Source organism: Enterococcus florum (assembly GCF_004309355.1).
Classification (GTDB): Bacteria; Bacillota; Bacilli; order Lactobacillales; family Enterococcaceae; genus Enterococcus_A; species Enterococcus_A florum.
The window spans coordinates 57,672-115,342 of record NZ_BJCC01000007.1 but is presented as its reverse complement, the minus strand read 5'-3'; the positions used below and the strand labels follow the sequence as shown (position 1 = coordinate 115,342).

Sequence of the window (57,671 nt, the reverse complement as noted above, 5' to 3'; positions counted from 1 at the left end):
ATGGTGAATGGGTATTGGAAGAATTTACTCGGGTACAATGGGTCACGACAAACGCTGGAAAGGGCCACTATCCTTTTTGATCTAAAGAAATAATCCTGCAGCTGGACTGCAGGATTATTTTGTGTCTTGGAAGTGTTCGTAATGGTAAAAGCGCCAGAGCAAGAAGGATTGGCTTAGGGCTAATGCCAAAAATAAGCTCGAAACCAGCAGGATCGAAGCTTCGCCCCAGGAATGGTAGGAAACCACCATCCCGATCACGCCGGTTAAGAAGGCGAGCACGACGGATGAATAATGGAAAAAACGCTCCTTTGCCGGATCCTCGCGATGGATTAAATAGTCGTACAAATTCGTTGCCACCCCTTTGAGATTTCCGGTGGTAAACAGATTTGTATAAGCCAGTCCATTAATTTTATCAAAGGCCACCCATTGAATCGCCGTTGTAAAGGCAATCAAGACAGTGATTATCGAAGGGTGGGGGGCCAACTGAGGCAAGCTGCTCAAAAAGAATACGACAGCTTCAAAATACAATAAAAATAGACGCCAAAAGTGGATCTCCCTTGCTCTGAAATAGTCGATCAAGTATTTGGCCAACAGAATACCCAAAAAGAAAAAGAAGGTGGATAAAAGCTTCTTTCCAACACTGGTCCATTGGTGATCCACTGCTTGGGTGACTGCTAAGATCAAGTTTCCTGTTTGAGCAGAGGCAAAAGCCTCATACCGGATATAAGTGTAGCTGTCTATCATGCCGCTGCTAAACGTCAGCAGCAATCCCACGGAACGCTGCTCGTGAAAGCTGGATTGCATGAATTCTCATCTCTTTTCTGGAACTATCCTATCACAATTTCAAAAAGAAGGGAAAGGGAAAGTGGGGAAATCTGAACTTGCCTTAGTGCGTGAAACGGAAGCCACCTCTCTGATCAATGTGCAACTGACCAACGCCAGACCCGAAGTATCTAAGAAGCGAAAGCGACTGATGGATCGGATTCAGCGAAGGTAGCCGGACAAAAAGGGCGATTACTTTTCCAATTCCTTACAGGACCACTGATGGTGCTTGAAGAAGCATGTTTCCGTAAAGATTAATTTCAGTTTCAGAAAAGATTAATGAACAGATACATTCTTACACCTTTATGTTAGAATGGGAATGCTTTTTTATCTTGATGGTTTGGAAGGAATCATGTTCATGTTAAATCAGACATCTTGGAAGCAGGCCTTTACGGCTGTTCTGCCCTTGTGCCTCAGTTATTTGCCAGTTGGACTGGCCTGCGGAATGCTGCTGCAGAAGGTTGGTTTCACACTTTTTTTGACGGGACTGCTTTCGCTGCTGGTCTTTTCTGGAGGTGCTCAATTTTTGATCGTATCTCTGCTGGCGGTCCATGCGTCATTTAGCTCGATTATTTTAATGGTTTTCTTTTTGGAGCTGCGTTATGCGCTGCTGGGATCGAGTCTTTCTTATTTTTTCAAACAGGAGAACCGCGGTTTTTTAGCGATCTTCTCACAATCAATGAACGATGAAAATTATGCAGTTAATTATCTGCATTTTTCGACAGACGTTAGCTGGACGCATCGCAAGGCCTTGATGGTCAATTGGCTTTCCTTGCTGGCTTGGACAGGCAGTACGCTTTTAGGGACCTTGTTTGGTTCGGTCATTGCGATCGATACGGAGCTGGTGCATTTTGCGTTGACGGCTATGTTCATTTTCATGTTCATGATGCAGCTGAAAAACCGCTTGCTGCTGATGATAGGGCTCTTATCAGGGCTTTTGGCCGTGTTGTTTGTGCTGCTCTTAAAGAATACCTTTGGTCTGATTCTAGCTACCGTGCTGGCTTCCTTGATCGGCTATTTTGTTGAGCGTAACTTCACTGAAGCTGGCAAAAAGCTGCCGGCAGCCAAGGAGGAGGTTCCTCATGAGTAAGCTGCTGCTCTTTGGTCTGATCTTGTGCTTATTTGCTGCGTCTTACCTGCCAAGAGTCGTGCCGATGCTGTATTTTTCACAACGTCAGGTCCCTCACTGGTTCAGTGAGTGGATGAAATTTGTGCCGATTTCTTTGTTTGCGGCTTTGGTCTTCAAGGATGTGTTCATAAGTCATGAACATTTTGAACTGGGCGGCAATATTCGGATCATCGCTATGTTTCTAGTGGCCGGAGTAGCCTACAAAACCAAATCAATGGCGTTATCAGTGATCACCGGTTTGGCGGCCGTCTTTTTGCTGTCGTTGATGTGACACTTTTTTCACTTTCAGAATCAAAAAAGCAATCAGCTAGTCATCTTCCAGAAGGGCTAGCTGATTGATCGTTGGTTATCCTTGGTATTCGGCTAAAGGGCGGTAGGTCATGATCTGCATTTTACGGTAGAATTCTGCCGGCAGGTTTTTCCAAGAGCGCAGCAGATTTACAAAATAGCTGTGGTCTGCCTTGATGACATACTCATTCAATAGCAGGCCAAAGGATTTTCGTGTGTCTTCTTTCAACAATTGATCGTAGGCTTCTTTTGCTTGTTCTTTGTTATCAGCGACATACAAGGTGCGAACTTCTACATATGCCCCTTCGATGTTTTGAGTTTCTTCAATAAAGTAAATAGGTTTCGTTTCCTGTTTCATGAAGATCTTCCTCTCTGTATAAACAGCATACTTAAAAATCGTTAAGGATTTGTGAACGAAGTAGGATTTTTATCTTGCTTTTTTCTGTTGTTTGGCAAAGTGACCTGAAAGGTACTGCCAAGGCCCAATTGACTTTGAACCTTGATGGTACCTTTATGCAAAACAATGATTTGTTTGACTAACGCTAAGCCTAATCCATTGCCTTTGGTTTGGCGGCTGGTATCTGCCTGGTAGAATTTTTCAAAGATCCGGGCCAGCGTTTTTTGGGTCATTCCGATGCCTTCATCAGAGATAGCGATACGGATCGTTTGTTCCTCAACGACCAGCTGGACACTCAAGGTGCTAGCGTTAGGACTATACTTGATCGCATTGTCCAACAGGTTCAGCCAGACCTGATACAGCAATTCCTCGTTGCCAACATAAACCACCTTGGTCAATTCGATATTAAGGTTGATCTCTTGTTCCTCCCATTTAGGCTGCAAAAATAAAATTACCTCTCGAATTTGTTCATCTAAACGAAAGGCTTGATTGGGAAGGTGAATGCCCTGTGTCTCCAACTTAGTCAGCTTTAAACTATTTTCCGCCAGCTGGGACAATTGTTGGGTCCCATCAAGCATACGTTCCAGGTAGGCTTTTTTTTGCTGCGGGGTGAGCTGATTGTTTTGCAGCAGCTGCACGTAACCGCGAATGGTCGCAACCGGTGTTTTGAACTCGTGAGATATGGTAGACACAAAGTCATTGCGCAGGGTCTCAATGCTGTTTAACTCTCGGACCATCACATTGAAGTCATGGTACAGCTGCTGGACATCTTCAACCTTTTGTGATTCGGGCAGTTCTATGGAGAAATCGCCTTGGGATACCTGGTTCATCGCCTGGCGCAGTTGGGCGATCGGCTTCAAAATCCGTTTGGTGACGACTGCTGAAACAGTAGAACCCACGATCAAACTGATCAGGCCGATAATCGCCAGTGGAAACAGGCGGCCGCGGTGACTGGGAATCAGAAAATCAAATCGACGCAAGAGCAAGATAGAAGAAATAAAAACCAGCAGCGTCAAGACCATGATCAGGAAAATGATGCAGGTAAAATAAATTCCTAAAGAGGAGTGGACCTTTTTTTTCATGCGCAGATCACCGCTTTGTAGCCCAGCCCTCGAATGGTCTCGATCGAAAAATCAGGATTGTCCTGAAATTTTTGCCGCAGCCGTTTGATGTGCACGTCGATCGTTCGCTCATCGCTGTCAGAATCTAGTCCCCAGATTTCATCCATCAGTTGTTGGCGGGTAAAAATTTTATTCGGATAAGCCAGCAGCTTATACAGCAGCAGAAATTCTTTTTGCGGCAGAGTCTCTGTTTTTCCTTGTGCATGTACTTGGTACGTTTCTTGGCTCAACTGAGTATTGCCCATCTGCAATGTTTTCGTATGAACGATCTGGGCCCGCCGCAGCAAAGCCTCCACCCGCAAAACCATCTCATTCAAATCGATCGGCTTGACCATGTAATCATCGACACCGATGCCAAAGCCTTTTTTCTTGTCTAGAAAAGAATTCTTAGCCGTGATCATCAGGATCGGCAGGTCATAGCCGGCTTCTCTAAGATCGGTGGTCAATTCATACCCATCCATATCTGGCATCATAATGTCAGTGATCATCAAATCAATGTGTTGTTTATCTAAAATAGCCAACGCTTCTAGCCCATTGGCAGCCAGTGAAACGGTAAAATCATGCTGCTCCAAAATCGATTGATACAGGAATAATAAGTTTTCATCATCTTCTACGATCAACAGGTGATTCATTTGCGTTAACCTCCCTTTTGCTTGATAATAGTAACTAATTGTTGTGAACTCAGTATGAAGAGTTTGTTCATCTTGAGTTAATATAGCTCTGCTATCTTCAACGCTATACTAATCATAAAGGAATGAACGCGATGTTAGAACTAAAAAATATAAAAAAACATTACCACGTTGGCGACACCACGACGAAAGCACTGGATGGTGTCTCCGTCGCATTTCGTCGGCAGGAATTTGTCGCGATCCTCGGTGCCAGCGGCTCGGGGAAGACCACTTTGCTGAACGTTATCGGCGGCTTAGACAACTACGATTCCGGCGACATGGTTATCAATGGAAAGTCTACCAAAACCTTTAAAGAGGGCGACTGGGACGCCTACCGAAACAATTCAATCGGCTTTGTATTCCAAAGCTATAACCTGATCAGTCATTTGGGGATTATCGACAATGTCGAGCTGGGGATGACCCTGAGCGGTGTCTCAAAAGAAGAAAAAACCAAAAAAGCAGAGGATGCCCTGCGCAGAGTCGGCTTGGGCGAGCATATGCACAAAAGACCGAACCAGCTTTCCGGAGGACAAATGCAGCGGGTGGCCATTGCACGAGCGTTGGCCAATGATCCTGATATCCTGTTGTGTGACGAGCCGACAGGTGCTCTGGATACGGAGACCAGCGTGCAGATTATGAACCTGATCCAGGAGCTGTCTAAAGAAAAATTAGTCATCATGGTGACCCATAACCCTTCGATCGCTGATGAATACGCCGACCGTATTATTCGTTTCTCAGATGGAAAAATTATGAGCGATTCGCATCCCCATCAGGAACGACCAAAATCGGACCAATTCATTTTGAAGCGCACCAAAATGAAATTTATGACTGCCTTGAAGCTGTCGTTTAATAACCTGCGGACGAAAAAGGGACGGACTTTTTTGACCGCCTTTGCTTCAAGTATTGGGATCATCAGCATCGGGATCGTGTTGGCCTTGTCCAGCGGTTTTCAAAAACAGATCGATGAAACCCAGTCAGAAACCCTGGCACAGTTTCCAATCACGATCTCACAGGTCGCTACTGACCGCAGTGAAAACCGACGTGAAGCTTTAGGAACAGACGAGGCGACTTATCCAGACACTGATCAGGTGACCGTAAAGATCAGTGACCAGGATCGGGCTCAGCATTCGAATAAGATCGATCAAGAATACGTGGATTATGTTGAAAATATTGACCCAAATCTCAGCAACAACATCGGTTTTACTCGATTGGTCGGTATGAATTTGTTAAGAGAGGTCGATGGAACAGCGGAACCAGTCAAGCTTTCCAACGATGCACCTGACAGCGCCAGCGCCGGCATGACCAATGCGATGGCCAATATGACAGGGATCGGTGTGTCTTCCTTCCCGACACAATTGGACGGAGGAAAGAATACCTTCCTGCAAGAAAACTACAGCCTGTTGAATGGCGAATATCCTAAAGCAGCCACGGATGTGGTTTTGATCGTTGACGGCAACAACAGCACCAACATCAATTCTTTAAAGAACTTAGGCTTTGATGTGAAGGACGGCGAGAAGATCGACTTTAAAAACATTGTAGGTACTACGTTTAAGCTGGTCCACAACAATGATTATTATACAGAATTACCCACAGGCAACTTTGTTCCGAATACCAACTACGAAGAAGTCTATAACAAAGCGGACAATCAAGAATTGAGAATCTCCGGAATTTTGCGGGTCAAATCCGATTCAACTATGAACCTGCTGGCACCCGGGATCGCCTACAGCAATGAGCTGACGCAAACTATTGTGAATGAGAACCAGGATTCTGCCATCGTGACCGCACAAAGAGAAAGCGACACGAATGTAATGACCAATGAGCCTTTGGATGAGTCGACTAAAGAGAGCACCTTGGCCTACCTTGGCGGTGACAGCATTCCTTACAGCATCATGATCTATCCGAACAACTTTCAGGACAAAGAAGAGGTCTTGAACTATTTGGATAAGTACAACGAAGGCAAGAGTAAAGAAGACCGGATCATCTACCAAGATTTAGCAGGGACGATGACTTCCTTAACAGGCGGATTGATGGATGCCATCACTTACGTCTTAGTAGCCTTTGCAGGCATTTCACTGGTGACCAGCATGATCATGATTGGGATTATCACCTATACCTCTGTGATCGAACGAACCAAAGAGATCGGTGTGCTGAAGGCCTTGGGCGCTCGGAAAAAAGATATCACCCGCGTGTTCGACGCAGAAACCTGCATTTTGGGCTTGGCTTCGGGGACTTTAGGTGTGTTGATCGCCTGGTTGGCCACCTTCCCGATCAACCAGATTTTGTACAACATGACGGAGCTTGAAAACGTGGCTCAATTAAATCCCGTTCACGGCATTGTATTGATTCTTGTGTCGACAGTGCTGACCATGATTGGCGGACATATCCCAGCACGAATGGCTGCCAAGAAAGATGCAGCGATCGCTTTGCGGGCAGATTAAGGAATCCAGAAGGCTCTTGAGTCACTCTCAGGGTCACTGAAGAAATTCAATAACAAAAAGGAAAAAATCCGTCTGGGGTAGTGATTGTTGCCAATCCTATCCGTGACGGATTTTCTGTTTCTGGGCGACAAGCCTGTGAATCGAGACCATCAGTGTGTTATTACGGGAGGCAAAAACATGCATGAATCATCTGATTTTCTGGGATTGAATTCGGATAAGGAGATTAGTGATCCAAGGTTATTAAGTCATTTTCGGCACCGATGATTAGCAGATAAAAATAAGGAACAGTTTTCTTATAAAGAGACGCTCTCAAAAAGACAATCTAAAAAAGGGCGCTTTCAGCAGTTCCGGTATTCTCTAGGCTTTTTTGACAAGACAAGAAATCGTTTTGTTCGCTTATTTGAAAGAGAAAAGGGTATGATAATAGAGGATAGAAAAAAGCCGAAACCTGGCAGTTTCGACTTCATTTAAGAGGTGAGTAAGTAATTGGCGATCGCCAACAAAACAGAAAAGAGTGTGATCAGACTGCACATGACGATATGCACACGTTTTTTCATGACGAGGATCGCGACAAATTCTCGCAAAAAAGCGTTGGGCAGGTAATATTTAGCCGTCTTGGCACCAATGCCATCTGCTTTTAAGCCCACCTGATCGGCATACATTCCAGCCCGGAAAATATGGTAGTTGTTTGATGCGAAAATTGCTTGATAGCCCTCGGGCTTTTCGCGATCCATAATTTCTTTGCTGAAGCGCATGTTTTCCAAGGTCGTTGTCGATTGGCTTTCCATCAGAATCTCTTCTGCGGGAATTCCCTGTTCCACCGCGTAGGTTTTCATGGCGGCTGCTTCAGGAATCTTTTCGTCTGCGCCTTGTCCACCCGACATAATAAATTTCGGAGGAGAGAGGGTCTCGCGGCTCTGCTTCCAATAAAAAGCGATCGCACGCTCGATTCGTTTGGCCAGTAGCGGCGATACGGTTTCACCATTGGACAAGCCGGCGCCAAGAACGATAACATAGTCCTGATTCAGCTTCGGCGCATTTAGCTGATAGATGAATGAGATCGAAAGGAAATTCCAAAAAACGATGAAAAAGTAAACAAGAATCATGGTTGGAATGGTCAACAGAGTCAACGACCAACCTGGAAGGATCGAGGGTCCAAAGTTGTTAAGAACCAATAAAAAAATAAGGCCCAGCGCCAAAATCAAAGTCAGCAGATTCGGCAAGGAATGCGATTCCCGCTTGAAAACCAGATAGCTGTTGCCGATCAAAAAGGCGACCAGTGCATAGACGCCCAACAGTAGGACCAGCAAACCAGCAATTCCTAACAGACCCAGCAAGCCGATGATGATCAGGGAATAGGTGGAAAAAGCAATGATAGTCAAGTAAATGAACAAACTGACCAGAAACAGATTGAACAGCCAGCCGTTTCGCAGACGCGGCTTGTCTCGTCGATAAAAAAAATAAAATAGTCCAAAAAAGAACAAAGGGATCACCATATAGAGGCTTCGATCCTGAATTTCCAAGAAAAGTAAATAAAGCAGCAGAAAGCCGCCAGTAAACTGCAGTGCTCGCAGCATCTTTTTAGGGGATTGTTTCCGTCTAAGTCCGCTGAGCAAGCCAATCAACGACGCGAAATAAAGTAAAAATGCAATCACATCCCGGGAAATATTCATATCAACACCTCTTTCAAAACAAGTATAACAAATTCGTCAACATATTCAGAACTAAATACTCAAACCCAACAAGGAGGAAACAAAATGGCGATAAAAGGAATCAACCGGATTCAGCTGCCCAGTTTTGTTGTGATCGGAAAAGAAGGCCAAGGCCTAGCTGAGGAAGCCAGCTCGTGGGTAGCGCTGCTGTGGGACCAAATGAATACCCATTTCGATGAGATTTCACCCCTGATCAATGTGACTGAAATGAGCCAACTGCATTTATGGGGCTTGATGAGCGACCGGGAGAATTGGCTGCTGCCTTGGCAAACAGAAGGACGTTATTTGGCAGGCGTACAGGTTTCTGCAGAAGCCGCCGCGCCTATTGGCTGGACTCGCTGGGAGATGCCGGCGATGGAGTATCTGACTGTCAAAGCCTCGGCGGAAAAAATTGGCGAGGCCACCGAATTGATGCTGGGTCAAGTACTGCCTTTAGAAAAAGTTCAGCTGGCAGGATCAGTCCAAGAGCATTATTTACCAAGTTTTGCAGAAGGCGAAGTGGAATTGTTCTTTCCCATTCGGCCCTTAATCTAAAAAAACGATCAGCTTCAGTCGCCAATTTGGTTTCTGAAGCTGATCGTTTTAGGTTAGTTGAAAAATGCTAAAATACGTTGCCATAGCAAAACAAAAGCATTGGCCTTATCGACATCGCTTTTTGCGACGATGTCTGTTGAAGGTGCCTGACCTGGCTCAAGGTAGCCTAGATCATCCTGAGCTAATGCAATCGTAGCCTTGCCGATTTTTTCATTTTTGCTGACAGGGGCGATTAATTTGCCTTCGTCCAGCAAGGATTCATTCAAATCAGCCTGAATCGTGTATTGTGTCAAATCCATGTCGTTTCTGACCCAAACAGGCAGTTTTGATTTTAAAACAAGTCCAACAGTGTCTTTTTTTCCTTCGCTGACAGGAACAGAGTCATGTTCTGGGACAGACTGCCCCGATAAATCCACTTCTTGCAGGTGCCAATTGTTGAAGCAATAATCCATCAGATTGCTGGTCTCAACAAATCGTGCACCAGGATCGATTTGTTGATTCAAAGCGTTTAAAATGACAGTGATCACGCGGCGGCCGTCCTTTTGGATCGTGCCGACAAAACAAGCGCCGGCTTTTTCAGTGGTCCCGGTCTTGAGGCCATCAACGCCCTCTTTAAAATTCGGTCCGCCAGGAAGCATTTGATTCCAGTTTTCTAATGCGACTGGTGCCTCAGTTCCTTCACCGAACGTGGCTTCTGTTGTTTTCGAGGTTTCTAAAAATTCCGGATAATCCGTGATCAAATGATCGGCGATCACCGCTACATCACGGGCAGATAATTTATTTTCATCTTCTAAGCCCGATCCTGGATAGCGATTGTCTCCCAGATACATATTATTTAATCCTGAAGCGTTCAACAGTGTAGCATCTGTGATTCCCCAGTCGGCAACCTTTTGCCGCATCTGATCTACAAAAGCGTGCTCGCTGCCGGCCAGCAATTCAGCCAGAGCAGCTGCTGCGGCATTCGCAGACTGGATCACCATGGCGTCATACAGGTCCTTTACGGTATACGTTTGACTGGTGTACAAAGGGACATTGGATAATTCAGGAACGGCACTTAAAGCTTCAGCGTAGGCTGAAATCGGTACGGGGGTTTCCCAAGTCGTTTTGCGTTCTTTTACAGCCTCTAAAACCAAATAAGAAGTGATGATTTTGGTGATCGAAGCGATCTCAAGCTTGGTATCTCCATTTTGATTGAACAAAATTTTTCCCGAATCCACATCAATGGCGAACCCTGCATTGGCATTGACTAAAAAATCGTCAGCTGCTTGTGCGGGAACAGCAGTCAGGGATTGAAAAAAGAGGACCAACAGCGAGAAGAACACCCAAAGCTGTTTCTTTTTTTTCATTCGTACTCTCCTTTTTTCTCTTAACTTTAAAAGTTTAGCAAAGTATCTTAGTGAATTCAAGTTGTTCTCTTAAGGATTTAACAAAAGAAGTTTATTTTTCCGCAAAATTCAAAAAAAAATGAATTCTGCAACGGAGTAAATCTTTTTTTTACAAATCGCTGCTCTTTGTTTGACGGTAGTATTTTCCAGGGAAATCACGTATAATAAATATCAGTGATTTTAAGAAAGAAAAGAGGATGGATATGGCCTATCAAGCACTCTATCGTGTGTGGCGTTCGCAGCGTTTTGACGATATCGTTGGACAAGCTGCGATCACTAAAACCTTGAAAAATGCAATCAATCAAGAGAAAACGTCGCACGCTTATTTGTTTACCGGCCCGCGGGGAACGGGGAAAACCAGTGCCGCAAAAATCTTTGCGAAAGCCATCAATTGTCCAAATAGCGTGGATGGTGAGCCCTGCAACCAATGCGAAATGTGCCGTTCCATCACGGAAGGCCGGCAAGAAGATGTGATTGAGATCGATGCTGCCAGCAACAATGGGGTAGAAGAGATCCGGTTCATTCGGGATCGGGCCAATTACGCACCAACAGCCGCAAAATACAAAGTGTATATCATTGATGAAGTCCATATGCTATCCACTGGGGCCTTCAATGCATTGTTAAAAACCTTGGAGGAGCCCAAGGAACACGTCATCTTCATTTTAGCAACGACAGAACCCCATAAAATTCCAGCAACGATCATCTCACGTACACAGCGTTTTGATTTCAAACGTATTGATGTCCAAGCCATCATCGGACGGATGGCGTTCATTTTGAATGAAACCAATGTGGCCTATGAAGACCAAGCGTTGACTGTCATCGCGCGGGCAGCAGAAGGCGGCATGCGCGATGCGCTCAGTATTTTGGATCAGGCGATTTCCTTCAGTGCTGACAAGATCACGCTGCAGGATGCTTTGGCAGTCACAGGAAGCCTCACGACAGAGATGATGGATCGGTTTATCAGTGCTTGCTTGGCGCGCAATGTCGCGGAGGCTCTGAATGCACTAGAAGAGATCCTCTCCGAGGGCAAAGAAGCGCGCAGATTGACTGAAGATCTTTTACTTTATTGCCGTGATCTATTGATGTATCAGCAGGCACCGCAGCTGCTGACTGATCGAACGGCTTATTTGACAGATACATTTAAACAGTTGGCAGAACAGCATGCAGCAGAACGCTTCTATGCCATGATCAAGATTCTAAGCGAGACGCAAAATGAGATCCGATTTACGAATCATGCCAATGTGTATTTAGAGGTTGCTACTGTCAAACTAGCTTCAACCGACAGCGCAAGCCCTGCTGCGGCCAATCCGGACAGCGTTCAATCCGTAGCGCCGGTTTCTGGAAATGAGCTGGCAGAGCTGAAGCAAACCATTCTTCAGCTGCAAAATGAAGTCAAACAACTGAAAGAGCGTCCGGCAGCACCAACTGCTAAAAAAGAAGAAAGCCCCGCCCGTCCGGCCAAGACGGTCAGCGCGTATCGGGTGCCGACGGAGCGTGTGTATCAGGTGTTGACGGAAGCGACGAAAGACGATCTGCAGGGTGTGCGAAACGTCTGGGAAGATCTCTTGATGGCCCTGCCAGTGACGCAGCGTGCGATGATGAAGGCCAGTGAACCAATGGCTGCCGGTCCGAAGCTGCTGCTGATCGCATTTGATTATGAAATTGTTTGCCAGCGGGCCGACAGCAACGAGGAATTGCGCTTAAATATGCAAAATTCGTTGAGCATGATGATTCAAAATTATTCCCCCGAATTTGTTTTCATTACTCGGGAAAGCTGGCCGAAATTGCGCCAGTCGTTTGTTAGCCAGCATGCAGAGAAAAAAGTCGAAATCCATGAACCAACAGATTCAGGAGAGATCGATTTGATCCCTGAAGAGAACCAAGTCGTCGAGCAGGCCAAAAGTTTGTTTGGTGACCTGGTCACGATCCAAAACGATTAAACTTAATGATAAAGAGGAGACGATAGATATGATGCGCGGAATGGGCAATATGCAAGGTATGATGAAACAAATGCAGAAAATGCAAAAAGAAATGATGAAAGAGCAAGAAGCGTTAAACGAAAAAGAATTTATCGGCCGTTCTACAAATGACCTGGTCAAGGTAGTTTTCTCAGGAGATAAAACGATGAAATCCATGAAGATCAATCCCGAATTGATCGACCCGGAGGATCCAGATATGCTGCAGGACATGATCATTTTGGCAGTAAACGATGCCTTGACTACGATCAGCAAAGAAACAGAACAAACCATGGGCAAGTATACTAAAGGACTCCCTGGATTCTAAGCAGCCTTTAGTTGAAAGGAAGAAGAACATGCAATATCCAGAACCAATCGCAAAACTGATTGACAGCTACATGAAGCTGCCGGGGATCGGACAAAAAACAGCGACCCGTTTGGCTTTTTTTACGATCGATATGAAAGAGGAATCGGTGAATGAGTTTGCCCGCTCGCTGATCAGTGTGAAGCGGGATCTGCATTTTTGCAGTGTCTGCGGCAATATAACCGAAGAAGATCCGTGCGAGATCTGTCGAGATACGACACGAGACCGCAGTACGATCTTAGTAGTCGAGGAGCCTAAAGACGTGATGTCCATGGAGAAAGTTCGCGAATACCATGGCCTATATCATGTCTTGCACGGTGTCCTGTCTCCTATGGAAGGAACTGGGCCGGAGGACATCAACATCGCGCCTCTGATCAAACGATTGCATGATGACGAGGTGAAGGAAGTCATCATTGCAACGAATGCCACCTCCGAGGGGGAAGCGACGGCGATGTATCTTTCGCGGTTGATCAAACCAGCAGGGATCAAAGTAACACGACTCGCGCATGGCTTATCCGTAGGCAGCGATATCGAATATGCCGATGAGATCACTTTGTTAAAGGCTGTAGAGGGACGTCGTGAACTCTAAATTTTTAATTCACGACAGTTTTGTGTACAATGGATGATAAGAATCAATGGAGGCAAAAGTGTGAAGGGCTTATTTATAACGATTGAGGGACCGGATGGCGCTGGGAAAACCAGTGTTATCGAAGAATTATACCCTCGTTTGCAGCAGTTAGCTGCTTGTGAAATTGTCAAAACGAGAGAACCAGGCGGGATTCCGATCGCGGAAAAAATCCGTCAGGTGATCTTAGATCCGAAAAATGACCGGATGGATGATCGGACAGAGGCGCTGCTTTATGCCGCGGCCAGAAGACAGCATTTGGTGGAACGTGTTTGGCCGGCTTTAGAAGCAGGCAAAATCGTTCTATGTGACCGGTTTGTCGACAGCTCATTGGCCTATCAAGGCGCTGGCAGAAAAATCGGCGTCGAGGAAGTCGCCAAAATCAATGAGTTTGCGATCGAAGGGACCATTCCCGATGCAACGCTTTATCTGGATATTGATTCAGATACCGGACTGCAGCGGATCATGCGCACCCGAACCAACCAAATCGACCGTTTGGATTCAGAAGGCCTGCAATTTCATCAGAGGGTCCGACATGCCTATTTGAAACTTGTCGAAGAACATTCAGAACGAATCATCAAAATCGACGCCAGAAAACGTTTGGAGTCGGTAGTCGAGGATTGTTTTGAAGCATTGATTTCGCGGTATCCAACGTATTTTCAAAACGAGAGAGGTGTAGAGAATGAAGCTGATTATGGCGATCGTCCAAGATAAAGATTCAAACCGTTTAGCCAATGAATTCATCGATGCCAACATTCGAGCAACCAAATTGTCATCGACCGGCGGCTTTTTAAAAGCGGGGAACAGCACCTTTATCATTGGGATCGAAGATGAGCGGGTGGAAGAAGCACTTGCATTGATCAAGGAAACGTGTCAATCACGCAGTCAATACGTGACGACACCGGTAACTTTAGATATTTCACTGGATGGTCAAGTCCCTTATCCAGTGGAAGTGGAAGTTGGCGGTGCGACCGTTTTCGTTATGCCAGTTGAAGGGTTCCACCAGTATTAAGATGGACGAAGCGAACTATCTGGAGAAGATCCAGCCGATCGTCTTCCGTCAATTGCAAAATAGTTTTAAGCATGGACGTTCAGCCCATGCTTATCTTTTTGAAGGGGATCAAGGGACAGGGAAAGCAGAGATGGCGTTGTGGTTTACAAAGCATTTGTTTTGTCTAAACTTAACAAACGATCTGCCTTGTGAAACATGTAATAATTGTATGCGTATCTCAAATCACGAGCATCCGGATGTGGTCGAGGTCGCACCGGAAGGTCAAACCATTAAAGTCGACCAAATTCGTGCACTGCAAAGCGAACTGGCAAAAAGTGGGTTTGAAACAGTCAAAAAGGTCGTACTGATTCATGAAGCTGAAAAAATGAATACCAGCTCGGCCAACAGTTTATTAAAATTCTTAGAAGAGCCGCCTGCCAACTTCATGATCATTTTGGAAACACAGGCACTTGGCAAAATCTTGCCGACGATTCGTTCACGTTGTCAGATCATTCATTTTCAAGGACTGTCTGCTGAACAGTTGAAAGAACAATTGATCACGCAAAATCAATTGTCGCACAAAACGGCAGAACTATTAGCGAATTTAACAAATAGTTATACAAAAGCAGTTGAAATCTCAAATGATGAGTGGTTTAATGATGCTAAGGATACTGTTATTCAATGGTATAAATACCTCGAAAAAAAAGACCCGCAGGCATTCATCTACGTGCAAAAGAAATTAGTGAAAGTCTTTAAGGACAAAGCCCAACAGCAGATGGCCTTTCAGATACTGACTTTCTATTTCAAGGAAAAGCGGGACGAACTGCTTCAACTGCAGCCAACAAAAGCAGCTGCCTACAACCATGTGTTGGAAGAAGTGCTGCTGGCCAGTCAAAAATTAGAGGCAAATGTATCCTTTCAAACAATCGCAGAACAGATAACATTGCACGTCGTTTTTGTATAATGTTATTTTACAGAGAGTAGGGAAACCAATGGTCGAAGTTGTCGGTGTACGCTTTCGTGAAGCTGGACATATTTACTATTATGCACCAGGAAAAAATGATTATCGTTACAATGACAAAGTATTAGTTGAGTCTCAACAAGCCCAGCAGATCGCGACGGTGGCGATCCCCAAGCTTGAGATGGATCCGAGTGATTTATCCGATGATGTGAAAACGATTTTACATAAAGCGTCTGCCAAGGAACTGCAAAAAGCGGAGGAAAATCGTCTGGATGCTCTGGCTGCATTTAAAGTAGCCAAGGAGAAGATCCGTGCCCATGAATTGGAAATGAAACTGATCCAAGTAGAATATACATTTGATCGCAGCAAAATGATCTTCTATTTTACTGCGGATGGCCGTGTTGATTTTAGAGAATTGGTCAAGGATCTGGCATCGGTGTTTCGGACCCGAATCGAGCTGCGCCAAATCGGGGTGCGTGACGAGGCAAAAATCTTAGGTGGCATCGGTCCTTGCGGCCGCCAGCTTTGCTGTTCGACTTTTTTGGGAGATTTCATTCCGGTGTCAATCAAAATGGCGAAGGATCAAGGATTGTCATTGAATCCAACCAAAATATCAGGACTTTGCGGCCGTTTAATGTGCTGCCTGAAATATGAGAACAGCGAATATGAATTGGCGAAAAAAGAGATGCCGGATTACGGCAAGGACGTCGAAACGCCGGATGGCAAAGGTCGCGTCGTGGGACTGAATTTGTTGAGCCGCATTGTCAAGGTGCGTTTCCCGGGAAGAGAAACCGCTGTGGAATACAGTCATGAGGAATTATTGACAGTCAAAGCAGGTGAGCGTAATGATGGATAAGCGTTCGCTTTATGACGGACTGAATCAGTTGGAGCAGAAAATGCAGCACAATTTGACTGAATTGGTTGAAATGAAGGCCGCACTTTTAGAACTAGTGGAAAAAAATGCGACGCTTGAAATGGAAAACGAACGCCTGCGTGAACGAATCCGCGAAGTGAATCAAAAAAACGCTAGTGCGGATGAGCGTCAGGAGCTGTCAATCTCCCGAATGAACTTGGAAAAAATTTACGAAGATGGCTTTCACGTCTGCAATCTTCTCTATGGCTCAAGACGAGAACACGATGAACCCTGTGCGTTTTGCTTAGATGTGATCTATCGAGAAAGCAAACAAGGAAAATAAAACCGGGACACCTGTTCCGGTTTTTTTATCTTTTCTTAGAAAGGAAGACCCTATGCACACACAAAAAAGCTTTGCCAAGCAATCATTTGGAACATTGTATTTGGTTCCTACCCCCATTGGGAATCTCGAAGATATGACTTTTCGAGCGGTCAGCACACTGCAAACAGTGAATCTGATCGCCAGCGAGGACACACGCAATACGCAGAAACTGTTAAATCATTTTGAGATCAAGGTACCTCAACGAAGTCTTCATGAACACAATTACAAAGAACGAATCCCTGAACTGATCGAGCTGCTGAAGCAAGGAAAAACGATCGCTCAGGTCAGTGATGCAGGAATGCCTTCCATCAGCGATCCTGGATATGAATTGGTGCAGGCCTGCATTCTCGAACAAATCGCTGTCGTGTCTTTGCCAGGTGCGACTGCAGGAATGACTGCGTTGATCGCCTCTGGTCTGTCACCGCAGCCCTTTTATTTCTACGGCTTTTTGCAGCGCAAGAAGAGCCAGCAAAAAAAGGAACTGGAGGAACTAAAGTATCAGACAGCGACCTTGATTTTTTACGAATCGCCGCACCGCGTCAAAGAAACCTTGAAGACGATTCAAGAAATCATGGGCGAGCGAGAGGTCGTGGTTTGTCGAGAGCTGACAAAGTTGTATGAAGAATATATCCGTGGGACAGTCCAAGAGGTATACGACCATCTCTTGGAGCATCCCTTAAAAGGAGAATGCTGCTTATTGGTAGCGGGCTCAACGGAAACTGCTGAAAAGCCCCTTATCGAAGGATCCTTAAAGGAACAGGTGGAGCAGCTGATCCGTGAAGGCAAGTCTAGCAAAGAAGCAATCAAAGATGTTGCCAAACGAAATCAGCTGAAAAAGCAGGATGTGTACAAGTCGTATCATGAACTATAAGAAGCTGTCGAGGTTGGCTTCTTTTTGAATCCGAAGAGCTGCTATGCCTCAAATCCTTTTATAAATAATTTCGCCCCCTGATCCGTGGAGAATCAGGGGGCGTTTTTTAGCTTAGAATTTCATTTTTCAACTTTTCAAAATCTTCTTTGGTAATCAGCTGATCATCCAGCATTTCTTTAAACTTGAGTAACTGCTCGGCAGCTGATTCAGGAGGAGTGCCTTTTTCCGATGACGAATCAACAGAATGAAAAAGCTGGTGTCGGAGACTTTGATAGATATCCTCTGATTCGTATTCTGTCAGCATGATCTTAATCGGACCATCTGCAGTATGGAGCTCGAGCAAAGCAGTAGTAGAGTCTTTATGCAGGCGAATGTCCTGAATGCTTTGCAGCGAAAGACTTTTGATGTCGTCACCCAGCAGTTTTTTCTGGCCCATCATCAATCGCTGGTTGGTCAGTGCGTAGGCATAAAACCCTTCGTTGCTGGTGGCCGAACGACGGTTATGCACGCCGACAAAGCATAAAAGGACTTCTTCTTCTGGTGTCAGATATTTTTCGATCACTTCAAACAATTTCAAGGTAAATGATCGATCAGATCCGGAAAAATAGCCTCTTTCCTTGCAATAGGTATACATTTGTTCAGCATGTTTCATGAGTATTCCCCTTTTGTTAGTCTTCATTTTATTGTAGCAAAGACTTCTGCAGCAAACAATCACAAAAAAAACCACCATAGCCGTCACTATGGTGGAAATGAAGGTTGTTATTTACTCTTGGTAGGAGTAAGTATGAAAAAACCAATTCGGGATAATTGGTATGTCTTTATCATAAAGGAAACGCTTCAAAAAATCATGAAACTTGCTTAGTTAATTGCTAAGAAAATTATGAGAAAAACATAAGTAACGTTTAGGATTCAAACAATTTTATGCTTATAAAGACTTTTCTTGCGTATCGTTTCGAGGAATTATGCCCCTATGGTACACTGAGCTTGTAAGATTTTAATTTAGGAGGGGTTTATTTATGGCATTGATTAGTAAAAAGTTACTCGCTGAATTGACTTCAGATGACGCAAAGGGACCATTTATTACGTTTATGTTGAATACCCACGTGGCGCATCAAGAGGTTGAGAAGGATCAAATTCGTTTGAAGAACTTTGCAAAAGAGGCCAAAAAGCGCTTTGAGAAACGTTATGCAGATCAAAGCTTTGCACCATTCCAAGAAAAAATCGATCGGTTGCTTGCGGATCCATCCTTTTGGAGAAGCGCAACGAAAAGTGCTGCGATTATTTTAGGCGCGGAAGAAACGTATGTTCATCGCTTGAATATCGAAGTAGACAATCAATATTATGTCAGTGACCTGCCTTACCTGTTGGCGATCATCAAAAACGCGCAATACAATTATTCTTACTACCTCATGGGGCTGAATCGTGATTCCATGAAGTTATATGTCGTAAAAAATCGTGCGGTCCAAGAAGTGGCGCTTCCAGAAGGGGCACCGAAAGATGTGGTGACCGCTTTAGGAGACGAATTGACGGGCGGCAACTTAAATTATTCCTCACAAGGAAGCTCTCAAGAAGGGATCGCCTATCATGGTGTGAATGCGAAGGATGAGGAAGTAGAGATCGACTGGGTCAATTATTACCAGGCTGTAGACAATTTCCTGAAGGACGGCTTAGACAACCCAGACAAGCTTCCTGTGTACTTGTTCGCCTTGCCAGAAAATCAAACGCAATTTAAAAAGATTGCCAAAAACAGCTATTACTCTGACCAAGCAGCTGTTTCAGCTTCACCGGCTCAGCTGGGTGTAAAAGATATTGAGTTAGGTGCTCAAAAAATCAACGATGAATTAGCCGCCGCAGAAGCCGCCGGTTATCAAAAGCTAATGAACAAAAAATTCATCGATCAACTGGTCGATATCGCTCAGGCAGCCAAGGAAGGGAAAATCTCCCATCTGTTCATTGCGACTTCCAATCTAGTGGATGGATTCGGCGAAGATCCTGATATGGAGTACGATCGCCGTCAAGTATTGAATGAGATTGCCGACCATGTTATCAAAAACAGCGGGCAGGTCTTTATCCTTGATCAAAAGGACGCTCCTGACGAGAAGAGTCTGCTGGCGATTTTACGCTACTGATGAAAATGGTTTGATCCGGTTTTAAATAAAATTTTGAGCAAATTAAGTGGAGAATTCAAAAGGAATGTGTTATAGTTATTCATGTAGTTTTTGTTAGGTAATAAATGGCAAGCTTGTTTCAAACAACATCTTCCTTATCACCATGCAAGTAATTACAAATCAATAGTTATCCTAGGAGGATGTTTAACATGGAACAAGGTACAGTAAAATGGTTCAACGCAGAAAAAGGTTACGGATTTATTACCGCTGAAAACGGAAACGACGTATTCGTTCATTTCTCAGCTATCCAAGGTGACGGCTTCAAGACGTTAGAAGAAGGCCAAGCGGTTACTTTCGACGTAGAAGACGGTCAACGTGGACCTCAAGCTACTAACGTAAACAAAGCTTAATTTGAATCAATCCTGACTCGAGTACATCTGTGCTCGAGTTTTTTTGCGTTCAAAATCAGCGTGATCTCCTGAAGCCGTTCAGAAATTTTGTGATAGTACGGGTTCAGCACCCGCTTTTTAATGGTCATGTCTGTTAAAAAGCGGCAGAATCCGCTATAATTCCATAGGAAGGAGGATATCATGAAAAAAACGTACGCTGTTGTCGATATCGAGACAACCGGAACCGATGCCGCCACTGATCGAATCATCCAATTTGGCTGTGTTCTTGTGGAGGACGGAGAGATCGTCACACGTTTTGCGACAGATATCAATCCGGACAAAGGCATTTCTAAACAAATTCAAACGCTGACAGGTATCACGAATCAGCGTGTTCGGCAGGCTCCTTTTTTTGAAGATGTGGCTGAAACGATTTTTAATCTTTTGGAAGATACGATATTTATTGCCCACAACATTTTCTTTGATTATACCTTTTTAAGTAACGAATTGACCCGGTGCGGCATGCCGCCATTGACGATCCCGGGAATCGACACAGTGGAGCTGGCACAGATTTTTCTGCCGACTTCCTTGAGTTTCCGTTTGAGTGATTTGTCAACGGAATTAGGCTTGGCGCATCGTAATCCTCATCAAGCAGACAGCGATGCGGAAGTGACGGCGCAGTTGTTTTTAAGGATTGAACAGAAAATCCGCTCACTGCCTTTGGTGACGATGGAAAAAATCAGCAGATTGACAGAGCACATGGCTTTTCAAACAGGTGATTATTTGCAGGACTTATTTGACGAAATGGCCCATCAGCCGAAGGAGCTGTCAGAAGACCTCCAGATCGTTCAAGGAATCGCATTGAAAAAGAAGTCTGTTGCCCTTTTTGAAGAGACTTATTACGGCAATAAAGCCTACCCTCGAGCAAAAAAGGCCAAGGAGCGTCTGTATCAGGATCAGTTAGTCTTTCGGCGAGAGCAATCGCGTTTGATGAACCTCGTCTATGACTTTTTCACTAAAAAAACAGAGAAAAACACCATCGTTGAAGCGGCCACCGGACTAGGCAAGACTTTGGGATATTTACTACCGATGAGTTATCTGGCATCACCGGAAAAACCATTGGTCATCAGTACTGCTTCCTTGCTTTTACAGGAACAGATCATCACACATGATCTGCCTTTATTAAACCGATTGCTGGATCAGCCTTTGCAGGCAGTGATCATGAAAAGCAGTCGTCATTATATCGATCTTGTACGTTACCAGCAAACGCTGCAAAAAAGAACGGAGCACAAGCAGTACAGCTTTTATCAAATGGCTGTGCTGGTGTGGCTTACTCAAACAGAGACGGGGGATTTTGACGAATTGAATATGACCAGCCTGCAGCATGCTTTTTGGCGGGATGTGGCACATCAGGGCATCGAGACCATCAGTCCGGCAAGTCCTTTTTATACTGTGGATTTTTTGCGGCACCGTGAAAAGAAGGCCAAGCAATCGAATGTGTATGTGACCAATCATGCTTTTTTGGCGCATGAAGGGCAGCGGCGATCGTTTCAATTGCCAGAAAGTCCCTATTTGATCATTGACGAAGCACACCACTTGAATCGAATCCTTGAACAAGTGAGTACCCATCAAGTTAGTGCGCTGAATACAAAAAAACATCTCAATCGCCTGGCAGAGACCGAAGCTTTTGATAAATGGAAAAGGATCGCTGAGTCGGATCGTTCTGCTGCACATATGCTGGATCTATTGGAAGATATTTTGACTGAATTGGTGGAAGACTTGCTGGACCTGTTTGAAACCTGCAAACGTTTGGCTGCTAACGGCAAGGAGCCGATGATCTCCAAGGAACAGTTGGATCAATCGTCTTATGAAGGAGAAAAACTAATCCAGCGAGTGTCGCTGTTGTATGATGAAGCGCTGCAGGCCTCTCAGCAAGTACAGGCGTACTTTATGAGTGAAAAGGATCGGTTCAGCTTGAAGCAGCAGGGACAGTGGGGAGAATTTACCGATCTGTACCGCAAGCTGGAACGCCAAAAGGAAAGCTTTGAGCTGTTTTTCGAGCAATGGAAATCACGGTATATCCATTGGCTGAAGGAACAGGACCAATCCTTTCATGTTCAGGATTTGGCCGCTTCATTGTTGCCGGAAACGGCTTGGTATCAGCGATATCAACAGATTCTTTATTTAGGCGGCACGATGAAAATCGGCAGTGATCGACGCTATTTTGCCAGACGCTGGGGGATTCCTGAAACCGCGTTAAAGGTAATCCCGAGTCCGTATGATTATGAAAAACAAGCTCGACTGTATATCCCAACTGACGGGATTGCAATCCAGGAAACCTCGCCTGAAAAATATGCCAACTATCTAAGCAAGCTCATCTCTCAACTGGCAAAAAAAGAAAAACGCCCTATTCTCGTGCTGTTTACGTCTCATGATATTTTGAATCGGGTCTATCATCACATGAAGGTTCCGTTGCTGAATGAAGGTAGAGAGGTTCTGGCTCAGGGCATCGGCGGCAGTCGGGAAAAATTGCTCAAGCGCTTTTTGCTTTCTGAGGATGCGCTGCTTTTTGGGGCCGACAGCTTTTGGGAAGGAATCGATCTGCCAGGAGAGGTCTTGCAAATTCTAGTTGTCACACGATTGCCGTTTGAGAATCCGCAACGCTTGCAAGTAAAGGCCCGCAACGACTTTTTGGAGCAGCAGGGGATCAATCCCTTCTTTCAGGAATCCGTTCCTCATGCAGCGCTTCGACTGCGGCAGGCGTTAGGACGATTGATTCGTTCAGAGACCGATAAGGGTGTTATGCTGTTGCTGGATCGGCGTTTAATCACGGCTAGATACGGAGGCCAATTGCGCAAATCATTGCCAAAAGAGCTGCCGGTCGTAGAGGCGCCGTTCGACGAGGTACTGGAGGAACTCAGTGATTTCTTAAGTTCCGACAAAAATCCAAACAACCAGTGAGCCCAGCGCATTCTTTTGGTATAATGGGTTTTATCTGAAGGGAGACAAACGTTTTGGGTACACGAAGAAGAGCGCCAAAAAAAGTAAATAAACGTCTTGTTGCCATTATTGGAGCCATATTTGCGGTTTTAGTCGTTGTAACGATGCTGTTGATTCGTGCAAATCAGCCAAGACAGCAGGCAAAAAATGAAGCGATCCAAATTGCCAAACAGCAAACAAATCTGAAAACAGTGGAAAACTTTTATTGGTTCAATCGGGAGAAAACCTATTTCACTGTGGTCGGTCAAGACGCGGAGGGCAAAGAACTTGCAGTGATCATTCCAAAATCCGATCAGCAGATTCATGTCGTGAAGTTATCTGAAGGCCTGTCTGAAAAGTCGGCTCGAGACCGAGTCAGTCAAGAACAGCCTGATCTTTCGATCAAGCAAGCGGCGTTAGGTCTTTTCGAGGACCAGGCGGTGTGGGAAGTCACTGGAAAAGCAGCGAATGGATCAATCGAGTATTACTTACTGTCCTTCAAGGATGGACAGACAATCAATGTTATCAAAGGTAGTTAAAAATAATTGGTAGGAGTTGTTGAGGATGAAATTAGCGAAACGTATCAAAAAACTTGAACCATCAGTCACTCTAGCTGCAACGGCGAAAGTAAGAAAATTAAAGGCAGAGGGACACAACGTGATCGGCTTGACCGTTGGTGAGCCTGACTTTACTACGCCGGACAATATTGAAGAGGCAGCGATCGAAGCAATCAAAAGCGGGAAGGTCAGCTTCTATACTGCTGCCGGCGGAACCCCTGAATTAAAAGAGGCGATTATCCAAGTAACGAAACGAGATTATGGGCTGGATCTTGAACCGAATCAAGTGATCGTGACCAGCGGCGCCAAATTTGCGTTGTATACCTTGTTCCAGACCATTTTAGATCCCGGAGATGAAGTCATCATCCCAGTTCCGTATTGGGTCAGCTACGGCGAACAAGTAAAGCTGGCTGAAGGCGTACCAGTTTTAGTGGAGACCAAGCTGGAAAACGAGTATAAGATCACGGTAGAGCAGCTGGAAGAGGCATTGACGGACAGAACCCAAGCGATTTTGCTGAATTCTCCGTCGAACCCGACTGGAATGATCTATACAGAAGACGAATTGCGGGCAATCGGTGAATGGGCCGTGGAAAAGGATATCTTAATCATTTCCGATGATATCTATGCACGATTGGTTTATAATGGCAAGCATGCACCTTATATGGCCTCGCTGTCTGACGAGATCGCGAAACAAACCATTATCATCAACGGCGTTTCTAAGACCTTCGCAATGACTGGCTGGCGCATTGGCTATGCGATCGGGAATGCAGAGATCATCAAAGGGATGGCTTCGATCGTTTCTCAATCCACGAGCAATCCAACTGCCGTGAGTCAAGCGGCTGCTCTTGAGGCCTTATTAGGAGATCAGTCTACCGTTCGAGAAATGCGGATCGCCTTTGAGGAGCGCTTGAACACGATCTATCCTAAAATCGCAGCGTTGCCAGGCTTCAAATTGAAAAAACCGCAGGGCGCGTTCTACCTGTTCCCGAATATCAAGGGAGCAATGGAGCTTGGCGGCTACGACAACGTAACGACTTGGGTCAACGACCTGTTAGAGCAGGAACATGTTGCCTTAGTAACTGGTGAAGGCTTCGGCGCACCAGAAAACGTGCGTATGAGTTATTCCAGCAGCATGGAGGATCTGGAAGAAGCAGTGGTTCGCATCCGCCGTTTCATCGAAAATAGCCAAAAGTAAAAAAGACGGTTCGGGATAAAAGATAGGAGAGACATTTGTGAAACAGATTCAAATTATTGATGCCAAAAACCATGTTGGCGAGACCGTAAAAATTGGTGCTTGGGTAGCTAACAAGCGCTCTAGCGGGAAAATTTCTTTTCTGCAGCTTCGTGACGGCACAGCGTATTTCCAAGCTGTTGTGGTAAAAAACGAAGTAGGGGAAGAAATCTTTCAGCTTGCCAAAGAGTTGACCCAAGAAACCTCGATTTGGGTAACAGGAGAAATTCGTGAGGATACTCGATCCAAATTTGGTTATGAATTAGGTGTCACATCAATTGAAGTCGTTGGCGAAAGTCATGATTATCCGATCACACCGAAGGAACATGGTGTTGATTTCTTAATGGATCACCGTCATTTATGGCTGCGTTCGTCTCATCAACACGCAATCATGCTGATCCGTAACGAAATTATTCGCGCAACCTATGAATTCTTTAACAACAATGGGTTTGTCAAAATTGATCCGCCGATCCTGACCGGCTCAGCACCAGAAGGCACAACGGATCTATTTGAAACCAATTATTTTGACCAAAAAGCGTATTTGTCACAAAGTGGTCAGCTTTACATGGAAGCTGCCGCAATGGCTTTAGGCAAAGTTTTCTCATTCGGACCAACCTTCCGAGCAGAAAAATCTAAGACTCGTCGTCATTTGATCGAGTTCTGGATGATCGAGCCAGAAATGGCCTTTATGCATCAGGAAGAAAGCTTGGAAATCCAAGAGCAATACGTGGCTTACTTAGTGCAAAGTGTCTTAGACAACTGTGAATACTCACTAGATGTTTTAGGCCGCGACAAAGAAGTCTTGAAACGCTATACGCAATTGCCTTATCCACGCATTTCTTATGATGATGCGGTAGAATTATTGAAGAAAAACGGTTTTGATGATATTGAATGGGGCGATGATTTTGGTGCACCCCATGAAACCTTTATTGCCAACTCCTTTGACCGACCAGTCTTTATCTTGAACTATCCAAAAGCCATCAAACCTTTCTACATGAAGCCACATCCAACGAGAGAAGATTTGGTCATTTGTGCAGATATGATTGCACCAGAAGGCTATGGTGAAATTATCGGCGGCTCGGAACGGGCAACGGATTACGAATACTTGCTAGAACAAATTCGTGAAGCGGGTCTGGACGAAGAAGAATACTCATGGTATTTGGATTTGCGCAGATATGGCAGCGTGCCGCATTCCGGCTTTGGACTAGGCTTAGAACGGACGATCACTTTCCTTGCGGGAATCGAACATGTTCGTGAAGCAAGCCCATTCCCACGTCTGTTGAACCGAATTTATCCATAAGCAATAGATGTAAGCGATTGGGCATAGATAGTCTAGTCGCTTACTTTTTGATTAAAAATAAGCTGGAAATCCGAGGATTCGAAAGCGAACGGATCATTCTCCGCTGAGGCAAGAGCTATCAAATTAAGCAAAGCCTTTTATCAGCAATAGGTGGACCATCAAAAAAGAAAGTATGGAGCCATTCTTCTACCAGACTGGCCATTCAAAAAATCAAAAAATAGCCATCGATAAAAGTGCAAAATAGTCGAAATGATCAAGAGACGAGGGTTCTTTTGATCATTTTTTTATGACCGTTTTTTTAATATTCTGGAATTAAGTAAAACACGAACATTTATATCTGCAGCTTGGAAATCGAGTACGTCATGTTCTGTATCCATTTGAAAAAAATAGTCAAAATAATGCTAAAAATTAATGACTTTAGCGTTAATATTGCTTTGGACTGAATTATTGACAAAATTGTATTGTCGCTGAGAAAAAATTCGTATATACTACATCTATGTTAAAAACGAACGAGGAGTTTAAAATGAAGAAAAACGTTCCTTATTTCATTCTTTTGCCAGGGCTTGTCCTACTGATCTTCTTTTTGATGATGCCTTTGATCGCAAGCATTTTCCCTAGTTTTCTGCCAGAGAATGGCGGCTTTGGGAATTACCTTGCTTTTTTCCAGGATGAGTACAATCGTGGGATTTTCTGGCGCACCATCCGTGTGTCAAGTATTGTAACATTGGTTTCGCTGATCTTTGGCATTCCGACTGCCTATTTTATCGCTGGATTGAATAAAAAATGGCGCGGTATTCTAATGGCTATGACTTTATTTCCGCTACTGACCAATTCCGTGATTCGGAGTTTTGCCTGGATCAATATATTGGGAAAAAACGGAGTCTTGAATACGCTACTGCTGAAAACCGGATTAGTTGAGCAGCCGTTAAATTTGTTGTACACAGAGTTTGCTATTATTATCGGCTCGGTGTATTTATTTTTGCCGACGATGATCATGACCTTAGTTGGTGTGATGGAAAATATTGAAGGCGAAATGCTGGAGGCTGCTGAAACACTAGGAGCATCTCCCTTTACCGCTTTTCTGAAAATCGTTTTGCCTTTGTCGATCCCTGGTGCGATCGTCGGAAGTATTCTGGTCTTCACTGGGACGTTGACCGCTTATACGACACCGCAGTTATTAGGTGGGAATCAGAAAATGCTGATGTCGACTTTCTTGTATCAGCGAGCAGCTACCTTAGGAGATTGGAACGGTGTGGCTGTGATTGCTTTAATTATGATCGTTACGACCTTAGTAGTAATGAAGGTCTTGAATTTCATTGCGAAACAAGTGGATAGGAGAGAATTTCATAATGCGTAAACAAAAAGGGATGACGATTGTTGCGATTCTCGTATTTGCCTTCTTATTTTTACCCTTGGTACTAATTGCGATCACCTCTTTCGGGACGGCTTCAGCGATCCAGTTTCCGATTAAGGGCTTCACCTTGGATTGGTATGCCAATGCCTTGATGAATGAGTCGATCATGGAGAGCTTTCGTTTGAGTTTGCTGATCGGTGTTTTGGCAACTTTGCTGGCTTTGGTAGTCGGGGTACCGGCTTCTTATGCGCTGGCACGGTTTCCGATGAAGGGCCGTAGTTTAATCAAGAGCTTTTTCTTATCCCCAACTGTGATTCCGGGAATTGTCGTGGGTTATACACTATTTCAATTTATCGTGGTTTCACTGGGCTTACCAGTGTTTCAAGGCCTGTTGATGGGACATTTTTTGATTAGTTTGCCTTACATTATTCGAGTTGTCGGATCTAGTATGGAGCAGCTGGATTATTCGATGGAGGAGGTGGCTTGGACGCTAGGTTGTACGCGTCTGCGGGCCTTTGTCCAAATCGTTTTGCCAAATGTATCATCAGGAATTTTTGCTTCGTTCATGCTGGCCTTCGTTAATTCCTTTAACAATGTTCCAGTGTCAATGTTCTTATCTGGTCCAGGCGTTACGATGCTGCCGACTTCACTGTTAAGCTATATGGAGTACAACTATGATCCGACGGTCTCAGCGATTTCAGTGATGCTGATGCTGTTGACGATTGGCTTAATGTTTTTGATTGAACGGACTTTGGGATTGGCATCTATCGTTTAAATCCCCAGCAACCACTTACAAACTAAGAATAAACAAGGAGCGAACCTATCGTGTCATTTGTAGAATTAAGCGACATTCGCGTCAGCTATGACGGCAAGCAAGATATTCTAAAGGATTTAAATATTTCCATGGAAAAAGGTGAATTGGTTTCATTATTAGGACCAAGTGGTTGTGGGAAAACAACGACTTTGCGGGTCATTGCCGGCTTGATTCAGCCGAACGATGGAGATTTTATTTTAGATAGCGACAATTTAACCAAGGTACCGGTGCATAAACGGAACTTTGGCATGGTGTTCCAAAGCTATGCGCTATTCCCTCATTTAACTATTGCGGAAAATGTGGCCTTTGGTTTGAAACTGCGTAAAGAGAAAAAGGAAGTCATGGATCAAAAAGTTGCAGACATGTTAACAATCTGTGGGCTGGAAAATCTTGGCGACCGTTATCCTAAGCAACTTTCTGGTGGTCAACGGCAACGGGTCGCGCTGGCTCGCGCTTTGATTATCGAGCCAAAGCTTCTATTGTTAGACGAGCCGTTGAGTAACTTAGATGCCAAATTGCGGGTTGCGATGCGCATCGAGATCAAACGGATCCAGCGTCAATTAGGAATCACGACAGTTTTCGTTACTCATGACCAGGAAGAATGCTTCTCGATCTCAGATAAGGTGGCAATCATGAATGGGGGCGTGATCGAACAATACGATACGCCGGAAAATATTTATCGTTTACCTAAGACCCAGTTTGTGGCTCATTTTATTGGATTTGAAAACTTTTTTGACGTAACAAAGAATACGGATGGAAGCTATACAACGACCGATGGTACGCTTGTTTTCAGCAAATTGTCTCAAGGAACAATGGAAAAAGCAGTTGCAACCATTCGTCCAGAAGATATTGAAATTACAGCCGATGGCCCAATCAAAGGTACTGTCAGTGTGCGGACCTTCTTAGGCAAGAGCCATCAGTATGAAGTGGAGTCATCATTAGGCAAGCTGCTGGTCAACGGCGGCGACCAACAAGTGTTTCAAACAGGGGACAGCATTGCGCTGAGCTTCCCTGCTGAAAAATTAGTCATTTTAGAAAAATAAAAGGAGCTAAAAGGATGAAGAAGAAATTTTTAGTGGGTATGGTCGCATTGGCAAGCATTGCATTGGCAGCATGCGGCAACAGTGATGCAGGCAACGGCGGAAGTACAGGAAGTTCAGATGACAACAGCTCAAGTGCCGGCAGCAAATCATTGGTCGTTTCGACCTTTGGATTGAGCGAAGATATCGTGAAAAAAGACATAATGGACCCCTTTGCTAAAGAAAATGATGCTAAAGTGACCCTTGAAGTCGGCAACAGTGCAGACCGTTTTACCAAATTAAAGAACAATCCAAAAGCTGGCGTGGACGTGATTGAATTGGCGCAAAACAATTCAACCGAAGGCAACCAGGACGACTTGTTTATGGATATTACTGAAAAGGATGTCCCTAACTTGGCAAACCTGACTGATGGTGCAAAAGAAGTTTACGAAAGCGGTGCTGGTGTACCGATCGCAGTAAACAGTATCGGGATCGTCTACGACAAAGAAAAAGTTGGAAAAGACATAACCAGTTGGGATGACTTGTGGAGTGACGAGTTGAAAGGCAAGATTTCTGTTCCAGATATCACTGTAACTGCGGGTCCACTGATGATGTACGTGGCTAGCGATCATGCAGGCAAAGACATTGCTTCTGACAAAGGCGAAGCTGCCTTCAAAGCAATGGAAGAATTAAAACCAAACGTAGTAAAAACTTACTCTAAATCTTCTGATTTAGCTAACATGTTCCAATCTGGGGAGATCGAAGTAGCAGTCGTGGCAGATTTTGCTGTCGATATCATCAAGGGCGCTGCTGAAAACGTAGAATATGTGGTTCCTGAATCAGGTACTTACGCGAACTACAACACGATCAACATTCCAAAAGAAACTGAAAACAAAGACTTGGCACTGGCTTTCGTAAACCACCGCATCAGCGAAGAATCCCAAAAGGCCAAAGCGTTGTCGCTGAACGAAGGACCGACCAACAAAGACGTTGAATTGACCGACGAAGAAGCAGAAAACAAAACATATGGTGCGATCGCTGAGCGAGCAGAAGCCGTTGATTTCAAGATGATCAACGAAAATCTGTCTTCTTGGATTGACCAATGGAACCGTACGATGAATAACTAAATAATCGAAAAACGAGCTCACATCTGCGATGATGTGGGCTCGTTTTTGTGAAGAAATGGGTGTCTTTGCTTCAAAAAGAGTTTACAAAAAATAGTACTATATAGTACTATTTAAGGAAGTAGAGGTGAGAAGTGTGCAAACTCAGGGCGGATTTTTAATGGCTCAAATTACACAGATCAGCGGCAGGATCTTTGAACGCCTGCTGGCAAATGCTGGTGTAGAAGAATTTAATGGTGCGCAGGGCCGGATTTTGTATGTGTTGTGGCAGAAGGATGATATCTCGATCGTTGAGTTGTCGCAAATGACCAGTTTAGCGAAAACGACTTTGACCAGTATGCTTGGGCGGATGGAACAAGCTAACCTAATCCAGCGCGTCTCTGACCCGGACGACAAGCGGAAAATTCGGGTCTCTCTGACAGATACCGCACGCAAATTAAATGACGATTACAATAAAATTTCTCAGGAAATGAATGACGTGTACTATGCAGGCTTTTCGGAAGAAGAAGTAACAGCCTTTGAAAAGGAGCTGCAAAGAATATTGGCTAATCTTAGCGCAAAGGAGAAGAATCTATGAAAAAATCAATCCCGCTTTCCAATCATTTTTGCCCGCAAACCTTGTTTGTCTATGGAACGAACAAAGCGGATGGCACAGCGAATTTTGGGTTGTTCTGCTGGCTCAGTTATTATTTTGACAAGGAGATGGGAGTAATGGCCTGTATTGGGGGCGATAAGCTGACGAAGGATCGAATTCGAGCAACTGGCATCTTTTCCGCAAACCTTGTTACTGAAGAATTGTTACCTATTGCAGATTATTTTGGGAATACAAATGGGTATGAAGCAGAAAAGATGGATATTTCGGTCGAGGTCGAAAGAGGCAGTGTTTTGGATGTACCGATCTTAACGAAAAGTCCGTGGGTCTATGAGTTGGAGGTCGACCGTTCGATCCTGCTAGATGACGGAGAAGTCTTTTTGTGCAAGATTCGCAACGTTCTTGCAGAGGAATATATTTGTGATGAAGGCTTGAGTGTCGAGCAGCGTATGCAAAAGCTGCTGCCGATTCTGTCAGTCAGACAATCGTACTTTAACTGGGACGGAACTTCTCCGGGAGATTGGGGAGAACCGATGAAAGAGCTGGTGGGTGAAGCGCATGAGTGATCTTCTTACATTTAAAGACAGAGCTGCGTTTCAGGCATGGCTAGTGGAGAATGCCACCAGCAGTAAAGGTGTTTGGCTGCTTTTTGGGAAAAAGGGTGGACCGACGACTCTTTCGGCGAACGATGCGTTGGAAGAAGCACTCTGTTATGGCTGGATAGATGGCCAAATGAAAAGCTTGGACAGCCATTCCTACAAGAAATATTTCGCCTGCCGACGGGCCAACAGCAAGTGGTCCGAAAAAAACAAAAAGCTGGTGAAAAAACTGGAGGAGCAAGGCCGGATGACAAGCCTTGGTCGAGCAAAAATTAAGGAAGCCAAGGAAAATGGTCAGTGGGACAAGCCCAAAGCTCTGCAAATCACTGATGAGGATATTGCAGTTGTTGCGGCTTTGCTGAAGAAATATGAGCCAGCCTTCACTAATTTTGAAGCCATGTCACCTTCTGTGAGGAAAACCTATACCCGAGCTTACTTAGATGCCAAGACCGATGCGGGTCGCGAAAAACGGTTGGCCTGGATGGTGGATCGTTTAAATCAAAATTTGAAGCCGATGTAATGAGATGAGTCACCGCGAGTTGGAAGGGAGTGCACTATTTCCAACTCTTTTTTTTGTGTAAAATGTGAAATTCCTTTTGGCAGGGGAGATTTGGTTTGCTAAAATGAGGGATAGAAAACGAAGGATTAGGGGAAAAAGCATGCGAGTAGACAAGATCATTAAAAATGCGCAGGTGTTCCAAACACCAACGCGAACATTTAAAAAGCAACATGTGGCAATTAAAGGCGAAAAATTTTATTATATCAGCTCTTCTGATGTAGATCAGCTTTCCAGCGAAGTGATTATTGACGCGGAAGATCAGTACATGATCCCTGGACTGCTGGATATTCATATGCATATTGAAAGCTCTATGACGACGCCAACAATTTTCTCTGAATCAGTCATGCGTTACGGGGTAACGACGGTTGTTGCTGATGCTCATGAGATGGCGAATGCGTTTGGTTTAGAGGGCTTGAAGCATTTTATGGCGGCCAAAACAAAACTGGATATTTTTCATGCAATTCCGTCATCGGTGCCTTCCACCACGCCTGAGTTGGAAACCACTGGTGGCATTATTGGTTTGTCAGAAGTGAGGGAACTGCTGCAGAACCCACAAGTCATTTGTTTGGGGGAAGCCATGAATTTTAAGGGTATTGCCTATGAACCGGATTCTTTGATTGCTGAAATTATTGCTTTGTGCAAAAAGGAACGCCCAACCATGCCGTTGGAAGGACACATTCCGAAAATTTACGATCAGGAACTGGCTGATTTTCTATACAGCGGGATTACGTCTGACCATACCCATCAATTTCCTGAACATTTATTGGAAAAAATTCAGGCAGGATTGTTTATTCAGTTCCAAAATAAATCAATTACGCCGGAAAATATGGCGGTGATCACGGAGCACCAATTGTACGACTTTGCTTGTATTATTACCGATGATGTTATGGTCGATGATTTGTTAAATGGTCATTTGAATGAAAATTTGAAAAAGGCAGTTGCGGCAGGCTTACCGATGGAGCAGGCGATTTACATGACTACTTATACCCCAGCTCGTCGGATGAGCTTGAATGATCGCGGTATGATTGCGCCCGGCAGAATGGCCGATTTCATTTTGCTGGATAATCTAGCGGATTTTGCAATTGCCGCTGTCTACAAGTCTGGCGAGCAGGTCTATCAAAAGGGCGACGCTTTTTATCATCCTGAAGTGGTGGAAGCTTTCCCAGCTGAGTATCAAAAGAGTGTTCGCTGCCGTGAGTTAACGCAGGAAGACCTGCAGCTGAAAGTACAAACAGACAAAGAAACTGTTCGCTGCAATGTGATTCAAAAACAGATTATTGGGACCTTTACCCAACCGATCGTCAAAGAAATACCGGTAGTAAATGGGGTTCTTGATTTAGAGACGGCTGACTGTAGTTTGCTGTTGGTAATGGAACGCTATGGCATCAATGGAAATATCGCATACGCCTTAATGAGTCAGCCGATTACAGCTAAGGGCGCTATCGCAACGACTTGGGCTCATGATCATCACAACCTGATGGTCATGGGAAATGACGAAGCTTCTATTTTGGCCGCACAGCATAAGCTGTTAGAAATTCAGGGTGGCTATGTGGTAGTAGAAGATGGGAAAGTCACAGCCACTTGTCCACTGCCGATTGGCGGGATTTTGTCTCAAGCACCGGTTAGTGAGTTAGGACATGATTTGCAGAAGGTTCGAGCAGCGATGCAGGCCTTAGGATATGAAAATATGAACGAAATCATGTCCTTCTCCACTTTATCGTTGCCGGTTTCACCAGCTATCAAGGTGACCGATAAAGGCATGATGGATACGAAAAACCAAACCTTCTATCCAGTGGTTTTCCCAGAGGACGGAGTGTTACTCAATGAAGCAGCTGATTAAAAATGTCCATATTCTCACGATGGATGAAAAATGGACAGAATACCAGAATGGGTATCTTTTAATAGAGGATAATCAGATTAGCCAGTTGGGGGAGATGACTGATTCGCTCCCTCAGGCGGATCGAGTGATTGACGGCAAAAAGGGCATTTTATTACCGGGGATGATCAATACCCATACTCATACGGGGATGATTCCCTTTCGTTCCTTGGGAGATGATGTGCCAGATCGTCTACGGCGCTTTCTTTTTCCCTTGGAACAGGTGATGACACCTGAATTAGTACGGACTTCAGCGGAATATGCCATGGCAGAAATGCTTTTGAGTGGTGTGACGGCTTTTTGCGACATGTACTATTTTGAAGATCAGGTAGCTCAGGCTGCTGAACGGATGCAGGTTCGGGCTTTATTAGGGGAGACCATCATGGACATGGCTACCTGTGATGCGAAAAATGCGGGTGAGGCGCTCGCCTATTGTGAGCAGTTTATCCAGAAATGGCAAGGCCACGAAATGATTACGCCGATGATTGCACCTCATGCACCGAATACCAATGACCTAAAAACCTTAGAAGCGATCGTGAAGTTAAGCCGTAAATATCACGCACCAATCACGATGCATGTTGAGGAAATGACTTATGAGATGGAGGAGTTTGCCAAGAAGCATCAGCAAACGCCAATCGCTTTCCTTCATGGATTAGGTTACTTTGAGCAAGACTTTGTGATGGCTCATTGTATTTTTATGACCGAGGAGGATATGGCTTTAGTTGAACAGTACAAAGAGCAGGTGCGAGTGGCTCATTGTATCGGAGCTAATACTAAATCAGCCAAAGGGGTAGCACCTGTCGGGGATATGCTGAAGCATCAGATAACAGTTGGTTTAGGTACAGACGGGCCAAGCAGCGGCAATACCTTAGACTTATTTACCCAGATGCGGATGTTTGCTAATTTCCATAAGACATATTTAGCAGATCGCAGCGCTTTTCCGGCGAGAGAAATTGTCTGTCTGGCTACAGCGGGCGGCGCTAAGACGCTGGGCTTGTTTGATCAAGTAGGTTCTTTAGAAGTTGGAAAACAAGCCGATCTTACCTTAGTAGAAACCCAGTCAGTGAATATGTTCCCGATCTTTGACGCCTATTCAGCTTTGGTTTATTCAGCCAGTGCCAGCAACGTGTCGGATGTATGGGTGAACGGCCAGCAGCTAGTTAAAGAAAAGCAATTAGTTAAAAAGGATGTCCAAGCATTACGAACAACGCTTTACCAGCAAATGGACCGGTTTGTAGCGGAAGCAAAACGAAAAGCATCGGAGGTTTAAATTTGCTAAATAAGAGTGGGTTCTTGTAAACTAAAGAAAACACTTACCAGGAGGTTTCTATGGCAGAGCATCGCATTTTCACCATGAGCGTAGCCAGTGTCTATCCCCATTATGTGACTAAGGCTGAGAAGAAAGGCCGTACCAAGGCAGAGGTCGACGAAATTTTTCGCTGGTTAACTGGTTATAGCCAGAAAGAATTGGAGGGGCAGCTGGAATCCAAGGCTGATTTCAGAACCTTCTTTGCTGAGGCCCCTGCGATGAATCCGTCGCGAGAATTAATTAAAGGCGTTGTTTGCGGTATACGTGTGGAAGAAGTCGAAGATCCCTTAATGCGGGAAATCCGCTATTTAGACAAGCTGATTGATGAGCTGGCGAAAGGGAAAAAGATGGAAAAGATTTTGCGGAACGATGTGTGAAAAAGCGATCCTGCAGTGAGGATCGCTTTTTTGTTAGGAAGCCTCAGCTTATTTTAACCAGCAACCAGATCATTCCAAATATCACAATCAATTCAAAACTAAATTCTAGAAAACGATACTTTCTTTTTAAAAAGGTAGCGCCCAGTCTGTTTTCTTGAGGCAGCAGATCTCGCAAAAAAACGCTGCTCACTAACAGAAAGAAGGTAACAACATAAAAGCCCAAGCCTGAGCTGGTTCTTGAAAACATAAAGTATCCGTAGGAAATCAGCAAAAAATCGGCAATTATTTTAATACGTCGGATCTCTTTTGACGGCATCATAAATTCTTACTCCTTGCTCCGTTGATACCTCTAAGTATAGCATTTCCATAAAATGAAGCTAGCTTTTTTGTCAATCAGAAGTAGGAAGGGCTGGTTCGTGAAATAAAAATTCCCATCATTTCCCTTCGGATTCATCTGATATAATGAAAGGAAAAAGGCAAAGGATGAATTTATGGATAATAGCATTGAAAACAGGAGGCTTGACGCAGCGACCTTGAAGCTGTTGGCGATCATCGGCATGACACTGGACCATATTGCGATCGTATTTGCGCCGCAGTTGTCTTTAGGGATTCGTATCCTCTTTTATTCTTGTGGAGGAATCACGTTTCCGATCATGGCTTACTTGTTGGTTGAAGGGTATAAGCATACATCGAATGTGAAACGGTATGGGCAGCGGCTGCTCCTATTTGCACTTCTTGCATTTGTTCCCTTTGCTTGGGCGATGCATTCATTTGTTCTGAATGTATTATTTACATTATTTTTAGGGCTGGTAGTCCTATACTTGTATGACCGTATGAAAAATCGTCTTGGCTTTTGGAGCATTTTTATTGGCTTAACACTGCTTTCCGTAGTCATGGATTGGGGCCTAATCGGTCTTCCAATGGTTCTGCTGTATTATATAGTCCCTGGAAAATGGGCTCGTTATATTCTTCCCTTGGTGCCCTCGATTCTTTTGATGACTCTATTCGTTTTTCTGCCGATCATTGTTTCTGGCGGATCGCTGGAAACTGGTCTTCCGCAGCTTGGGTTTGCCTATATGGGTGGTACACTGAGTGTTCTGCTGTTGAAAAACTACAACGGGCAGCGTGGCCGCCCAATGAAGTATTTGTTTTATGCTTATTATCCAGGCCATTTGCTTTTGTTGGCCCTCCTTCGGGAATGGATTCAAAGATAGGATGAAAGCTGTCAGGTGGTGACGGCTTTTTTTGTTACTTTCAAGAAAGATATCGAAACAGCAAAACGCAACAGATTATTTTTTGTTATTGACATATGAATACATAATCATATATAATAAACATGAAGAGATATTCATATGAGAGAAGGGACAAATCATGGAAAAGACGTATCGCTTAGACGGTTTGGATTGTGCCCATTGCGCAGCCAAGATCGAACATGCAGTACAGGGGATTAGTGGGGTAAAACGAGCTACTGTCGATTTTATGACGACCAAAATGATTATTGAAGCACCGGAAAAGGACATGCCGCGTATTTGCGACGAGGCTGAAAGGACGGTCCATCAATTTGAGCCAGAGGTCGAGATGAAAGATCTGACGGCACCTAAGGAAGAGGAAAGTCAGACAGGAAAAATTATTCAGATTGCAGTGGCGTTGGTTGCCACCGCAGCGTTGGTTTTACTCGATCCGACAATGCCTTGGAAATTTGCGGCTTACTTAGCTGTTTATTTATGGATTGGCTGGGATGTGTTAAAAACAGCAGCTACCAATATTCTGAAGGGTCAAGTTTTTGACGAAAATTTCTTGATGTCTGTAGCGACGATTGGTGCCCTGGCAATCGGGGAGTATCCTGAAGCCGTAGGGGTAATGCTCTTTTATCAAGTGGGTGAATTTTTCCAAGATTATGCTGTGAACCGTTCCCGAAAATCAATTAGTGCTTTACTGGAAATTCGTCCAGATTATGCCAATCGTTTAGTTGATGGGCAAGTAGAAAAAGTAGCGCCGGAAAGTGTCAAAATCGGTGAGACGATAGTCGTAAATCCAGGTGAGCGAGTGCCTTTAGACGGCGAAATCATTGATGGGCAATCCTTTGTGGACACGTCAGCTTTAACAGGAGAGTCTGTGCCTAGAAAAGTCGTGGTTGGAGAAGAAATTTTGAGTGGTTTTGTGAATCAAAGTGGCCGTCTAACCGTTAAGACAACCACAACTTTTGGGGAATCGACTGTCAATAAGATTCTGGACTTAGTAGAAAATGCCAGCAGCAAGAAAGCACCCGCGGAAAACTTCATTACCAGCTTTGCTCGTTACTATACCCCCATTGTCGTTGGTTTAGCTGTTCTTTTGGCAGTTGTACCACCGATGATTTTAAATGAACCATTCCAAATGTGGGTCTATCGCGCACTGACCTTCTTGGTCATTTCTTGTCCCTGTGCTTTAGTCATTTCCGTTCCGTTAAGTTTCTTCGGTGGAATTGGCGGTGCCAGCAAAGCCGGAATTCTAATCAAGGGCAGCAACTATATTGAACGTTTGGCGACGATTGAAACCTTGGTCTTTGATAAAACAGGAACATTGACTAAGGGAGTCTTTGCCATTCAAAAAATGGACACTACAATGGATCAGGAAAAATTCCTGCAAGGTGTGGCCAGTGTTGAACAAAACTCCAGCCATCCGATTGCGCAATCTATTTTGAAGGCTAATCATGCACCGCTGTTGCCAGTTACTTCTTTAGAAGAACGGGCTGGTTACGGGGTCGATGCAGTAGTTGAAGGGCAACACTACTTAGTCGGAAATGCCAAACTGCTGGAACAGGCCGGTGTGGTCTTTGAGCCAGTGCAGGAAATTGGCACGGTGATCTATGTTGCTATTGATCAGCAGTATGCGGGGTATTTACTGATTGCGGATGAATTAAAGGCCGATGTGGCTACAACCATGTCTGAATTGAAGCAAACCGGCATCAAACAAACAGTGATGCTGACAGGGGATAATCGGACAATCGCTGAAGCCATCGGCAATAAGATTGGTATGGATAAAGTCTATAGCGAACTATTGCCTGCGGATAAAGTGACCCAATTGGAAAAGCTTTTGGATCAAAAGGTGGCCTTTGTAGGCGACGGAATGAATGATGCACCGGTTCTTGCCAGAGCGGATTTAGGGATTGCTATGGGCGGCTTAGGCAGCGATGCCGCGATCGAAGCGGCGGATGTGGTGATTATGGATGATCAGCCGGCTAGGATTCCTGCAGCAATCAAAATCGCTAGAAAAACGATGCGCATTGTAAAGCAAAACATTGTCTTTGCTATTGGAATTAAGATTTTCGTTCTCATTTTAGGCGCTTTAGGCATAGCTTCCATGGGGGCTGCGGTCTTTGCCGATGTCGGTGTAACCGTATTGGCAGTGTTAAATGCGATGCGTTGTTTGAACAGTGGAAAATAGAATGATCAGTCAACGGCGGAGGAATCGATAGGTTACTTCGCTTTTTTTTGATGCACGTAAAAAAATGCGTTTTTTTTACTCTTATTCCTTGACCTTTTCCAATTACAAATGTAAACTATGTCTGTAATTACAAATGTAATCGGAAAGGAGGAGTCAGATGTCTGTAACGTTGGAACCAGTGAAGATCAGTGATTCTGAATGGGAGATTATGCGAGTCGTCTGGACCTTGAAGACCGCTACGGCACAAGAGATTATCGACATTTTAAGTGCCAGCAAAGAGTGGAAACCAGCGACGATCAAGACACTGCTGGGTCGTCTGGTGAAAAAGGAAGCCTTGCAAACGGAGCAGGATGGTAAGAAATACATTTATTTTCCGGCTGTCAGTGAAGCGGAGACGGTCAAGAGTGCGACGGAGAATTTGTTTTCTCACATCTGCGCCAAACGGATTGGGAAAACCATTAGCGAGCTGATTGATCAAGCGGAGCTGACCCAAGAGGATTTGATGCTGATCCAAGAAAAGCTGCAACAAAAGCAGCCTGTCAAGACGATCGAATGCAATTGTATTCCAGGCCAATGCGAGTGTAAGCATCATCGTTCACTAAATGACTAAAGGTGAACCAGCAAGTAAAAAAATGAAAAAGGGGAGAATTACCATGAAGCAAAAATTTACAATCAACGGAATGAGCTGCAATCACTGTGTAGCGACAGTCGAAAAGGCAATCAATGAGTTGCCGGGGATCGACAAAGTCAAAATCAATTTGAAAAAAAACGAAGGTATCGTGAAATTTGATGAAAGCCAAATCAATGCGCAGCAAATCGCAGAAAAAGTCACCGCAGCAGGTTTTGATACTGAGGTGGTTTAATTGGCTGAATCGATCGAAACCTACGTCATCACAGGCATGACCTGTGCCAATTGCTCGGCGCGAGTCGAAAAGGAATTAAAAGAAACGCCAGGCGTTGTAGAAGCTTCTGTCAATTTGGCGACGGAGAAGGCTACTGTTCGCTATGATGAAACGCTGACGGCTGATCAGATCGCTCAACGGGTCGAAGACATTGGCTATGGCGCCATTGTTTTTGATGACGCTCATAAACAAAAGATTGCAGAAGAAAAGGCGCGTTACGTGCAAAAAATGCGTCGAGATCTGATGATTGGCGCTGTTTTGACAGCACCTTTGATGATCGCCATGATCGCGATGCTTTTAGGGAGTCATGCAGGATGGGTTCATTTTTTTCACCTTCCTTGGGTCCAGCTGGCTCTTGTCACACCGGTGCAGTTTGTGATCGGTATGCGCTTTTACAAAGGGGCCTTTCATGCGTTAAAAACCAAAGCACCCAACATGGATGTACTGGTGGCGATGGGTACGACAGCGGCCTATCTGCTAAGTGTTTATAACGGCTTTTTTAACCCCTACAATTCGGATCTGTATTTTGAAAGCAGCGGGATGATCATCACCCTGATCCTGCTGGGAAAGTATTTGGAGCAAAAGGCCAAAAACAAAACCAGCGAAGCGATTAAGCAACTGATGGCTTTACAGGCAAAGACTGCTTCTGTGATCCGAGAAGGCAAGGAGCTGACGATACCGATTGAAGAAGTAATGATCGATGAACTCGTGCTGGTCAGACCGGGTGAACAAATACCAGTGGATGGTATGATCGTTTCTGGGCAGACAACGGTGGATGAAAGTATGCTGACGGGAGAAAGTTTGCCAGTGGATAAAACAATCGATGCGGTCGTTTTCGGCGGAACAGTCAATACGACAGGAAGCATTCAGCTGAAAACCACACAAGTCGGCAGTATGACAGTCCTTTCCCGGATCATTAAGATGGTTGAGGAAGCTCAAGGTCAAAAGGCACCAATCCAGCAGATTGCCGATCGAATTTCTCGGATATTTGTGCCGACTGTTTTAGGTGTTGCATTGCTGACACTGATCGCTACAGGATTGATCACCGGCGATTGGCAGCAGGCGATCGTGCATAGTGTCTCTGTCTTAGTAATCGCTTGTCCGTGTGCGTTAGGCTTGGCTACGCCAACAGCGATCATGGTTGGAACTGGACTGGGAGCCAAAAATGGCATTCTGATCAAGGGCGGTGGTGCATTGGAGAAAATTGCCCATTTAACGACGATCATTTTCGATAAAACCGGTACGATCACTGAAGGAAAGCCTGTAGTAACGGATTTCAAAACGACCGATGACCAAGCATTGGCCTTGTTGACCAGTTTGGAAAATCAGTCCGAGCATCCACTTGCCAAAGCCATCGTTGCTTATGGCAGCAACCAATCAGTACTTTTACCGGTTTCCGAGTTCAAAAGTTTGACGGGATCAGGAATTATTGGTGATATTAATAATAGAAGATATTTTGTAGGTTCAAAACGGGGAATCATTGAACGGCAGTTGTCCTTGGAACCCTGGCGAGAGATGGTTGCACTGGAGGCAGAAGGCAAGACCGTCATGTTTCTGGCAGATGAGCAAGCAGTCATCGCGGCAGTCGCCGTCAGCGATCAAATCAAAACGACCTCTTATCAAGCCATTCAGGAGCTAAAAAAGAACGGTTTGCACGTGAAGATGGTGACAGGAGACAATCAGCAAGCAGCCCGTTTTATCGGGGCTGAGGTCGGTTTAAATGAAGAGGAGATCATTGCTGAAGTATTGCCGGAGAACAAGGCTGAGATCGTCAAAAACTTGCATGACAAACATGAATTGGTTGGCATGGTAGGAGATGGTATCAACGATGCGCCAGCCTTAGCCTTGGCTGACATTGGGATCGCGATGGGCAGCGGAACAGATATTGCGATGGAAACAGCGGACATTACGCTGATGAAGAGTGACTTAACAGCTGTTGCACAAAGTATTCAGCTTTCTCGCCTAACCTTGCGCAAAATCAAGCAGAATTTGTTTTGGGCATTTCTTTACAATGTGATTGGGATTCCTTTTGCAGCGTTAGGATTTTTAAATCCGATTATTGCAGGCGGTGCGATGGCCTTTAGTTCAGTCAGCGTGCTGATCAATTCCTTGAGTTTGAACCGGAAAAAAATTTAGTGGAGTGGCGTAGCCAAAGAGTAGTTTCCTTTAGACTGTGATTCATTGCTGTAAAATGATGAGCCATTTCCACCTACGTATAGGAGGAATTCGACATGGGACAAAAAAAAGAAAAGCATGAGCATTCAGCTCATGACAGGAAGAACATGGACCATTCAACACACATGACTCATTCATCAGAAATGGATCACCACGACATGGAAGGCATGGATCACTCAATGCACATGGGAAATTTCAAAAAGAAATTTTGGCTGTCGTTGATTTTGGCGATTCCAATTCTTTTGATGTCGCCAATGATGGGGATCGAGATTCCTTTTCAGATCACCTTTCCTGGCTCGGAATGGCTCGTTTTAGTTTTGGCAACGATCCTGTTCTTTTACGGAGGACAGCCATTTTTCGCTGGGGCCAAGAGTGAACTAAAAGCCAAAAGCCCGGCGATGATGACCTTAATCACGATGGGGATCGTTGTTGCGTATATTTACAGTGTGTATTCTTTTGTAGCGAACTTGGTCAATCCAGCTGGTCACGTGATGGATTTCTTCTGGGAGCTGGCCACACTGATTGTTATTATGCTTTTGGGTCATTGGGTAGAGATGAATGCTGTGTCAAATGCCAGCAATGCGTTGCAAAAATTGGCTGAGCTGCTGCCAGATGAAGTTACTTTGCTGCAGGCAGATGGACAAACGAAGCGGGTGAATTTGCAGGAGGTCAAAAAGGGTGATCGATTATTGGTTCGAGCGGGCGACAAGATGCCAACCGATGGCACGATTTTAAAAGGCTCGACCACAGTAGATGAATCCGCAGTCACAGGCGAGTCGAAGGGCGTTGCTAAGACAGTCAGCAACTCTGTAATCGGCGGATCGGTCAATGGCAGCGGCACGATCGAGATCCGTGTCTCTGGAACTGGTGAGGACGGCTATCTGGCGAAAGTAATGAAGATGGTCAAGGAAGCTCAAGCAGAAAAATCTAAACTTGAAACCTTGTCCGATCGTGTCGCTAAGTGGTTGTTTTATGTTGCCTTGGTGGTCGGGATTTTGAGCTTCATTGTTTGGCTGTTCATCGATGATCTGCCACAAGCGTTGAATCGCATGGTGACGGTATTTATCATCGCTTGTCCCCACGCACTCGGACTGGCTATTCCCTTGGTCATTGCTCGTTCCACATCCTTAGCAGCGCGCAATGGTTTGTTGTTGAAAAATCGGCAAGCGTTGGAGCAAGTCAATCAGATGGAATACATTTTCTTAGATAAAACTGGAACCTTAACGGAAGGCAGATTTACTGTTACAGGTGTTGAATTGTTAACAGATTCGTTAGACCGCGAGGAAGCACTGCGGTATATCGGTGCGTTAGAAGCGCAAACCAACCATCCTTTGGCGATCGGTGTGATGAATTATCTAGCCGAACAAAAACTTGACGCCTACTCAGCAGAGGAAGTCAAAACACTGGAAGGTGTCGGAGTTACCGGAAATGTTCAAGGGAAAAAAGTTGTTTTAGCCAATCAGAAAGAAATCGAAAAACGCGGATTGACTATTGATGAAGCGGCTCTGAAACAGTATCAGGAACAAGGCAATACGATCTCTTTTCTATTGCTGGAGAATCAATTAGTGGCGTTTTTTGCGATGGGTGACACGATCAAAGCGGGGGCGAAGGACTTTATTGCTGCATTGAAGGCCAAAGGCTTGCGGCCAGTCATGATTACTGGAGACAACAAAAAAGCTGCTCAAGCTATCGCAGCCTATTTGGGCTTAACGGAATTTTACAGTGAGCTATTGCCAGAGGACAAAGAAAAGAACATCCAATCTTATGTAAAACAAGGCAAAAAGGTGATGATGGTAGGCGATGGCATCAACGACGCCCCTTCACTGGCAAGAGCATCCATTGGGATAGCGATCGGCTCAGGCACTGATATCGCCATTGATTCAGCTGATGTGATTTTGACCAGCAGTGCGTTAGAGGATATTCTTAAGTTCATTGATCTAGCCAAAAAGACGCGCCGTAAAATGGTACAAAACCTATGGTGGGGTGCAGGCTATAATATCCTTGCGATTCCACTGGCAGCGGGGATCTTGGCTCCGATAGGAATCCTCCTGAGCCCAGCAGTTGGTGCAGTCTTGATGTCGTTAAGTACGATCATCGTGGCGATCAATGCGCTATTGCTAAATGTCTAAAACAAAGGTGGTTATCTCTTACAGATAACCACTCTTTTTGATTTAAAAATGATTCGTGATGACCTGTTTGAAGACAGCACCTAAGGACATGAGTGCAAAGCAGTTTAAAAGCGGAGACTGGAACCAATCACAGGTTAAAGGTTTTGTTGTTTTCGTGGAAATGCTATAATGAATAGAACTAGTCTGAAGGGGAGAATCGTATGGAATTAAAAAAGTTGGACGTTCCAACGTCTTCTATTACCGAAGTGAAAAAATCGCCAATGGATGTCTTTGCTCAGGCACGCAAAGCGGGGACCGGTGTGTATATTTTTAACCGCGAAAAAATCGCGGGAGTCATGCTGACCAAGGAACAATACGAGCAATTATTGGAAGAATTGACTGAGTTGAGAGATAAACAATACCAGCCAGTTGAACGTGAATTACCAGTGCCAGAAGAATTAGAAGAATTGGCTGCAGCTTTGCGCTCCGTCGTTGCCAAAGGCGCGGTCATCTCTGCTCGGCAATTGGATGAACGAATGGTTCAATTGGGCTTTATTACGAAAAAAACCGGCTTTGGCGGAGTCACTGAGATGGTCAAAGAACTCGGGGAGGTTGGCAAAATTATTTACCAACTACGCCGAAGAGAAAACCATAAAACCATTTACGCAGAAATCGTCGGCGACCTAGAAGACCTGCGCCGAGGGACAGACCGTTTAGTAGTTCGAAAAGTCAATTTGATCGAAAGATAAACAGCTTAACGGCTGTTTATTTTGTCAGTTCTGCTTTTTACAGCGACTTCATTTCCATCAAAAACAAGATACAAAAAATGAAGATAATTACTTATTCGAGGAGGCAGCATATGGAAAATCAAGCGATTCAGCAACGTATCGAACGATTCAAAAAATTCGGCAATTCACTAACAGGAGCCAAGGTTTATTTTCGGGAGGATTGGGAGACCAATTATTTTGACTTGATGGGCAAACAGTTTGGCATGATGAGCCCTGAGGCAACTCCAGAAGCTCTGATTACTTTGAAAAATGATCCGCAGAAAAATGAGGAATTAAGGGAAATGTATCCGCAGACGATCATTCCCGGATACTATGCGAATAAGAAGCACTGGAATTCTATCAAATTGGCTTCTGATGAATTATCGGATGAGGAAATCGAAGCGATGATTCGAGTTTCGCACGAGTTGGTTTTCAAAAAGCTGACGAAGGCACAACAGGCGGAATTATTAGACTAAGCTTATTCCTGTCTCTATTGGTCTGTTAGAGGATTCTTATTTGTTTGTGAACGCGTGTTCGGGTATAATAAGAATGAGGTGAGTGCGATGGGAGGGCTATACTTTCCATTAAAAAATGATACAACTCGAAAAATCATTCATATTGACATGGATGCCTTTTTTGCATCAGTGGAAGAACGCGACAATCCCGAATTAGCGAAGCATCCGCTTGTGATCGCTCGCCATCCTTCTGATACAGGCGGCAAAGGTGTCGTGACGACAGCGAATTATAAGGCTAGAAAGTATGGAATCCATTCTGCGATGAGTGCCCAAAAGGCGTTTGAGCTTTGTCCGCAGGCTATTTTCAAGCCAGGAGATCACGAGAAATACCGGGCTGTTTCCCAGCAAGTGCGAGAGATTTTTCACCGCTATACCGATGTGATCGAACCGGTGTCTATCGATGAAGCTTATTTGGATGTGACTGTGAACAAAATCGGGTCGACTTCAGCTATCAAAATTGCCAAGATGATCCAGCACGACATTTGGCAGGAACTGCATTTGACCTGTTCTGCGGGAGTCAGCTACAATAAATTTTTGGCGAAGCTGGCCTCTGATCATCAGAAGCCGCGGGGGTTGACGGTTGTGATGCCGGATCAGGCGGTTGATTTTCTTAAAAAGCTGCCGATCGAAGAGTTTCACGGTATTGGGAAAAAGACAGTGCCTAAAATGAATGAGCTGGGGATCTTTACAGGGGCAGATTTGTATGAAAAGGATGAGATGTTCCTGATTCGCAATTTCGGTAAGATGGGTTACTCCTTGTATCGGAAGGTTCGTGGTATCCATGATTCTCCAGTCAGTGTCACTCGAGAGCGCAAGTCGGTCGGCAAAGAGCATACCTATGGCAACCCGCTGCGGACAGACGAAGAGGTCTTGGCACAATTGCGGCAGCTGGCAGAAAAGGTGGAGGAGTCCTCCAGAAGAGTACAAAAACATGGGAAAACCGTTGTGGTCAAGATTCGTTACACGGATTATACAACGATCACCAAACGGGCGACGCTCCCTTATTACATAATCAAAAAGGAAGACTTGTTTTCACAGGCTCGCTTGATCTGGGAAGAGATCGGCGGTATTGAAAAAGGGATCCGGCTGTTGGGCATTACCCTAACGAACCTAGATCCCTTGACTTATGAAAATATCGTACTACCTTTATGGGAAGAGCGGACCTATTAGATTAGGCTGCTCTTTTTAATTTGCTCAAAAGCCTTTTCTGAGTCGTTCAACCTTTCCCAAATCACGACTTCGCCTTGTTTCAAAGACTTTTTGACATCGATAATCCGTTGATTGAGACTGCCGCGAAATTGCAGCATCAGGTTCTTTTGAGTGATATCAAACCGTCCATCCACGAGAATATCGATCTGCTGCAGCATCTCCAATTTATCCTCGCTGTCCATAAGGAGTTCTTCAAATGTGTAGCCGCTCCAGGACCAGATGTCTTTGGTGTCGCCAAATTCCTGCTTCATTCGCTTGATCACTCGCAGACAAACCTCCGTATTCAGAAACGGTTCGCCTCCTAAAAAAGTGATGCCTTGTACGTAGTCATGGGCTGTATCTCGAATCAGTTGATCTTCTATTTCTGACGTGTAGGGTTTGCCATAACGGAAATTCTGAGCGGCTTCGTTAAAGCAGCCTTCGCAGGCAAACGGACAACCGCTGACGTATAAACTGTTGCGGACCCCTTCACCATCAACAAAATTAAAAGCCTTGTAATCAGCGATGAAATTTTGACTCAGCTCGCTGGCCAGCCATTCTTTCGGTTGTGGATTGCGCATATCATTCACCTAGTTTCTTTCAGTTAAGGGCATCAGGGTTAGAAAAAAGCGTGGGAGAAACAGATCCAAGATCTTTCTCCCATGCTTATTAATCCATGTGTTTGACCCGTGAAGAAATTTCTTTATGGCGTCCATGAACCATTGGACGCTGTTGTGGATTTCCTAGATATCCGCAGGTCCGCTTCACCACATCACAGCTTTTTGGATCGTGGTTGCCGCATTGCGGGCATTCAAAGCCGCGCTTCGTTGGATGGAAGTCGCCTTCGTAGCCGCATTCGTAGCAATGATCGATCGGTGTGTTGGTACCCAAGTAGCCGATTCGGTCGTAGCCATAATCCCACACTGCTTCCAATGCGGTTGGATTTTGTTGAAGCACTGGATATTCACAGTAATGGATAAATCCACCGGAGCAGTATTTTGGATAATCTTTTTCAAAATCCAATTTTTCAAACGGTGTTGGATCCTTACGAACATCGTAATGGAAGCTGTTTGTATAGTATTCTTTGTCGGTAATGTTTTCAACGATGCCGAAGCGCTCTAAGTCTAGACGACAGAAACGATCTGTCAGGCTTTCACTAGGTGTTGAATATACACTAAAGTGGTAGCCATATTCATTGCCCCAAGAATCAGTGTGCAGCTTCAGGTTCTTTAAGATATCCAACGTGAAAGCTTTTGCTTCTGGATTGGATTCCCATTCTCCACCATAAAAGGCTGCTGCTACTTCATACAGTCCGATATACCCAAGGGAAATAGTCGCACGCTTGTTTTTGAACAGCTCGTTGACGGAATCAGTGCGTTTCAGACGTTTGCCGAAAGCACCATATTGATATAAAATAGGTGCATTTGCCGGTGTGGCTTCCTTGCAGCGTTCTACTCGGAAGACCAAAGCATCTTTAGCGGTTTCCAAACGTTCTTCCAGCAGATGCCAGAATTTCTCTTTGTCGCCGGCCGTTTCCATAGCGATCCGCGGCAGGTTCAAGGTCACGACGCCTAGATTCATCCGGCCAACATTGACTTCTTCACCGTTTTCGTCTTTCCAGCCTTGCAGGAAGGAACGACATCCCATTGGGACTTTGAAGCTGCCAGTTAATTCAATCAGTCTATCGTAGTTTAGAATATCTGGATACATCCGTTTTGTCGCACATTCCAATGCTAATTGCTTCACATCGTAGTTCGGGTCTTGGGCTTCCAAGTTTACCCCGCGTCTTAATGTGAAGATCAGTTTAGGGAAGATCGCAGTGCGTTTTTCACTGCCCAGCCCGTCGATCCGAATTTGCAGGATCGCTTTTTGGATCTCGCGTTCGAACCAGTCAGTCCCCAGACCAAAGCCTAATGAAGTGAATGGTGTTTGACCGTTGGAGGTAAACAAAGTGTTGATCTCATATTCCAGACTTTGCATCGCATCGTAAATGTCTTTGCGAGTTTTTTGTCGCGCAAATTCTTCACGGCGGTCTGCGTTGTCAATCCACTCTTCCGCATCTTTTAGATGTTTAGCATAGTTCAAACGGGCAAAAGGTGCTAACAGTTCATCGACACGATCGGCAGAACAGCCGCCATACTGACTAGAAGCCACATTGGCAATGATCTGTGAAATTTGTGCTGTTGCTGTTTGAATTGATTTAGGGCTTTCGACTTCCGCATTCCCGATTTTAAACCCGTTGTTCAGCATGCCTTTGAAGTCGATCAGGCAGCAGTTGGTCATTGGTGTGTACGGATGATAGTCCAAATCATGGTAATGAATATCGCCTTTTTGATGGGCGTTAGCCACATGCGGCGGCAACATTTTCAATCCGATTGATTTTCCAACGATCCCGGCTGTCAGGTCGCGCTGGGTATTGAAGACATCGCTGTCCTTGTTGGCATTTTCGTTGACGACAGATTGGTCTTTGTTGATCAACTTGCTGATCGTAAAGTTGATATCGGTTGCCTTGCTGCGGGCAAAGTCGCGGCGAGTCCGGTAATTGATGTATTCCTCTGCTAATTCGTATTCATTGTTTTCCAGCAAGGTGTGTTCAACGATGTTTTGGATCTCATATATTTTCACATTGTCCGTGAAACGTTGAGCGATTTCTGCATCGACTCGTTCCACGATACGCTGGATCCGTTCATACGTCAATGGGTCGATCGTTCCATGGATCTTGGTCTCCGCTTTGATCAACGCGTCATAAATTTTTTGATCATCAAATGAGGTATGACGTCCGTCTCGTTTGACTACACGCATCGTTTTGAGCGTCGGTTGAAAATCAGTGGCTGTATCATTTGTTTTGATTTCCATCATCTCTATCAGCTCCATTCCTTAAAGTTCATTAATTATCATATAGTATTTTGAGGAAGGTTGCAACGATATATAGTATATATTTTTTGAAAAAAACAATCGGACACACTATATATAGTGTGTCCGATTGTGAAAATTAAAATGAAAGCAATCCACCATGCCGTTTTTTCTGAAGTAAAATAACAAAAGAAAAAGTGACAAAAACGTAAGAAATTTAGCAGGTGTCTGACACCTGCATTCACCTTAGATATGATACCATAAAAATAGAAAAAATCGCTGGGATTTTTAGCAGAATTTTTTTAAAACCGCAAAGGAAGTGAGACGAACGGCTTAAGCTCAAGCTTCAGCACGTTTGAACCATGAAAAAAATAATTGAAGTAAATCATTTGACCAAGAATTATGGAGGACGCAGCAACAAAATCACTGTTCTAAATGACCTAAGCTTTTCGATTGAGTCTGGTGAGTTCGTCGGTATCATGGGACCTAGTGGTGCTGGAAAAACAACACTGCTGAGCATCTTGTCTACCGTCCTGCTGCCTTCTATGGGACAGGTGAAAATCGCTGGAGTAGACATTAGCAAGATGCGTGAGAACCGTTTGACGGATTTTCGTCGGGAAAATCTGGGGTTCATCTTCCAAGATTTTAATTTGATCGATAGTCTGACTGTCGCAGACAATATCCTGCTGCCGCTGACCGTCGATCGAATGCCTAATTCACAGATGCAGGAGCGGTTAGCTCATTTGGCGAAGCTGCTTTCGATCGAATCCTTGTTGGATCGGTACCCGGAAGAAATTTCAATCGGCCAGAGACAGCGCACTGCTGCAGCCAGGGCACTGATCACTAAACCTAAGCTCTTGTTCGCGGATGAACCGACAGGGGCTTTAGACTCCAAGTCAGCCGCAGATTTTCTGCATTATTTATCAGAAGTCAATTTGCATGAGGACACGACGATTTTGATGGTGACACATGATCCATATACGGCAAGCTATTGCAATCGGGTGTTGTTTATCAAAGACGGACGCTTTTACGCGGAAATCGTGCGGCGTTCTTCCCGCAAGGTCTTTTTTGAAAAGGTAATCGATATGCAGGCGACCATCGGAGGTGGAGGAAAGACCAATGCTGATTAAACTGGCCTGGCAAAGCTTTAAAAAGCAGTCCCGAGGCTACCTGTTGTTTTTCTTCAGTATGTCTTTTGCCGTGATGGTCTACTATTCGTTCACGACGATGACCTATGAACAGCCGCTGGTCCGCCAAGTGGGCAACACGACGAATATCGTGAATTTCTTGGCCTTTGGCAGTGTGATGATTGGGATGGTGCTGCTGTTTTTTCTGTTGAGCACCAGTCACTACTTTATCGAAAGCCGCCGCAAGGATATCGCAATTTTTCACTTATATGGTCTGAAGTATGATCAGATCTGTTTATTGTTCATTTTAGAATTATTTTTCATTGGCGGACTGTCTTTTATTGCCGGTATTGTTTTAGGGATCTTGCTTTCGCGGATGTTTAGCATGATCTTATTAAAGGCAATGGGTCTTGCGATCAATGTCAATTTTTTCTTATCCATCAGAGGGGTCTGGACGACGGCTTTGGTCATGCTCTTTATTTTAAGCGTGGTCTCGCTTCAGGTATTATGGCGTATTTCGAAGCACAGCTTGTCTTCAATGAAAAGAAAAAGAGCGGATACACGCAGGCAGATGCGGCTCTCGAAGCTGCAAAAGTTCGGCGGAGTTATCGGCTGTGCACTAATCCTTTTCGGCTGGGGGGCTGCTTTGAATTTTCCTTTCTTAGTAAAGATTTTGGCACAGGGACACGACTTATTTACCGGAACGCTCTTTTTAATGGTTGGCATTTTCCTCGTTTGCGTGTTAGGGACCTACCTTTTTTTCAGCTTTACTATTCGCTGGTTCCTGGCCAGACGAACGCATTCTGACTATCAGACGCTGCGGTTCTTGTCTAAAAGTGAAGGGCAAAAGCAACTATATACCGAACGTTTTTTTCTAGCGTCGGTAACGATTTTACTAGGCTTGGCGTTGACTTTTCTGGGCGGAATCGCCGCGCTTGTCTCGATTCAAATGAATGGTATCACTGAATCAGCACCGGTTTCACTGATGATTGATCAGCGATCATGGCAGGACATTCAGCCAGAGATCATTGGGATACCGATCACTCAGCAGCAGGATCTGCATTTTAAGGCAGCAGGTGCTAAAACACCTTTGGTGATTATAGGTCAATTGGATCAAGAGGAGCCGCCGACCACCGTCGATTTGATCGCTTTATCGGAATACCAAGCTTTTCGAAGAATGAACCCGCGAGTCCCTGCGGTCAAACTTTCAAATGAATTGGATACGGTTTTGTTGATTTCTTCGCAAACCGTGTTCAATGATTATCTGCGGTACAGCCCTGAGCTGGAGCTGAGTCAGCACTCGTTGCGTGTTCAAGGTATCAAAAATAATAACTTAGGGGATTGGAACCTGCGGTATAGCCGTAACCTCTTTGTTGTTTCTGACGAGCTGTTTCGGCAAACGGAAGGGATCAGCTATACGGTAACCGCTGTTCAAGTAGCAGAAGCGGACCAGTCTCAGCTTGAAAATCAGCTTAAACACACACTGTCAATGGATTGGATCGCGCCGATTCAAAACGATCTGCAGTTCCAACAAGGAACAATTATTGGAACGATCACTGAAGGCGAAGGAGACAACGCCGTTTATCGAGTCAATTATGTTTCTTATCCAGAGACCTATCAAACCACCAGAAATCGAACTGGACTGCTGCTGTTTGTAACCACCTTTGTCACGATGACCTTCATCATTATTACCGCCAGTACGATCAGTTTGCGGCAATTATCAGACATGAAGGGTCGTCAAAGGCACTATCAGCTGTTAAAAAATCTTGGGATTTCCAGAAAGCAGCGCAATTGGCTGATTTTCCGGGAAAATCAATGGATGTTTTTCCCATCTGCGATCTTGGGTGTCGGTCACAGCTTTTTTGCGATCTATGTTCTTGCACGATTGGTCGAAAATGCTGATTATTGGTTCGTTTACCTGTTTTGCGGTATTCTGTTGGCTGTTTATACCAGTTTCTTCTATATTACTTATCGTTACCAGCGGAAACTGTTGAAATAAGTCCAAATTTGTAGTTAGGAAGCAATTTTCTATCTGATAAGATGGAGAAATTGCTTTTTTATTTTGTGCTATTCTTCAGATTCAATCTTGGTTTTCAAAGGACGTATCCCTATTCCCTCTAGCGGGGATCTGGCGGATTTTTTTATGGTTTATGTTTTTCCAGGATTCTTTTTCGCAGTCTGCTGAGAAAAATTTTTGGTGAAAAACTGCTCTTGCTCGGAGATTCTTTGACGAGCACCTTGGCCGCTGTTTTTGCAGAAATAGCTCTTTGCTCTATCATGGGCATCTTTTATGGGACGGCTTCCAAGTCCAGTGCAAAGCGGTTGGTGGTTCTGAAGGTTTCAGTTTTCGAGTTGAACAATTGGCGAGAGGGATGTTTCTCTTTTTTTGCTAGTTTGATTGTCAAACAGCATTCGATATCGGCCGATGTCTATAAGGTAAAGCCTTTTGGAAAAAGTTAAAGTACTCCGTTTGGTCAAAATGACGGCTCCTTTGCAATAGTGAAAACCAAAAGGCTGATAAACAGGCTTCTGAATTCAGAAGATACAGACATCGACAAAAACGAAAGTTCAAGGAAAGTCTTAACTTGAGAAAAGAGTTCAAAAAAACGGCCTCTTTTGTGAAAGCCGTCTGCTGCATTTGTGATTATTGATATTCCTGATAATAAAAGATTGCCAGCTGTGTTCGATCCCGTACCTGACACTTATCCAGCAATTGGCTAATGTAATTGCGAACTGTTCCTTCGCTTAAAAACAGGCTTTGAGCAATCTCTTTATTGTTTTTTCCATTAGCAACAGCCAGAAGGATCGCCTCTTCTCGTTCGGAAAGCTCGATGCACTTGGGCTTTTCTGAGCTGCTTGACGGCTGGTGGATGAATTCGTTCAGCTTGCCGACGATCTCGGTCCCAAAGACAGACTGTCCATTACTGACGGCACGAATCGCTGGCACGATCGCGGAAAGATTTTGCTTGATCAAATAGCCCTTGACGCCTAATTCCAGTGCCTCACGAATGTAATCATCGTCAGAAAAGGTTGTCAGCAGAAGAATCACCGCATCCGGTACCTGCCGAAGTATCTCTTTGGCAGCTTGAATTCCAGTACTTTCTCCCATACGAATATCGGACAATAGCACATCTGGCCGTTCCTGCAAAAAAAGCGAAACTGCTTCGGAAGCTGAGTGTCCGGTTCCGGTGACCGTGATCTCCTCACTGGCTTCTAAGATCGTTTTTAACGATTCGGTCACTAGTCGATCATCATCGACGATCACGACACGTATCATGTGACTCCTCCTTTGGCAAAATTAGATTGATTTGAAAGCCTTTCGCGCTGTGGGAAATGTGCAGTTGGCCATTGATTTTTTGAGAGCGTTGCCGCATGCTGGCCAAACCGATCCCGTTGGAAAAGCCTTTTGATTGTGTGGTTGTTTTTCCGTTATCGATGATTTTCAGCCGGTAAAAAGCAGGCAGTTCATCAAAAATCAGTCGTACCTGTGTGGCTTGGCTGTGCTTCATCACATTTGAGAGCGCCTCTTTGATAATGGCGGCGATCATGGTTTCCTGTTCACTCGTCAGCTGCTGTGGGATCTGTCCTTCGACAAGGATCGGGCAAAATTGAAACTCTTCGATCATTAGCTGGACGGCTTTTTCGAGTTTTAGAGAATCACTGTGCAGACCATGAACACTCTTGCGAATGTTGTCCATTCCGGCGTGGACCGTGACCTTTAACTGCTCCAATAATTTTTGTACAGTCATATCCTGATTGACCGCTTCAATGGCACCTAATTGGATTAACGCACTGGAGAGCAGATGACCAACATTGTCGTGAATGTCTCTGGCGATTCGGTTGCGCTCCTCCGCAACCTGCAAATCCAAAAAGTTTTCCCGTGTTCGTACCAGCTCCGCATTTTGTTCCTTTAGCAGTTCCTGCTTTTCCCAGCTGTCGTCCTTCAAATCCAACAGATCTTTATTCAACTGGAACATCAACCGATCCTTCAGACACAAGTAGATGGCGGCGATGGAGAGGCTGAATAGGATTGTTTTTAAAGAAACAGAAAGCTCTTGAAAGAAAAAAGCCAGTAAAAAAATAAAAACGATCTGTTCATACGGCTTTTTCTCCCGATAAAAGATTCGCAGCATTGCAGGGAGAAAGAAGAAAAATTTCATCCAGATCATACTTGAGAAAAATTGCAGCAAAAAGCTGGTCCAAGTGCCTATCTGAGCAGGCAGGAACAAAATAGGGGCTAAAAACAGCAAGCTCATCAAGACATAAAAAACATCCTGCGCAGCAAAGCTATTTTCCGATAAAAATAGGGCGCCTAACAGCAATAAAAAGGCATAATCAAACCAATAGGAAGTATGTTTCATGGTACACTCCTAAATATGTGACATTTGTCATGTTCGTTTTAGTAAAAACTCACTTATTTGACATTTCTTTTTCCATTATAGTCATGGTAAGAAGAAAAAGAAAAGAGGATTTTGCCATGATGATCGAAATTGAAAACTTAGTGAAACGCTACGGTGATTTTATTGCCTTGAATCATTTGAACCTACAGGTAAAGAAGGGGGAAGTTTTAGGGCTTTTAGGACCAAACGGCAGCGGTAAGTCAACGACGATGAACTGTATCTTATCACTTTTAGCCTATGATCGCGGAAGCATCAAGCTGTTCGGGGAGGAGATGACCCCGGAAAAATACCATCTAAAACAAAAAATCGGTGTCGTGCCCCAAGAGATCGCCGTTTTCGAAGAACTGACGGTAAGAGACAATATCGATTATTATTGCGGCTTATACATCAGCGATAAAAGTCAGCGAAGAGACCATGTCGAAGAAGTAATCGAAATGGTCGGTTTGGAAGAATTTTGCAAGTTCTACCCAAAACAGCTGAGCGGTGGATTGAAACGGCGTTTGAATATTGCTTGCGGAATCGTCCACAAGCCTGAACTGATTTTCCTTGATGAGCCGACGGTCGCGGTCGATCCGCAAAGCCGCAACAAGATCTTGGAAAGCATCAGGGAGTTAAATCAGCGAGGCGCTACGATTGTTTATACCACACACTACATGGAAGAAGTTGAGCTGCTGTGCAACCACATCGTGATCATCGATCAAGGGCAGGTAATCGCAGAAGGAAGCAAAGAGCAGCTGAAAAACATGGTCCGTTCCAATGAAAAAATCGTGATGGAAGTACCTAATTTAACGCAAAAGCATTTGCAGGAGATCAGTGAGATCGAGGGGATTTTGGAGCTCAACTACAATGAGATCCATTTGGTGGTTTATACCCAAGAGCTGCGGCAATCGATGCTGCCGCTGTTGACTTACTTTGAAATGAAGTCGATTCCTTTCGCGGATCTGCAGACGCAAGAAGCGACGCTGAATGACGTCTTTTTGGAAATCACTGGGAAAGAATTGAGAGATTAGGGGGAAGAAACATGTTTTGGCGTTTATTTATTTACCGAGTCAAAGTACTGCTGAGAAATCGTGTGACGCTCTTCTGGACCTTTGCTTTTCCGATTGTATTAGGTCTGCTGTTTAATTTGGCTTTCAGTTCTTTGGATGAAGCGGGGCAGTTAGAAACCACTTCTGTTGGGATCATTTCTAAAAATAATGAAAAAACTGAAGCCTTTGAAAAGGTGCTTCACTCCATTAAAAAAGATGGAAAATCAATTTATCAAAGCAAGCGGATGAATCAAAATCAGGCTGCTGCTCAATTGGCGGAGGACAAAATCGCCGGCTATTATCAAATCGACGACGAGGATGTCTCTATGTCGGTCAGCCAAAGTGGTGTTCCTCAGACGATCATGAAAGAATTTTTGAACCAATATGTGCAACGAACGGCGGAAGTGGAAACCCTGCTGACCTCTGGTGCCATTCAGCCGCAGGATCTTTCGGCGGATATGTTTGTGGAAGAAGATTTTGTGGAAGAGGTCCATGTCAGTGAAAATTACAGTATCAAATCCTTTTACTTCTTTACACTTGTCGGCATGAGTATTATGTACGGCTTCATGTGGGGCTTGAAAAATGCCAATGACCAGCAGGCCAATCAGTCGTCAAACGGCATTCGTTTATCCCTGATTCCCAAGAGCAAGCTGACAGTCTCGAGCGCAAACATGTTAGCTACCTTGCTGGTCTTCTATGTGCTGAACATGATAATTTTGGCGGTCTATCGTTTTGTTTATCAAGTGGATTTTGGGGATCGCTGGAGCTATATCTGTTTAGTCTATTTCTTGGGCTGCTTGGCCACTATCTCACTAGGTACACTGATCGGAAATGCTTTTTCCAAACTGACCTATCAGCAAAAATTATCCATTGGCCTTTCTGTTTCCATGGCGATGAGCTTCTTTGCGGGGATGATGGGCTCGCAAACGGTCAAATACTGGATCGATCAACATTTACCGCTTCTCGGTAGGGTCAATATTGTTAATGTGATCAGCGACAGTATGTATCAGCTGTTCTATTATGAATCCTTAAAGCCCTTTTACCAAAATCTGATCTGGCTTTCTGGATTTGCGATCGTTTTTATTCTTGTAAATGTCTTTTTTGAAAGGAAGGTTCAGTATGACAGTCTATAATGCCATTTTGCAAATTTTAAAGCGCAACAAAGGAACTCTGCTGCTGGGTTTGATCATCATGACCATTATTACTTTCTTTTATTCAGGTGCTTTAAAAGATTCAACGAATGAACTTGAAGGAGCAAAGGTTGCGGTCTTTGATCAAGATGACACTGCCATCAGCCAAGGACTGATCAAGCAATTAAAAGGTCAGCATGAGCTGGTCAACTTAGAGGATTCTTCACAAAAAGGCTTGGACGATGCCTTGTATTTTAACCAGGTCGATTATATTCTGACAATTCCTAAGGACTTTGCGAAAACACTGGAACAAGGCGAGCTGGCAAAGGTTGAAACCCAGACCAAACCAGGAACTTTTACTAAGATGCTGGT

General features: G+C 44.6%; 55 protein-coding genes (2 of these 55 cut by a window edge). 44 read left to right on the top strand and 11 right to left on the bottom strand.

The features are described from left to right. Positions 1-80: the final stretch of an aldehyde dehydrogenase family protein gene (locus NRIC_RS04045; protein WP_146621425.1), read on the top strand. Its footprint begins 1,381 nt before the window's first position; only the last 80 of its 1,461 coding nucleotides appear in the window; its start codon lies off the left edge, out of view; it ends in the stop codon at positions 78-80. A gap of 34 nt (positions 81-114) precedes the next feature. On the opposite strand, the gene NRIC_RS04040 is transcribed toward NRIC_RS04045, so the two are convergent. Then, positions 115-804: a YoaK family protein gene (locus NRIC_RS04040; RefSeq protein WP_146621424.1), complete on the bottom strand. Its 690-nt coding sequence runs from the start codon at positions 802-804 to the stop codon at positions 115-117. A gap of 370 nt (positions 805-1,174) precedes the next feature. Here NRIC_RS04040 and NRIC_RS04035 point away from each other — a divergent pair, with 370 nt between their 5' ends. Further along, complete coding sequence (locus NRIC_RS04035; RefSeq protein ID WP_146621423.1) at positions 1,175-1,912, top strand: AzlC family ABC transporter permease; 738 nt, start codon at positions 1,175-1,177, stop codon at positions 1,910-1,912. Beyond that, complete coding sequence (locus tag NRIC_RS04030) at positions 1,905-2,222, top strand: AzlD domain-containing protein (protein ID WP_146621422.1); 318 nt, start codon at positions 1,905-1,907, stop codon at positions 2,220-2,222. Before NRIC_RS04035 ends, NRIC_RS04030 begins: the two co-directional genes overlap by 8 nt. Before the next feature lie 75 nt (positions 2,223-2,297). On the opposite strand, the gene NRIC_RS04025 is transcribed toward NRIC_RS04030, so the two are convergent. From NRIC_RS04025 to NRIC_RS04015, 3 genes are read right to left on the bottom strand one after another with little or no spacing between them, the layout of a single operon-like run. Continuing rightward, positions 2,298-2,597 (bottom strand): hypothetical protein, encoded by a 300-nt coding sequence (locus tag NRIC_RS04025; RefSeq protein ID WP_146621421.1) that lies wholly within the window; start codon positions 2,595-2,597, stop codon positions 2,298-2,300. A gap of 41 nt (positions 2,598-2,638) precedes the next feature. Then, positions 2,639-3,718 (bottom strand): sensor histidine kinase, encoded by a 1,080-nt coding sequence (locus NRIC_RS04020; RefSeq protein WP_146621420.1) that lies wholly within the window; start codon positions 3,716-3,718, stop codon positions 2,639-2,641. Beyond that, positions 3,715-4,389 (bottom strand): response regulator transcription factor, encoded by a 675-nt coding sequence (locus NRIC_RS04015; protein WP_146621419.1) that lies wholly within the window; start codon positions 4,387-4,389, stop codon positions 3,715-3,717. The genes NRIC_RS04020 and NRIC_RS04015 overlap by 4 nt, the downstream gene beginning before the upstream one ends. A gap of 131 nt (positions 4,390-4,520) precedes the next feature. On the opposite strand from NRIC_RS04015, the gene NRIC_RS04010 reads away from it, so the two are divergent. Then, entirely contained in the window at positions 4,521-6,863 is a 2,343-nt protein-coding gene (locus NRIC_RS04010; RefSeq protein WP_146621418.1) for an ABC transporter ATP-binding protein/permease, read from the top strand. 467 nt (positions 6,864-7,330) lie between these two features. On the opposite strand, the gene NRIC_RS04005 is transcribed toward NRIC_RS04010, so the two are convergent. Next, a complete protein-coding gene (locus NRIC_RS04005; RefSeq protein WP_146621417.1) occupies positions 7,331-8,536 on the bottom strand; it encodes a YdcF family protein in 1,206 nt (401 codons plus the stop codon). Between the two features lie 84 nt (positions 8,537-8,620). Between NRIC_RS04005 and NRIC_RS04000 the strand changes: the two genes are divergently transcribed. Next, on the top strand, positions 8,621-9,109 hold the full coding sequence (locus NRIC_RS04000) for a GyrI-like domain-containing protein (protein WP_146621416.1): 489 nt from the start codon (positions 8,621-8,623) through the stop codon (positions 9,107-9,109). A 53-nt stretch (positions 9,110-9,162) separates the two neighbouring features. Here NRIC_RS04000 and NRIC_RS03995 read toward each other — a convergent pair whose 3' ends face one another. After that, positions 9,163-10,455 (bottom strand): serine hydrolase, encoded by a 1,293-nt coding sequence (locus tag NRIC_RS03995; RefSeq protein ID WP_146621415.1) that lies wholly within the window; start codon positions 10,453-10,455, stop codon positions 9,163-9,165. Positions 10,456-10,697: 242 nt separating this feature from the next. Here NRIC_RS03995 and dnaX point away from each other — a divergent pair, with 242 nt between their 5' ends. From dnaX to rsmI, 9 genes are read left to right on the top strand one after another with little or no spacing between them, the layout of a single operon-like run. Next, entirely contained in the window at positions 10,698-12,434 is a 1,737-nt protein-coding gene (gene dnaX, locus NRIC_RS03990) for a DNA polymerase III subunit gamma/tau (RefSeq protein WP_146621414.1), read from the top strand. A 28-nt stretch (positions 12,435-12,462) separates the two neighbouring features. Beyond that, positions 12,463-12,777 carry a YbaB/EbfC family nucleoid-associated protein gene (locus tag NRIC_RS03985; RefSeq protein ID WP_146621413.1) on the top strand — a complete coding sequence of 105 codons (315 nt, stop codon included), beginning with the start codon at positions 12,463-12,465 and terminating at the stop codon, positions 12,775-12,777. Positions 12,778-12,805: 28 nt separating this feature from the next. Then, positions 12,806-13,402 carry a recombination mediator RecR gene (gene recR, locus NRIC_RS03980; RefSeq protein ID WP_146621412.1) on the top strand — a complete coding sequence of 199 codons (597 nt, stop codon included), beginning with the start codon at positions 12,806-12,808 and terminating at the stop codon, positions 13,400-13,402. Between the two features lie 60 nt (positions 13,403-13,462). Further along, positions 13,463-14,152, top strand: a complete 690-nt coding sequence (gene tmk / locus NRIC_RS03975) for a dTMP kinase (RefSeq protein WP_146621411.1) — start codon at positions 13,463-13,465, stop codon at positions 14,150-14,152. Beyond that, complete coding sequence (gene darA, locus NRIC_RS03970) at positions 14,121-14,450, top strand: cyclic di-AMP receptor DarA (protein WP_146621410.1); 330 nt, start codon at positions 14,121-14,123, stop codon at positions 14,448-14,450. Before tmk ends, darA begins: the two co-directional genes overlap by 32 nt. Position 14,451: 1 nt before the next feature. Next, positions 14,452-15,393 (top strand): DNA polymerase III subunit delta', encoded by a 942-nt coding sequence (gene holB, locus NRIC_RS03965; RefSeq protein WP_146621409.1) that lies wholly within the window; start codon positions 14,452-14,454, stop codon positions 15,391-15,393. A gap of 28 nt (positions 15,394-15,421) precedes the next feature. After that, on the top strand, positions 15,422-16,246 hold the full coding sequence (locus NRIC_RS03960) for a PSP1 domain-containing protein (protein WP_146621408.1): 825 nt from the start codon (positions 15,422-15,424) through the stop codon (positions 16,244-16,246). After that, positions 16,239-16,586, top strand: a complete 348-nt coding sequence (locus NRIC_RS03955) for a DNA replication initiation control protein YabA (RefSeq protein ID WP_175579992.1) — start codon at positions 16,239-16,241, stop codon at positions 16,584-16,586. The genes NRIC_RS03960 and NRIC_RS03955 overlap by 8 nt, the downstream gene beginning before the upstream one ends. A 52-nt stretch (positions 16,587-16,638) precedes the next feature. Then, a complete protein-coding gene (gene rsmI / locus NRIC_RS03950) occupies positions 16,639-17,496 on the top strand; it encodes a 16S rRNA (cytidine(1402)-2'-O)-methyltransferase (RefSeq protein ID WP_146621406.1) in 858 nt (285 codons plus the stop codon). Between the two features lie 106 nt (positions 17,497-17,602). Here the strand turns inward: rsmI and NRIC_RS03945 are convergent, their stop codons facing one another. After that, the gene (locus NRIC_RS03945; RefSeq protein WP_146621405.1) at positions 17,603-18,148 is read right to left on the bottom strand and encodes a PH domain-containing protein; all 546 of its coding nucleotides are present in this window, start codon (positions 18,146-18,148) and stop codon (positions 17,603-17,605) included. Between the two features lie 364 nt (positions 18,149-18,512). Here NRIC_RS03945 and NRIC_RS03940 point away from each other — a divergent pair, with 364 nt between their 5' ends. From NRIC_RS03940 to dinB, 25 genes are all read left to right on the top strand, one after another. Further along, positions 18,513-19,625, top strand: a complete 1,113-nt coding sequence (locus tag NRIC_RS03940) for a baeRF6 domain-containing protein (protein ID WP_146621404.1) — start codon at positions 18,513-18,515, stop codon at positions 19,623-19,625. A gap of 188 nt (positions 19,626-19,813) precedes the next feature. Next, complete coding sequence (locus NRIC_RS03935; RefSeq protein WP_146621403.1) at positions 19,814-20,014, top strand: cold-shock protein; 201 nt, start codon at positions 19,814-19,816, stop codon at positions 20,012-20,014. A gap of 177 nt (positions 20,015-20,191) precedes the next feature. After that, the gene (gene dinG, locus NRIC_RS03930; protein WP_175579991.1) at positions 20,192-22,951 is read left to right on the top strand and encodes a helicase C-terminal domain-containing protein; all 2,760 of its coding nucleotides are present in this window, start codon (positions 20,192-20,194) and stop codon (positions 22,949-22,951) included. Positions 22,952-23,004: 53 nt separating this feature from the next. Beyond that, positions 23,005-23,508, top strand: coding sequence for a cell wall elongation regulator TseB-like domain-containing protein (locus tag NRIC_RS03925; RefSeq protein ID WP_146621401.1), 504 nt, complete (start codon positions 23,005-23,007; stop codon positions 23,506-23,508). A gap of 25 nt (positions 23,509-23,533) precedes the next feature. Further along, positions 23,534-24,721 carry a pyridoxal phosphate-dependent aminotransferase gene (locus tag NRIC_RS03920; protein WP_146621400.1) on the top strand — a complete coding sequence of 396 codons (1,188 nt, stop codon included), beginning with the start codon at positions 23,534-23,536 and terminating at the stop codon, positions 24,719-24,721. 37 nt (positions 24,722-24,758) lie between these two features. After that, complete coding sequence (gene asnS / locus NRIC_RS03915) at positions 24,759-26,057, top strand: asparagine--tRNA ligase (protein WP_146621399.1); 1,299 nt, start codon at positions 24,759-24,761, stop codon at positions 26,055-26,057. 523 nt (positions 26,058-26,580) lie between these two features. Continuing rightward, positions 26,581-27,414 (top strand): ABC transporter permease, encoded by an 834-nt coding sequence (locus tag NRIC_RS03910; RefSeq protein WP_146621398.1) that lies wholly within the window; start codon positions 26,581-26,583, stop codon positions 27,412-27,414. Then, on the top strand, positions 27,407-28,186 hold the full coding sequence (locus tag NRIC_RS03905; RefSeq protein ID WP_146621397.1) for an ABC transporter permease: 780 nt from the start codon (positions 27,407-27,409) through the stop codon (positions 28,184-28,186). Before NRIC_RS03910 ends, NRIC_RS03905 begins: the two co-directional genes overlap by 8 nt. 50 nt (positions 28,187-28,236) lie before the next feature. After that, positions 28,237-29,268: an ABC transporter ATP-binding protein gene (locus tag NRIC_RS03900; protein ID WP_146621396.1), complete on the top strand. Its 1,032-nt coding sequence runs from the start codon at positions 28,237-28,239 to the stop codon at positions 29,266-29,268. Positions 29,269-29,282: 14 nt separating this feature from the next. Then, positions 29,283-30,371: an ABC transporter substrate-binding protein gene (locus NRIC_RS03895; protein WP_146621395.1), complete on the top strand. Its 1,089-nt coding sequence runs from the start codon at positions 29,283-29,285 to the stop codon at positions 30,369-30,371. 124 nt (positions 30,372-30,495) lie between these two features. Then, positions 30,496-30,945, top strand: coding sequence for a MarR family transcriptional regulator (locus NRIC_RS03890; protein ID WP_227873731.1), 450 nt, complete (start codon positions 30,496-30,498; stop codon positions 30,943-30,945). Continuing rightward, complete coding sequence (locus NRIC_RS03885) at positions 30,942-31,526, top strand: flavin reductase family protein (protein WP_146621394.1); 585 nt, start codon at positions 30,942-30,944, stop codon at positions 31,524-31,526. Before NRIC_RS03890 ends, NRIC_RS03885 begins: the two co-directional genes overlap by 4 nt. Continuing rightward, positions 31,519-32,079: a YdeI/OmpD-associated family protein gene (locus tag NRIC_RS03880; protein WP_146621393.1), complete on the top strand. Its 561-nt coding sequence runs from the start codon at positions 31,519-31,521 to the stop codon at positions 32,077-32,079. The genes NRIC_RS03885 and NRIC_RS03880 overlap by 8 nt, the downstream gene beginning before the upstream one ends. 139 nt (positions 32,080-32,218) lie before the next feature. Beyond that, entirely contained in the window at positions 32,219-33,958 is a 1,740-nt protein-coding gene (locus NRIC_RS03875; RefSeq protein WP_146621392.1) for an adenine deaminase C-terminal domain-containing protein, read from the top strand. After that, on the top strand, positions 33,942-35,264 hold the full coding sequence (locus NRIC_RS03870; protein WP_146621391.1) for an amidohydrolase: 1,323 nt from the start codon (positions 33,942-33,944) through the stop codon (positions 35,262-35,264). The genes NRIC_RS03875 and NRIC_RS03870 overlap by 17 nt, the downstream gene beginning before the upstream one ends. A gap of 59 nt (positions 35,265-35,323) precedes the next feature. Then, complete coding sequence (locus NRIC_RS03865) at positions 35,324-35,680, top strand: DUF2200 domain-containing protein (RefSeq protein WP_146621390.1); 357 nt, start codon at positions 35,324-35,326, stop codon at positions 35,678-35,680. Between the two features lie 491 nt (positions 35,681-36,171). Next, positions 36,172-36,894 carry a TraX family protein gene (locus NRIC_RS03860; RefSeq protein WP_146621389.1) on the top strand — a complete coding sequence of 241 codons (723 nt, stop codon included), beginning with the start codon at positions 36,172-36,174 and terminating at the stop codon, positions 36,892-36,894. A gap of 157 nt (positions 36,895-37,051) precedes the next feature. After that, positions 37,052-39,106 carry a heavy metal translocating P-type ATPase gene (locus NRIC_RS03855; RefSeq protein WP_146621388.1) on the top strand — a complete coding sequence of 685 codons (2,055 nt, stop codon included), beginning with the start codon at positions 37,052-37,054 and terminating at the stop codon, positions 39,104-39,106. A 157-nt stretch (positions 39,107-39,263) separates the two neighbouring features. Continuing rightward, a complete protein-coding gene (locus NRIC_RS03850) occupies positions 39,264-39,716 on the top strand; it encodes a CopY/TcrY family copper transport repressor (RefSeq protein ID WP_146621387.1) in 453 nt (150 codons plus the stop codon). Positions 39,717-39,759: 43 nt separating this feature from the next. Further along, complete coding sequence (gene copZ / locus NRIC_RS03845) at positions 39,760-39,969, top strand: copper chaperone CopZ (protein ID WP_146621386.1); 210 nt, start codon at positions 39,760-39,762, stop codon at positions 39,967-39,969. Between the two features lie 36 nt (positions 39,970-40,005). After that, positions 40,006-42,144 (top strand): heavy metal translocating P-type ATPase, encoded by a 2,139-nt coding sequence (locus NRIC_RS03840; protein ID WP_307720535.1) that lies wholly within the window; start codon positions 40,006-40,008, stop codon positions 42,142-42,144. Between the two features lie 95 nt (positions 42,145-42,239). After that, complete coding sequence (locus NRIC_RS03835) at positions 42,240-44,312, top strand: heavy metal translocating P-type ATPase (RefSeq protein WP_146621384.1); 2,073 nt, start codon at positions 42,240-42,242, stop codon at positions 44,310-44,312. A 200-nt stretch (positions 44,313-44,512) separates the two neighbouring features. After that, positions 44,513-45,040 carry a type II toxin-antitoxin system Phd/YefM family antitoxin gene (locus NRIC_RS03830; RefSeq protein WP_146621383.1) on the top strand — a complete coding sequence of 176 codons (528 nt, stop codon included), beginning with the start codon at positions 44,513-44,515 and terminating at the stop codon, positions 45,038-45,040. Between the two features lie 110 nt (positions 45,041-45,150). Continuing rightward, positions 45,151-45,534 carry an MmcQ/YjbR family DNA-binding protein gene (locus NRIC_RS03825; protein WP_146621382.1) on the top strand — a complete coding sequence of 128 codons (384 nt, stop codon included), beginning with the start codon at positions 45,151-45,153 and terminating at the stop codon, positions 45,532-45,534. Positions 45,535-45,621: 87 nt separating this feature from the next. Next, positions 45,622-46,743 carry a DNA polymerase IV gene (dinB, locus tag NRIC_RS03820; RefSeq protein WP_146621381.1) on the top strand — a complete coding sequence of 374 codons (1,122 nt, stop codon included), beginning with the start codon at positions 45,622-45,624 and terminating at the stop codon, positions 46,741-46,743. On the opposite strand, the gene nrdG is transcribed toward dinB, so the two are convergent. Both nrdG and nrdD read right to left on the bottom strand, forming a co-directional pair. After that, entirely contained in the window at positions 46,740-47,342 is a 603-nt protein-coding gene (nrdG, locus tag NRIC_RS03815) for an anaerobic ribonucleoside-triphosphate reductase activating protein (RefSeq protein ID WP_146621380.1), read from the bottom strand. The genes dinB and nrdG overlap by 4 nt on opposite strands. 88 nt (positions 47,343-47,430) lie before the next feature. After that, positions 47,431-49,620 (bottom strand): anaerobic ribonucleoside-triphosphate reductase, encoded by a 2,190-nt coding sequence (nrdD, locus tag NRIC_RS03810; RefSeq protein WP_146621379.1) that lies wholly within the window; start codon positions 49,618-49,620, stop codon positions 47,431-47,433. Positions 49,621-49,976: 356 nt separating this feature from the next. Between nrdD and NRIC_RS03805 the strand changes: the two genes are divergently transcribed. Beyond that, positions 49,977-50,744, top strand: coding sequence for an ABC transporter ATP-binding protein (locus NRIC_RS03805; RefSeq protein WP_146621378.1), 768 nt, complete (start codon positions 49,977-49,979; stop codon positions 50,742-50,744). Further along, a complete protein-coding gene (locus NRIC_RS03800; RefSeq protein ID WP_146621377.1) occupies positions 50,734-52,740 on the top strand; it encodes an FtsX-like permease family protein in 2,007 nt (668 codons plus the stop codon). Before NRIC_RS03805 ends, NRIC_RS03800 begins: the two co-directional genes overlap by 11 nt. A gap of 645 nt (positions 52,741-53,385) precedes the next feature. Here NRIC_RS03800 and NRIC_RS03795 read toward each other — a convergent pair. Together NRIC_RS03795 and NRIC_RS03790 are read right to left on the bottom strand one after the other, a co-directional pair. Continuing rightward, positions 53,386-54,018, bottom strand: coding sequence for a response regulator transcription factor (locus tag NRIC_RS03795; protein ID WP_146621376.1), 633 nt, complete (start codon positions 54,016-54,018; stop codon positions 53,386-53,388). Further along, entirely contained in the window at positions 53,993-55,102 is a 1,110-nt protein-coding gene (locus NRIC_RS03790) for a sensor histidine kinase (RefSeq protein WP_146621375.1), read from the bottom strand. The genes NRIC_RS03795 and NRIC_RS03790 overlap by 26 nt, the downstream gene beginning before the upstream one ends. A 116-nt stretch (positions 55,103-55,218) precedes the next feature. On the opposite strand from NRIC_RS03790, the gene NRIC_RS03785 reads away from it, so the two are divergent. The 3 genes in view from NRIC_RS03785 to NRIC_RS03775 are tightly spaced (at most 11 nt apart) and all read left to right on the top strand, a layout consistent with a single transcriptional unit that may run on beyond the window. Further along, on the top strand, positions 55,219-56,151 hold the full coding sequence (locus NRIC_RS03785) for an ABC transporter ATP-binding protein (RefSeq protein WP_146621374.1): 933 nt from the start codon (positions 55,219-55,221) through the stop codon (positions 56,149-56,151). An 11-nt stretch (positions 56,152-56,162) separates the two neighbouring features. Continuing rightward, complete coding sequence (locus NRIC_RS03780) at positions 56,163-57,302, top strand: ABC transporter permease (protein WP_146621373.1); 1,140 nt, start codon at positions 56,163-56,165, stop codon at positions 57,300-57,302. After that, positions 57,289-57,671: the 5' portion of an ABC transporter permease gene (locus NRIC_RS03775; RefSeq protein WP_146621372.1), read on the top strand. The gene runs 808 nt beyond the window's last position; only the first 383 of its 1,191 coding nucleotides appear in the window; its start codon is at positions 57,289-57,291; its stop codon lies beyond the right edge, outside the window. The genes NRIC_RS03780 and NRIC_RS03775 overlap by 14 nt, the downstream gene beginning before the upstream one ends.

Coding starts and splice junctions, on each gene's coding strand:
- rsmI (WP_146621406.1), top strand. CDS start 16,639: ATGCACACACAAAAAAGCTTTGCCAAGCAATCATTTGGAACATTGTAT.
- NRIC_RS04025 (WP_146621421.1), bottom strand. CDS start 2,597: ATGAAACAGGAAACGAAACCTATTTACTTTATTGAAGAAACTCAAAAC.
- NRIC_RS03985 (WP_146621413.1), top strand. CDS start 12,463: ATGATGCGCGGAATGGGCAATATGCAAGGTATGATGAAACAAATGCAG.
- dnaX (WP_146621414.1), top strand. CDS start 10,698: ATGGCCTATCAAGCACTCTATCGTGTGTGGCGTTCGCAGCGTTTTGAC.
- NRIC_RS03800 (WP_146621377.1), top strand. CDS start 50,734: ATGCTGATTAAACTGGCCTGGCAAAGCTTTAAAAAGCAGTCCCGAGGC.
- NRIC_RS03910 (WP_146621398.1), top strand. CDS start 26,581: ATGAAGAAAAACGTTCCTTATTTCATTCTTTTGCCAGGGCTTGTCCTA.
- NRIC_RS03880 (WP_146621393.1), top strand. CDS start 31,519: ATGAGTGATCTTCTTACATTTAAAGACAGAGCTGCGTTTCAGGCATGG.
- NRIC_RS03835 (WP_146621384.1), top strand. CDS start 42,240: ATGGGACAAAAAAAAGAAAAGCATGAGCATTCAGCTCATGACAGGAAG.
- NRIC_RS03860 (WP_146621389.1), top strand. CDS start 36,172: ATGGATAATAGCATTGAAAACAGGAGGCTTGACGCAGCGACCTTGAAG.
- NRIC_RS03850 (WP_146621387.1), top strand. CDS start 39,264: ATGTCTGTAACGTTGGAACCAGTGAAGATCAGTGATTCTGAATGGGAG.
- NRIC_RS03790 (WP_146621375.1), bottom strand. CDS start 55,102: ATGAAACATACTTCCTATTGGTTTGATTATGCCTTTTTATTGCTGTTA.
- NRIC_RS03805 (WP_146621378.1), top strand. CDS start 49,977: ATGAAAAAAATAATTGAAGTAAATCATTTGACCAAGAATTATGGAGGA.
- NRIC_RS04035 (WP_146621423.1), top strand. CDS start 1,175: ATGTTCATGTTAAATCAGACATCTTGGAAGCAGGCCTTTACGGCTGTT.
- NRIC_RS03780 (WP_146621373.1), top strand. CDS start 56,163: ATGTTTTGGCGTTTATTTATTTACCGAGTCAAAGTACTGCTGAGAAAT.
- NRIC_RS04015 (WP_146621419.1), bottom strand. CDS start 4,389: ATGAATCACCTGTTGATCGTAGAAGATGATGAAAACTTATTATTCCTG.
- holB (WP_146621409.1), top strand. CDS start 14,452: ATGGACGAAGCGAACTATCTGGAGAAGATCCAGCCGATCGTCTTCCGT.
- NRIC_RS04005 (WP_146621417.1), bottom strand. CDS start 8,536: ATGAATATTTCCCGGGATGTGATTGCATTTTTACTTTATTTCGCGTCG.
- NRIC_RS03940 (WP_146621404.1), top strand. CDS start 18,513: ATGGCATTGATTAGTAAAAAGTTACTCGCTGAATTGACTTCAGATGAC.
- recR (WP_146621412.1), top strand. CDS start 12,806: ATGCAATATCCAGAACCAATCGCAAAACTGATTGACAGCTACATGAAG.
- NRIC_RS03840 (WP_307720535.1), top strand. CDS start 40,006: ATGACCTGTGCCAATTGCTCGGCGCGAGTCGAAAAGGAATTAAAAGAA.
- NRIC_RS03895 (WP_146621395.1), top strand. CDS start 29,283: ATGAAGAAGAAATTTTTAGTGGGTATGGTCGCATTGGCAAGCATTGCA.
- NRIC_RS04020 (WP_146621420.1), bottom strand. CDS start 3,718: ATGAAAAAAAAGGTCCACTCCTCTTTAGGAATTTATTTTACCTGCATC.
- NRIC_RS03785 (WP_146621374.1), top strand. CDS start 55,219: ATGATGATCGAAATTGAAAACTTAGTGAAACGCTACGGTGATTTTATT.
- NRIC_RS03885 (WP_146621394.1), top strand. CDS start 30,942: ATGAAAAAATCAATCCCGCTTTCCAATCATTTTTGCCCGCAAACCTTG.
- NRIC_RS03825 (WP_146621382.1), top strand. CDS start 45,151: ATGGAAAATCAAGCGATTCAGCAACGTATCGAACGATTCAAAAAATTC.
- NRIC_RS03960 (WP_146621408.1), top strand. CDS start 15,422: ATGGTCGAAGTTGTCGGTGTACGCTTTCGTGAAGCTGGACATATTTAC.
- NRIC_RS03875 (WP_146621392.1), top strand. CDS start 32,219: ATGCGAGTAGACAAGATCATTAAAAATGCGCAGGTGTTCCAAACACCA.
- NRIC_RS03795 (WP_146621376.1), bottom strand. CDS start 54,018: ATGATACGTGTCGTGATCGTCGATGATGATCGACTAGTGACCGAATCG.
- copZ (WP_146621386.1), top strand. CDS start 39,760: ATGAAGCAAAAATTTACAATCAACGGAATGAGCTGCAATCACTGTGTA.
- NRIC_RS04040 (WP_146621424.1), bottom strand. CDS start 804: ATGCAATCCAGCTTTCACGAGCAGCGTTCCGTGGGATTGCTGCTGACG.
- NRIC_RS04000 (WP_146621416.1), top strand. CDS start 8,621: ATGGCGATAAAAGGAATCAACCGGATTCAGCTGCCCAGTTTTGTTGTG.
- NRIC_RS03955 (WP_175579992.1), top strand. CDS start 16,239: ATGGATAAGCGTTCGCTTTATGACGGACTGAATCAGTTGGAGCAGAAA.
- nrdD (WP_146621379.1), bottom strand. CDS start 49,620: ATGATGGAAATCAAAACAAATGATACAGCCACTGATTTTCAACCGACG.
- NRIC_RS03935 (WP_146621403.1), top strand. CDS start 19,814: ATGGAACAAGGTACAGTAAAATGGTTCAACGCAGAAAAAGGTTACGGA.
- NRIC_RS04030 (WP_146621422.1), top strand. CDS start 1,905: ATGAGTAAGCTGCTGCTCTTTGGTCTGATCTTGTGCTTATTTGCTGCG.
- NRIC_RS04010 (WP_146621418.1), top strand. CDS start 4,521: ATGTTAGAACTAAAAAATATAAAAAAACATTACCACGTTGGCGACACC.
- NRIC_RS03855 (WP_146621388.1), top strand. CDS start 37,052: ATGGAAAAGACGTATCGCTTAGACGGTTTGGATTGTGCCCATTGCGCA.
- dinB (WP_146621381.1), top strand. CDS start 45,622: ATGGGAGGGCTATACTTTCCATTAAAAAATGATACAACTCGAAAAATC.
- NRIC_RS03995 (WP_146621415.1), bottom strand. CDS start 10,455: ATGAAAAAAAAGAAACAGCTTTGGGTGTTCTTCTCGCTGTTGGTCCTC.
- NRIC_RS03905 (WP_146621397.1), top strand. CDS start 27,407: ATGCGTAAACAAAAAGGGATGACGATTGTTGCGATTCTCGTATTTGCC.
- NRIC_RS03865 (WP_146621390.1), top strand. CDS start 35,324: ATGGCAGAGCATCGCATTTTCACCATGAGCGTAGCCAGTGTCTATCCC.
- nrdG (WP_146621380.1), bottom strand. CDS start 47,342: ATGCGCAATCCACAACCGAAAGAATGGCTGGCCAGCGAGCTGAGTCAA.
- NRIC_RS03920 (WP_146621400.1), top strand. CDS start 23,534: ATGAAATTAGCGAAACGTATCAAAAAACTTGAACCATCAGTCACTCTA.
- NRIC_RS03830 (WP_146621383.1), top strand. CDS start 44,513: ATGGAATTAAAAAAGTTGGACGTTCCAACGTCTTCTATTACCGAAGTG.
- darA (WP_146621410.1), top strand. CDS start 14,121: ATGAAGCTGATTATGGCGATCGTCCAAGATAAAGATTCAAACCGTTTA.
- NRIC_RS03945 (WP_146621405.1), bottom strand. CDS start 18,148: ATGAAACATGCTGAACAAATGTATACCTATTGCAAGGAAAGAGGCTAT.
- NRIC_RS03870 (WP_146621391.1), top strand. CDS start 33,942: ATGAAGCAGCTGATTAAAAATGTCCATATTCTCACGATGGATGAAAAA.